This is a genomic window from Vreelandella neptunia, assembly GCF_034479615.1.
In the GTDB taxonomy this organism is placed as follows: Bacteria; Pseudomonadota; Gammaproteobacteria; order Pseudomonadales; family Halomonadaceae; genus Vreelandella; species Vreelandella neptunia.
On record NZ_CP140255.1, the window covers coordinates 115,222 to 169,516 of the forward strand.

Annotated in this window: 68 protein-coding genes and 1 riboswitch (2 of these 69 running past the window's edge); of the genes, 46 read left to right on the top strand and 22 right to left on the bottom strand. The window is 55.6% G+C overall.

What is annotated here, in order from left to right; all coding sequences use genetic code 11:
* The 36 genes from rpoC to trhP form a co-directional block, all read left to right on the top strand.
* Positions 1-3,782: the 3' portion of a DNA-directed RNA polymerase subunit beta' gene (rpoC, locus tag SR894_RS00555; protein ID WP_009288147.1), read on the top strand. 433 nt of this gene lie to the left of the window's left edge; 3,782 of the gene's 4,215 nt are visible here — the last part of the coding sequence; its start codon lies off the left edge, out of view; it ends in the stop codon at positions 3,780-3,782.
* A 214-nt stretch (positions 3,783-3,996) separates the two neighbouring features.
* Positions 3,997-4,371 (top strand): 30S ribosomal protein S12, encoded by a 375-nt coding sequence (rpsL, locus tag SR894_RS00560; protein WP_008959173.1) that lies wholly within the window; start codon positions 3,997-3,999, stop codon positions 4,369-4,371.
* A 174-nt stretch (positions 4,372-4,545) separates the two neighbouring features.
* A complete protein-coding gene (rpsG, locus tag SR894_RS00565; RefSeq protein WP_009288145.1) occupies positions 4,546-5,016 on the top strand; it encodes a 30S ribosomal protein S7 in 471 nt (156 codons plus the stop codon).
* 230 nt (positions 5,017-5,246) lie between these two features.
* Positions 5,247-7,370 carry an elongation factor G gene (gene fusA, locus SR894_RS00570; RefSeq protein WP_133731699.1) on the top strand — a complete coding sequence of 708 codons (2,124 nt, stop codon included), beginning with the start codon at positions 5,247-5,249 and terminating at the stop codon, positions 7,368-7,370.
* 29 nt (positions 7,371-7,399) lie between these two features.
* A complete protein-coding gene (gene tuf, locus SR894_RS00575; RefSeq protein ID WP_009288143.1) occupies positions 7,400-8,593 on the top strand; it encodes an elongation factor Tu in 1,194 nt (397 codons plus the stop codon).
* Between the two features lie 159 nt (positions 8,594-8,752).
* Positions 8,753-9,064: a 30S ribosomal protein S10 gene (rpsJ, locus tag SR894_RS00580; RefSeq protein ID WP_007112007.1), complete on the top strand. Its 312-nt coding sequence runs from the start codon at positions 8,753-8,755 to the stop codon at positions 9,062-9,064.
* 161 nt (positions 9,065-9,225) lie between these two features.
* On the top strand, positions 9,226-9,864 hold the full coding sequence (rplC, locus tag SR894_RS00585) for a 50S ribosomal protein L3 (RefSeq protein ID WP_035582685.1): 639 nt from the start codon (positions 9,226-9,228) through the stop codon (positions 9,862-9,864).
* 15 nt (positions 9,865-9,879) lie between these two features.
* Positions 9,880-10,485: a 50S ribosomal protein L4 gene (gene rplD / locus SR894_RS00590; RefSeq protein WP_071695001.1), complete on the top strand. Its 606-nt coding sequence runs from the start codon at positions 9,880-9,882 to the stop codon at positions 10,483-10,485.
* Positions 10,482-10,778, top strand: a complete 297-nt coding sequence (gene rplW, locus SR894_RS00595; protein WP_008959167.1) for a 50S ribosomal protein L23 — start codon at positions 10,482-10,484, stop codon at positions 10,776-10,778. The genes rplD and rplW overlap by 4 nt, the downstream gene beginning before the upstream one ends.
* 17 nt (positions 10,779-10,795) lie before the next feature.
* A complete protein-coding gene (rplB, locus tag SR894_RS00600; protein WP_008959166.1) occupies positions 10,796-11,626 on the top strand; it encodes a 50S ribosomal protein L2 in 831 nt (276 codons plus the stop codon).
* 33 nt (positions 11,627-11,659) lie between these two features.
* Positions 11,660-11,935, top strand: a complete 276-nt coding sequence (gene rpsS, locus SR894_RS00605) for a 30S ribosomal protein S19 (RefSeq protein ID WP_009098993.1) — start codon at positions 11,660-11,662, stop codon at positions 11,933-11,935.
* A gap of 18 nt (positions 11,936-11,953) precedes the next feature.
* Positions 11,954-12,286, top strand: coding sequence for a 50S ribosomal protein L22 (rplV, locus tag SR894_RS00610; RefSeq protein ID WP_007112002.1), 333 nt, complete (start codon positions 11,954-11,956; stop codon positions 12,284-12,286).
* Positions 12,287-12,296: 10 nt separating this feature from the next.
* Complete coding sequence (rpsC, locus tag SR894_RS00615; protein WP_133731698.1) at positions 12,297-13,001, top strand: 30S ribosomal protein S3; 705 nt, start codon at positions 12,297-12,299, stop codon at positions 12,999-13,001.
* Between the two features lie 15 nt (positions 13,002-13,016).
* On the top strand, positions 13,017-13,430 hold the full coding sequence (gene rplP, locus SR894_RS00620) for a 50S ribosomal protein L16 (protein WP_007112000.1): 414 nt from the start codon (positions 13,017-13,019) through the stop codon (positions 13,428-13,430).
* Positions 13,430-13,621, top strand: coding sequence for a 50S ribosomal protein L29 (gene rpmC / locus SR894_RS00625; RefSeq protein ID WP_007111999.1), 192 nt, complete (start codon positions 13,430-13,432; stop codon positions 13,619-13,621). Before rplP ends, rpmC begins: the two co-directional genes overlap by 1 nt.
* A 1-nt stretch (position 13,622) precedes the next feature.
* Positions 13,623-13,883: a 30S ribosomal protein S17 gene (gene rpsQ / locus SR894_RS00630; RefSeq protein WP_007111998.1), complete on the top strand. Its 261-nt coding sequence runs from the start codon at positions 13,623-13,625 to the stop codon at positions 13,881-13,883.
* 49 nt (positions 13,884-13,932) lie between these two features.
* Positions 13,933-14,304: a 50S ribosomal protein L14 gene (rplN, locus tag SR894_RS00635; protein ID WP_008959163.1), complete on the top strand. Its 372-nt coding sequence runs from the start codon at positions 13,933-13,935 to the stop codon at positions 14,302-14,304.
* 14 nt (positions 14,305-14,318) lie between these two features.
* Positions 14,319-14,633, top strand: a complete 315-nt coding sequence (rplX, locus tag SR894_RS00640; protein ID WP_007111996.1) for a 50S ribosomal protein L24 — start codon at positions 14,319-14,321, stop codon at positions 14,631-14,633.
* A gap of 18 nt (positions 14,634-14,651) precedes the next feature.
* A complete protein-coding gene (gene rplE, locus SR894_RS00645; protein WP_007111995.1) occupies positions 14,652-15,191 on the top strand; it encodes a 50S ribosomal protein L5 in 540 nt (179 codons plus the stop codon).
* Positions 15,192-15,201: 10 nt separating this feature from the next.
* Positions 15,202-15,507: a 30S ribosomal protein S14 gene (gene rpsN, locus SR894_RS00650; RefSeq protein ID WP_040479530.1), complete on the top strand. Its 306-nt coding sequence runs from the start codon at positions 15,202-15,204 to the stop codon at positions 15,505-15,507.
* A gap of 32 nt (positions 15,508-15,539) precedes the next feature.
* Positions 15,540-15,932, top strand: coding sequence for a 30S ribosomal protein S8 (gene rpsH, locus SR894_RS00655; protein WP_035582690.1), 393 nt, complete (start codon positions 15,540-15,542; stop codon positions 15,930-15,932).
* A 9-nt stretch (positions 15,933-15,941) separates the two neighbouring features.
* On the top strand, positions 15,942-16,472 hold the full coding sequence (gene rplF, locus SR894_RS00660; protein WP_223288618.1) for a 50S ribosomal protein L6: 531 nt from the start codon (positions 15,942-15,944) through the stop codon (positions 16,470-16,472).
* A 9-nt stretch (positions 16,473-16,481) separates the two neighbouring features.
* A complete protein-coding gene (gene rplR, locus SR894_RS00665) occupies positions 16,482-16,832 on the top strand; it encodes a 50S ribosomal protein L18 (RefSeq protein WP_008959159.1) in 351 nt (116 codons plus the stop codon).
* 11 nt (positions 16,833-16,843) lie between these two features.
* Positions 16,844-17,344 carry a 30S ribosomal protein S5 gene (gene rpsE, locus SR894_RS00670; protein ID WP_007111990.1) on the top strand — a complete coding sequence of 167 codons (501 nt, stop codon included), beginning with the start codon at positions 16,844-16,846 and terminating at the stop codon, positions 17,342-17,344.
* A gap of 6 nt (positions 17,345-17,350) precedes the next feature.
* Positions 17,351-17,533, top strand: a complete 183-nt coding sequence (gene rpmD, locus SR894_RS00675) for a 50S ribosomal protein L30 (protein ID WP_064235087.1) — start codon at positions 17,351-17,353, stop codon at positions 17,531-17,533.
* Between the two features lie 3 nt (positions 17,534-17,536).
* The gene (gene rplO, locus SR894_RS00680) at positions 17,537-17,971 is read left to right on the top strand and encodes a 50S ribosomal protein L15 (RefSeq protein WP_133731696.1); all 435 of its coding nucleotides are present in this window, start codon (positions 17,537-17,539) and stop codon (positions 17,969-17,971) included.
* Positions 17,972-19,303: a preprotein translocase subunit SecY gene (gene secY, locus SR894_RS00685; RefSeq protein WP_133731695.1), complete on the top strand. Its 1,332-nt coding sequence runs from the start codon at positions 17,972-17,974 to the stop codon at positions 19,301-19,303.
* Between the two features lie 64 nt (positions 19,304-19,367).
* Positions 19,368-19,481: a 50S ribosomal protein L36 gene (rpmJ, locus tag SR894_RS00690; RefSeq protein WP_008959154.1), complete on the top strand. Its 114-nt coding sequence runs from the start codon at positions 19,368-19,370 to the stop codon at positions 19,479-19,481.
* Positions 19,482-19,605: 124 nt separating this feature from the next.
* A complete protein-coding gene (gene rpsM, locus SR894_RS00695; protein ID WP_022520863.1) occupies positions 19,606-19,962 on the top strand; it encodes a 30S ribosomal protein S13 in 357 nt (118 codons plus the stop codon).
* Positions 19,963-20,001: 39 nt separating this feature from the next.
* Positions 20,002-20,388: a 30S ribosomal protein S11 gene (rpsK, locus tag SR894_RS00700; RefSeq protein WP_007111985.1), complete on the top strand. Its 387-nt coding sequence runs from the start codon at positions 20,002-20,004 to the stop codon at positions 20,386-20,388.
* Positions 20,389-20,400: 12 nt separating this feature from the next.
* Complete coding sequence (rpsD, locus tag SR894_RS00705; protein WP_008959152.1) at positions 20,401-21,021, top strand: 30S ribosomal protein S4; 621 nt, start codon at positions 20,401-20,403, stop codon at positions 21,019-21,021.
* A 98-nt stretch (positions 21,022-21,119) separates the two neighbouring features.
* Positions 21,120-22,115: a DNA-directed RNA polymerase subunit alpha gene (locus tag SR894_RS00710; RefSeq protein WP_064235085.1), complete on the top strand. Its 996-nt coding sequence runs from the start codon at positions 21,120-21,122 to the stop codon at positions 22,113-22,115.
* Positions 22,116-22,154: 39 nt separating this feature from the next.
* Positions 22,155-22,541, top strand: coding sequence for a 50S ribosomal protein L17 (gene rplQ, locus SR894_RS00715; protein ID WP_008959150.1), 387 nt, complete (start codon positions 22,155-22,157; stop codon positions 22,539-22,541).
* Positions 22,542-22,863: 322 nt separating this feature from the next.
* Positions 22,864-24,189, top strand: a complete 1,326-nt coding sequence (locus tag SR894_RS00720) for a D-alanyl-D-alanine carboxypeptidase family protein (protein ID WP_133731694.1) — start codon at positions 22,864-22,866, stop codon at positions 24,187-24,189.
* Between the two features lie 91 nt (positions 24,190-24,280).
* The gene (locus tag SR894_RS00725; protein WP_244286535.1) at positions 24,281-25,156 is read left to right on the top strand and encodes a DMT family transporter; all 876 of its coding nucleotides are present in this window, start codon (positions 24,281-24,283) and stop codon (positions 25,154-25,156) included.
* A gap of 120 nt (positions 25,157-25,276) precedes the next feature.
* Positions 25,277-26,668 carry a prephenate-dependent tRNA uridine(34) hydroxylase TrhP gene (gene trhP / locus SR894_RS00730; RefSeq protein ID WP_133731693.1) on the top strand — a complete coding sequence of 464 codons (1,392 nt, stop codon included), beginning with the start codon at positions 25,277-25,279 and terminating at the stop codon, positions 26,666-26,668.
* Here trhP and SR894_RS00735 read toward each other — a convergent pair.
* The 6 genes from SR894_RS00735 to SR894_RS00760 all read right to left on the bottom strand — a co-directional run bounded on the left by SR894_RS00735 (position 26,661) and on the right by SR894_RS00760 (position 30,992).
* Complete coding sequence (locus SR894_RS00735; protein ID WP_133731692.1) at positions 26,661-27,398, bottom strand: DODA-type extradiol aromatic ring-opening family dioxygenase; 738 nt, start codon at positions 27,396-27,398, stop codon at positions 26,661-26,663. The two genes, trhP and SR894_RS00735, sit on opposite strands and share 8 nt — an antisense overlap.
* An 85-nt stretch (positions 27,399-27,483) precedes the next feature.
* The gene (locus tag SR894_RS00740; RefSeq protein WP_244286534.1) at positions 27,484-27,921 is read right to left on the bottom strand and encodes a DoxX family protein; all 438 of its coding nucleotides are present in this window, start codon (positions 27,919-27,921) and stop codon (positions 27,484-27,486) included.
* 78 nt (positions 27,922-27,999) lie between these two features.
* Positions 28,000-28,920, bottom strand: coding sequence for a LysR family transcriptional regulator (locus tag SR894_RS00745; RefSeq protein WP_133731690.1), 921 nt, complete (start codon positions 28,918-28,920; stop codon positions 28,000-28,002).
* The gene (gene thiE / locus SR894_RS00750; protein ID WP_133731689.1) at positions 28,917-29,549 is read right to left on the bottom strand and encodes a thiamine phosphate synthase; all 633 of its coding nucleotides are present in this window, start codon (positions 29,547-29,549) and stop codon (positions 28,917-28,919) included. The genes SR894_RS00745 and thiE overlap by 4 nt, the downstream gene beginning before the upstream one ends.
* Positions 29,539-30,348, bottom strand: a complete 810-nt coding sequence (gene thiM, locus SR894_RS00755; RefSeq protein ID WP_133731688.1) for a hydroxyethylthiazole kinase — start codon at positions 30,346-30,348, stop codon at positions 29,539-29,541. The genes thiE and thiM overlap by 11 nt, the downstream gene beginning before the upstream one ends.
* A 23-nt stretch (positions 30,349-30,371) precedes the next feature.
* A riboswitch (TPP riboswitch) is annotated at positions 30,372-30,470 on the bottom strand.
* A gap of 177 nt (positions 30,471-30,647) precedes the next feature.
* Positions 30,648-30,992: a hypothetical protein gene (locus tag SR894_RS00760; RefSeq protein ID WP_071695015.1), complete on the bottom strand. Its 345-nt coding sequence runs from the start codon at positions 30,990-30,992 to the stop codon at positions 30,648-30,650.
* A gap of 244 nt (positions 30,993-31,236) precedes the next feature.
* Here SR894_RS00760 and gloA point away from each other — a divergent pair, with 244 nt between their 5' ends.
* Entirely contained in the window at positions 31,237-31,773 is a 537-nt protein-coding gene (gloA, locus tag SR894_RS00765) for a lactoylglutathione lyase (protein ID WP_133731687.1), read from the top strand.
* Between the two features lie 9 nt (positions 31,774-31,782).
* Positions 31,783-32,151 carry a DUF6164 family protein gene (locus tag SR894_RS00770; RefSeq protein WP_133731686.1) on the top strand — a complete coding sequence of 123 codons (369 nt, stop codon included), beginning with the start codon at positions 31,783-31,785 and terminating at the stop codon, positions 32,149-32,151.
* Here SR894_RS00770 and SR894_RS00775 read toward each other — a convergent pair.
* Both SR894_RS00775 and ampC read right to left on the bottom strand, forming a co-directional pair.
* Positions 32,148-32,813 (bottom strand): cupin domain-containing protein, encoded by a 666-nt coding sequence (locus tag SR894_RS00775; RefSeq protein ID WP_133731685.1) that lies wholly within the window; start codon positions 32,811-32,813, stop codon positions 32,148-32,150. The genes SR894_RS00770 and SR894_RS00775 overlap by 4 nt on opposite strands.
* Before the next feature lie 191 nt (positions 32,814-33,004).
* Complete coding sequence (gene ampC, locus SR894_RS00780) at positions 33,005-34,177, bottom strand: class C beta-lactamase (RefSeq protein WP_133731684.1); 1,173 nt, start codon at positions 34,175-34,177, stop codon at positions 33,005-33,007.
* 149 nt (positions 34,178-34,326) lie between these two features.
* Here ampC and SR894_RS00785 point away from each other — a divergent pair, with 149 nt between their 5' ends.
* The gene (locus SR894_RS00785; RefSeq protein ID WP_133731683.1) at positions 34,327-35,202 is read left to right on the top strand and encodes a LysR family transcriptional regulator; all 876 of its coding nucleotides are present in this window, start codon (positions 34,327-34,329) and stop codon (positions 35,200-35,202) included.
* Positions 35,203-35,224: 22 nt separating this feature from the next.
* Here SR894_RS00785 and SR894_RS00790 read toward each other — a convergent pair whose 3' ends face one another.
* From SR894_RS00790 to SR894_RS00820, 7 genes are all read right to left on the bottom strand, one after another.
* A complete protein-coding gene (locus tag SR894_RS00790) occupies positions 35,225-36,343 on the bottom strand; it encodes a metal ABC transporter solute-binding protein, Zn/Mn family (RefSeq protein WP_223288617.1) in 1,119 nt (372 codons plus the stop codon).
* A 35-nt stretch (positions 36,344-36,378) separates the two neighbouring features.
* A complete protein-coding gene (locus SR894_RS00795; protein ID WP_133731681.1) occupies positions 36,379-37,269 on the bottom strand; it encodes a metal ABC transporter permease in 891 nt (296 codons plus the stop codon).
* Positions 37,253-37,987 carry a metal ABC transporter ATP-binding protein gene (locus SR894_RS00800; protein ID WP_133731680.1) on the bottom strand — a complete coding sequence of 245 codons (735 nt, stop codon included), beginning with the start codon at positions 37,985-37,987 and terminating at the stop codon, positions 37,253-37,255. Before SR894_RS00800 ends, SR894_RS00795 begins: the two co-directional genes overlap by 17 nt.
* Positions 37,984-38,133: a hypothetical protein gene (locus SR894_RS00805; protein ID WP_166650368.1), complete on the bottom strand. Its 150-nt coding sequence runs from the start codon at positions 38,131-38,133 to the stop codon at positions 37,984-37,986. Before SR894_RS00805 ends, SR894_RS00800 begins: the two co-directional genes overlap by 4 nt.
* A 181-nt stretch (positions 38,134-38,314) precedes the next feature.
* Positions 38,315-38,986: a hypothetical protein gene (locus SR894_RS00810; RefSeq protein ID WP_223288616.1), complete on the bottom strand. Its 672-nt coding sequence runs from the start codon at positions 38,984-38,986 to the stop codon at positions 38,315-38,317.
* A gap of 320 nt (positions 38,987-39,306) precedes the next feature.
* The gene (locus SR894_RS00815; protein WP_133731678.1) at positions 39,307-39,612 is read right to left on the bottom strand and encodes a hypothetical protein; all 306 of its coding nucleotides are present in this window, start codon (positions 39,610-39,612) and stop codon (positions 39,307-39,309) included.
* A 73-nt stretch (positions 39,613-39,685) separates the two neighbouring features.
* A complete protein-coding gene (locus tag SR894_RS00820; RefSeq protein WP_133731677.1) occupies positions 39,686-40,645 on the bottom strand; it encodes an alpha/beta hydrolase in 960 nt (319 codons plus the stop codon).
* Between the two features lie 152 nt (positions 40,646-40,797).
* Here SR894_RS00820 and SR894_RS00825 point away from each other — a divergent pair, with 152 nt between their 5' ends.
* Positions 40,798-41,826, top strand: coding sequence for an acyltransferase family protein (locus tag SR894_RS00825; protein WP_133731676.1), 1,029 nt, complete (start codon positions 40,798-40,800; stop codon positions 41,824-41,826).
* Positions 41,827-41,888: 62 nt separating this feature from the next.
* On the opposite strand, the gene SR894_RS00830 is transcribed toward SR894_RS00825, so the two are convergent.
* Entirely contained in the window at positions 41,889-42,512 is a 624-nt protein-coding gene (locus SR894_RS00830) for a hypothetical protein (protein ID WP_133731675.1), read from the bottom strand.
* 533 nt (positions 42,513-43,045) lie between these two features.
* Between SR894_RS00830 and glnA the strand changes: the two genes are divergently transcribed.
* The 4 genes from glnA to ntrC all read left to right on the top strand — a co-directional run bounded on the left by glnA (position 43,046) and on the right by ntrC (position 47,887).
* The gene (gene glnA / locus SR894_RS00835; RefSeq protein WP_133731674.1) at positions 43,046-44,452 is read left to right on the top strand and encodes a glutamate--ammonia ligase; all 1,407 of its coding nucleotides are present in this window, start codon (positions 43,046-43,048) and stop codon (positions 44,450-44,452) included.
* Between the two features lie 122 nt (positions 44,453-44,574).
* Positions 44,575-45,129, top strand: coding sequence for a DUF4124 domain-containing protein (locus SR894_RS00840; RefSeq protein WP_133731673.1), 555 nt, complete (start codon positions 44,575-44,577; stop codon positions 45,127-45,129).
* Positions 45,130-45,404: 275 nt separating this feature from the next.
* Positions 45,405-46,463 carry a nitrogen regulation protein NR(II) gene (glnL, locus tag SR894_RS00845; protein ID WP_133731672.1) on the top strand — a complete coding sequence of 353 codons (1,059 nt, stop codon included), beginning with the start codon at positions 45,405-45,407 and terminating at the stop codon, positions 46,461-46,463.
* Positions 46,460-47,887 (top strand): nitrogen regulation protein NR(I), encoded by a 1,428-nt coding sequence (gene ntrC, locus SR894_RS00850; protein ID WP_133731671.1) that lies wholly within the window; start codon positions 46,460-46,462, stop codon positions 47,885-47,887. The genes glnL and ntrC overlap by 4 nt, the downstream gene beginning before the upstream one ends.
* 1 nt (position 47,888) lies before the next feature.
* Here ntrC and SR894_RS00855 read toward each other — a convergent pair whose 3' ends face one another.
* From SR894_RS00855 to SR894_RS00880, 6 genes are all read right to left on the bottom strand, one after another.
* The gene (locus tag SR894_RS00855; protein WP_133731670.1) at positions 47,889-48,761 is read right to left on the bottom strand and encodes a ChaN family lipoprotein; all 873 of its coding nucleotides are present in this window, start codon (positions 48,759-48,761) and stop codon (positions 47,889-47,891) included.
* Complete coding sequence (locus SR894_RS00860) at positions 48,745-48,918, bottom strand: DUF6435 family protein (protein ID WP_007111925.1); 174 nt, start codon at positions 48,916-48,918, stop codon at positions 48,745-48,747. Before SR894_RS00860 ends, SR894_RS00855 begins: the two co-directional genes overlap by 17 nt.
* Positions 48,919-49,007: 89 nt before the next feature.
* A complete protein-coding gene (locus SR894_RS00865; protein ID WP_133731669.1) occupies positions 49,008-49,535 on the bottom strand; it encodes a YqiA/YcfP family alpha/beta fold hydrolase in 528 nt (175 codons plus the stop codon).
* A 5-nt stretch (positions 49,536-49,540) separates the two neighbouring features.
* On the bottom strand, positions 49,541-49,672 hold the full coding sequence (locus tag SR894_RS00870; protein ID WP_133731668.1) for an entericidin A/B family lipoprotein: 132 nt from the start codon (positions 49,670-49,672) through the stop codon (positions 49,541-49,543).
* A gap of 983 nt (positions 49,673-50,655) precedes the next feature.
* Positions 50,656-51,195, bottom strand: a complete 540-nt coding sequence (locus SR894_RS00875) for a phosphatase PAP2 family protein (protein WP_133731667.1) — start codon at positions 51,193-51,195, stop codon at positions 50,656-50,658.
* Complete coding sequence (locus SR894_RS00880) at positions 51,158-52,321, bottom strand: glycosyltransferase family 4 protein (protein ID WP_133731666.1); 1,164 nt, start codon at positions 52,319-52,321, stop codon at positions 51,158-51,160. The genes SR894_RS00875 and SR894_RS00880 overlap by 38 nt, the downstream gene beginning before the upstream one ends.
* A gap of 325 nt (positions 52,322-52,646) precedes the next feature.
* Between SR894_RS00880 and SR894_RS00885 the strand changes: the two genes are divergently transcribed.
* On the top strand, positions 52,647-53,654 hold the full coding sequence (locus SR894_RS00885; protein WP_133731665.1) for a porin: 1,008 nt from the start codon (positions 52,647-52,649) through the stop codon (positions 53,652-53,654).
* A 544-nt stretch (positions 53,655-54,198) separates the two neighbouring features.
* On the top strand, positions 54,199-54,295 hold the 5' end (the start) of the coding sequence (locus SR894_RS00890) for a bifunctional metallophosphatase/5'-nucleotidase (protein ID WP_133731664.1). The gene runs 1,544 nt beyond the window's last position; 97 of the gene's 1,641 nt are visible here — the first part of the coding sequence; it begins with the start codon at positions 54,199-54,201; its stop codon lies off the right edge, out of view.

Sequence of the window (54,295 nt, forward strand, 5' to 3'; positions counted from 1 at the left end):
TCGTGATCGACCCAGGCATGACCACGCTGGAGCGTGGTCAGCTGATGAACGACGAGCAGTACTTTGAAGCGTTGGAAGAGTTCGGCGACGACTTTGATGCCCGCATGGGTGCCGAAGCCGTTCAGGAACTGCTCAAAGACATCGATCTGGAAGAAGAGATTAACCACCTGCGCGAAGAGATTCCGCAGACTAACTCCGAAACCAAGATCAAGAAGCTCTCCAAGCGCCTCAAGCTGCTTGAAGCCTTCTACCACTCCGGCAACGCGCCGGCGTGGATGGTCATGGAAGTGCTGCCCGTGCTGCCGCCGGATCTGCGTCCGCTGGTACCGCTGGACGGTGGCCGCTTCGCGACCTCTGATCTCAACGACCTTTACCGTCGTGTGATCAACCGTAACAACCGCTTGAAGCGTCTGCTGGATCTCAATGCGCCGGATATTATCGTGCGCAACGAGAAGCGTATGCTTCAGGAAGCCGTCGATGCACTGCTTGATAACGGTCGTCGTGGCCGCGCGATCACGGGCTCTAACAAGCGTCCGCTGAAATCGCTCGCCGACATGATCAAAGGTAAGCAGGGTCGTTTCCGTCAGAACCTGCTGGGTAAGCGCGTCGACTACTCGGGCCGTTCGGTAATTACCGTAGGTCCAACGCTGCGTCTGCACCAGTGTGGTCTGCCCAAGAAAATGGCCCTTGAGCTGTTCAAGCCGTTTATCTACTCCAAGCTGCAGTCGCTGGGCTACGCCTCAACGATCAAAGCCGCCAAGAAGATGGTCGAGCGCGAGCTGCCGGAAGTGTGGGACATCCTTGCCGATGTTATCCGCGAACATCCGGTACTGCTCAACCGCGCACCCACGCTTCACCGTCTGGGCATCCAGGCGTTTGAGCCGCTGTTGATCGAAGGTAAAGCCATTCAGCTGCACCCGCTGGTATGTGCTGCTTATAACGCCGACTTTGACGGTGACCAGATGGCGGTACACGTACCGCTGACGCTGGAAGCGCAGCTTGAAGCGCGTGCGCTGATGATGGCCACCAACAACGTACTGTCGCCTGCTAACGGCGAACCGATCATCGTACCGTCGCAAGACGTTGTTCTGGGTCTCTATTACATGACCCGCGAAAAGATCAACGCCAAAGGCGAAGGTATGGTGTTCTCTGACCTTAATGAAGTTGAGCGCGCCTTTGGTACTCAGTCAGTATCGCTGCACGCCCGGGTCAAAGTGCGTCTGGACGAAATCGATATCGAAGAAGAGAGCGGCGAGCGTAGCTTCCACCGCCGTATTTACGATACGACGGTAGGCCGTGCACTGCTGTTCCGCATTCTGCCCGAAGGTGTGCCCTTCGAGCTGATCGACCAGCCGATGAAGAAGAAGGCGATCTCCAGCCTGATCAACGAAGTTTATCGTCGTGCCGGCCTCAAGCCGACCGTCATTTTCGCTGACCAGCTGATGTATACCGGTTTCCGTCTGGCGACCTGGTCCGGCGCCTCAATCGGTGTTAACGACTTCGTTATTCCCGAAGCAAAAACTGAAATCGTTGATGCAGCGGAAGCCGAAGTTAAAGAGATCGAAGACCAGTTCTCTTCTGGCCTGGTAACAGCGGGTGAGAAGTACAACAAGGTTATCGATATTTGGTCCAAGGCCAACGATAAAGTCGCCAAGGCGATGATGGTGGGTATCTCTAAAGAGACCGTCATCGATCGTGATGGTAACGAAGTTGAGCAGGACTCGTTCAACAGCGTCTTCATCATGGCCGACTCCGGTGCCCGGGGTAGTGCCGCCCAGATCCGCCAGTTGGCGGGTATGCGTGGCCTGATGGCCAAGCCGGACGGTTCGATCATCGAAACGCCGATCGTCGCCAACTTCCGTGAAGGTCTGAACGTACTTCAGTACTTCATCTCGACCCACGGTGCACGTAAAGGTCTTGCGGATACGGCGTTGAAAACCGCCAACTCCGGTTACCTGACCCGTCGTTTGGTAGACGTAGCGCAAGACTTGGTTATCACCGAAGTCGACTGTGGTACCGAAAATGGCTTGACCCTGCACCCGATCATCGAAGGCGGCGACATCATCGTGCCGCTTTCCCAGCGCGTGCTGGGTCGTGTCGTCGCTCAGGATGTAGTTCACCCTGGCAGCGGTGAAGTATTGATCGCTAAAGGTACCTTGCTCGACGAGAAATGGTGTGCCGAGCTCGACACCATGGGTGTCGACGAGATCATCGTACGCTCTACGATTACCTGTGAGACCGCACACGGCGTGTGTGCCTCCTGTTACGGCCGTGACCTGGCCCGTGGCCATCAGGTCAACATCGGTGAAGCCGTCGGCGTTATCGCCGCACAGTCCATCGGTGAGCCGGGAACCCAGCTGACCATGCGTACCTTCCACATCGGTGGTGCGGCATCGCGTTCGTCAGCCGTGGATAGTGTACAAGTGAAGCACGGCGGTAAGGTTCGTCTGCACAACATCAAGCACGTTGAGCGTGCCGACGGCAAGCTGGTTGTTGTATCTCGCTCCAGCGCCCTGGCCGTTGCTGACGACCATGGCCGTGAGCGCGAGTACTATAAGCTCCCTTACGGTGCTGAGCTTTCTGTACGCGACGGCGATGTGGTCGACGCTGGTGCGACAGTTGCCAAATGGGATCCGCACACTCACCCGATCGTTGCCGAAGTAGAAGGTAAGGCGCAGTTCATCGATCTCGACGAGGGTGTCACCATGCACCGTAGCGTCGATGAGATGACCGGCCTCTCCTCCATTGAGGTGATCGAGTCTGCAGCACGTCCCATGGCCGGTCGCGACAAGCGCCCAATGGTTATGCTGCAAGACAGTTCTGGCGAGTACGTCTCTGTATCGGGCTCTAACACCCCGGTTCAGTACCTGCTGCCGGGTAACTCGATTATTTCGGTCGACGATGGTGTGACGATCGGGGTGGGTGAAGTAGTTGCCCGTATCCCGGTAGAAGCCTCGGCGAACAAAGACATCACCGGTGGTCTGCCGCGGGTTGCTGACTTGTTCGAAGCGCGTAAGCCGAAAGAGTCCTCTATCCTGGCCGAGATCAGCGGTGTGATCAGCTTCGGTAAAGAGACCAAAGGTAAGCGCCGTCTGACCATTACTCCGGAGTCTGGCGATCCGTTTGAAGCGCTGATTCCGAAATGGCGTCAAATTGCCGTCTTCGAAGGCGAAACTGTCGAGAAGGGTGAGGTAATTTCCGATGGGCCGAGCAATCCGCACGATATCCTGCGCTTGCTGGGTGTTGAGGAGCTCGCCAAGTACATCACTGCCGAAGTACAGGACGTTTACCGTCTGCAAGGCGTAGGTATCAACGACAAGCACATCGAAGTCATTGTGCGTCAGATGCTGCGCAAGGTAGAGATTACTGATTCGGGCGATTCCGACTTCATCACGGGCGACCAGGCTGAACTGGTACGCGTGCTGGAACAGAACGAACGCCTTGAGAAAGAGAAAAAATTCCCGGCCAAGTATCAGCGTATGCTGCTGGGTATCACCAAGGCCAGTCTGGCCACTGAGTCGTTCATTTCCGCGGCCTCCTTCCAGGAGACAACTCGCGTACTGACCGAAGCAGCGGTGACGGGCAAGCGCGATTACCTGCGCGGCCTGAAAGAAAACGTGGTGGTTGGTCGCCTGATACCGGCGGGTACGGGCTTGACTCACCACGCAGAGCGTCGTCGCAAGCGCGAAGACGTAGAGCAACTGTTCAATCCTTCGGCTACCGAAGTCGAACAGGAGCTGGGTGCTCAGTTGACCGCTCTCGACTCTGACGATGAGCTGTAGGTCTGGCACCTAACGCGGTAGATAAAATGAGTAAGTAAAACGAGTAGCTGACCTGAAAAAGCGTCACCTTGCCGGTAAAACCGCCGGCAAGGCTTGACGCGACCTAGGGTCAGCCTTTAGAATGCGCAGCCTTTAACAGTGGGGTGGGTGCGCCCGCATCCGCTGCTTGTATTTGTTAATAGGCCAAGGCAACCATTGGAGTCAGCTAAACACCATGGCAACGATTAATCAGCTAGTGCGCAAGCCGCGCAAGCGCCCCGTCACCAAAAGTGACGTGCCAGCGCTGCAGGCCTGTCCGCAAAAACGTGGCGTTTGTACGCGCGTTTACACCACCACCCCGAAAAAGCCTAACTCGGCTCTGCGTAAGGTTTGCCGTGTGCGCCTTACCAACGGCTTTGAAGTGTCTTCTTACATCGGTGGTGAAGGTCACAACCTTCAAGAACACTCTGTCGTTTTGATTCGTGGCGGTCGTGTAAAGGATTTGCCAGGTGTGCGTTATCACACCGTTCGTGGCGCCCTTGACACCTCTGGCGTTCAAAATCGTCGTCAGGGTCGTTCTAAATACGGTACTAAGCGTCCTAAGTCCTAATCGACTTAAGGTAGCTTTACAGCACGTCCGGTCTGCCGGCTGCTGAGTAACGATTATCACGAATTTGACGGTCTGATAAGAGTAAGGTCGGGCGGCGCCTGTCGTATTTGAATAGCGTACACAGGCTGCAGGAGTTCCGGGTTTACCTGAAAGATCCTTAATTGAGGGCTTATCATGCCTAGAAGAAGAGTAGTAGCTAAACGCGAGATTCTGCCGGATCCTAAGTTCGGAAGTGAGCGTCTGGCGAAGTTCATGAACCACCTGATGGTCAGCGGCAAGAAGTCCATAGCTGAGCGTATCGTCTACGGTGCGTTGGACAAGGTTGCCGAGCGTAGTAAAGAAGATCCGCTGGAGATCTTCGACAAAGCGCTGGAAGCCATCCAGCCGATGGTCGAAGTGAAGTCGCGCCGCGTTGGTGGTGCGACCTATCAGGTGCCGGTTGAAGTACGTCCGTCTCGCCGTCAAGCGCTGGCAATGCGCTGGCTGGTAGACGCGGCGCGTCGTCGCGGTGAGAAAACCATGGTGCAGCGTCTGGCGGGTGAAATGCTGGATGCCGCTGAAGGTAAAGGTTCTGCCGTTAAGAAGCGCGAAGACGTGCATCGCATGGCAGAAGCCAACAAGGCCTTCTCGCACTACCGTTTCTAAGGTACGCGTATCTAAGGTCAGCGTTTCTAAAATCGGCGTTTCTAAGTACGGCGTTTTTAAGTATGGCTTTAGGGTTTTAATATGCACGTTGTTCAGCATGGCGAAGTGTTTGCTGAGTCGCTCTGTTGTAATACCTAACCGCTACCCTCAAGGGGTAGCGGCGGTCGCATAAGCCTCGCTTGCATACGCCGCTAAATTAACGAGCATCGCCAACAAACGGGAGTTTCACCGTGGCACGCAAGACTCCACTAAATCGTTACCGTAATATCGGTATCGTCGCTCACGTCGACGCGGGTAAAACCACGACGACCGAGCGTGTACTGTTCTACACCGGCCTTTCCCATAAAGTGGGCGAAGTGCACGATGGTGCTGCGACCATGGACTGGATGGAGCAGGAGCAGGAGCGTGGTATTACTATCACCTCAGCTGCGACTACCTGTTTCTGGCAGGGCATGAGCAAGCAGTTCCCTGAGCACCGTATCAACATTATCGACACACCAGGGCACGTTGACTTCACGATCGAAGTTGAGCGTTCTCTACGCGTACTCGATGGTGCGGTTGTTGTTCTGTGTGGTTCTTCCGGCGTTCAGCCGCAGACCGAAACAGTATGGCGCCAGGCCAACAAGTACGAAGTTCCGCGTATGGTTTTCGTCAACAAGATGGATCGTACCGGCGCTGACTTCTTCATGGTTGTCAACCAGCTGAAAGAGCGGCTGGGTGCCAACGCTGTGCCGATCCAGATTAACTGGGGCACGGAAGAGGACTTTAAAGGCGTTATCGACCTTATTCAGATGAAGGCTATCCTGTGGGATGAGGAAAGCCTGGGTATGAATTATGACCTCGTGGATATTCCGGCTGAATTGCAAGAAACAGCTGCAAAGTATCGCGAAGAGATGGTCGAGGCGGCTGCCGAAGGCTCTGACGAGCTGATGGAGAAGTACCTCGAAGGCGGTGAGCTGTCGATTGAAGAGATCAAGGCTGGTCTGCGTGCGCGCACCCTGGCTAACGATATCGTTCTGGTTACCTGTGGTTCTGCCTTTAAGAACAAAGGCGTTCAGGCAGTGCTGGATGGCGTTATCGAATACATGCCTTCGCCGACTGAAGTTAAGGCGATCGAAGGTGAGCTTGACGACAAAGATGGCACCGTCGATACCCGTGAGGCTGATGACAGTGCGCCGTTTGCGGCTCTGGCGTTTAAAATCGCCACTGACCCCTTCGTTGGTACGCTGACCTTTATCCGCGTCTACTCGGGTGTTCTGAAATCTGGTGACGGTGTATATAACTCCGTCAAGCAGAAGAAAGAGCGCGTTGGCCGTATCGTACAGATGCACGCCAACTCCCGCGAAGAGATCAAAGAAGTTCTGGCGGGCGACATCGCTGCTTGTATCGGTCTGAAAGACGTCACTACGGGTGATACCCTGTGCGACATCGATAACAAGATCGTTCTCGAGCGTATGGAGTTCCCTGATCCGGTTATCTCGGTAGCCGTAGAGCCTAAATCTAAGGCAGACCAAGAGAAAATGGGTGTTGCTCTGGGCAAGCTTGCTCAAGAAGACCCCTCTTTCCAGGTCAAAACCGACGAAGAAACCGGCCAGACGATTATTTCTGGTATGGGTGAGCTTCACCTGGATATCCTTGTTGACCGTATGCGTCGCGAGTTCAAGGTTGAAGCCAATATCGGTAAGCCGCAGGTTGCCTACCGTGAAACGATTCGCGGCAGCATCGAGCAAGAAGGCAAGTTCGTACGTCAGTCCGGTGGTCGTGGTCAGTATGGTCACGTTTGGCTGCGTATCGAGCCGCTGACAGCAGAAGAGAAGGGTGAAGGCGAAGACGAACTGTTCTTCAAGTTCAACTCAGAAATCGTGGGTGGCACGGTTCCCAAGGAATACGTACCTGCGGTTGAGAAGGGTGCTTTTGAGCAGCTCAAAAACGGCGTCATCGCGGGTTACCCGATGATCGACGTTAAAGTAACGCTGTTTGATGGCTCCTTCCACGACGTAGACTCTAACGAGACTGCGTTTAAGATTGCTTCTTCTATGGCAGTAAAAGAAGGTGCCAGGAAGGCCAAGGCCGTGCTGCTGGAGCCGGTGATGAAGGTCGAAATCGTGACCCCCGAAGAATTTATGGGTGACGTCATGGGTGACCTGAGCCGTCGTCGCGGCCTGGTGCAGGGTATGGATGACTCCTCTTCTGGTAAAGTCATTCGTGCGACGGTGCCATTGGGTGAGATGTTCGGTTATGCAACCGATCTGCGCTCACAAACCCAGGGCCGTGCGAGCTACTCTATGGAGTTCTCGAAGTACGACGAGGCGCCCTCCAGCGTCGTTGAAGCCGTCATCAATCAAAACGGTTAACCGTTAGCTAACGTAAAGAGGTTATAGCAGTGGCTAAGGAAAAATTTGAACGTTCCAAACCGCACGTCAACGTCGGCACCATTGGTCACGTCGACCACGGTAAAACGACCCTGACGGCGGCCCTGACCCGCGTGTCTGCTGAGGTTTTCGGCGGCGACTGGCGTGAGTTTGATACCATCGATAACGCTCCTGAAGAGCGTGAGCGCGGTATCACCATCGCTACTTCCCACGTGGAATATCAGTCTGAAGATCGTCACTACGCGCACGTTGACTGCCCAGGGCACGCCGACTACGTCAAGAACATGATCACCGGTGCTGCGCAGATGGACGGCGCAATCCTGGTATGTTCTGCAGCAGACGGCCCGATGCCGCAGACTCGCGAGCACATCCTGCTGTCTCGTCAGGTTGGCGTACCGTTCATCGTTGTGTTCCTGAACAAAGCGGACATGGTCGATGATGAAGAGCTGCTCGAGCTGGTTGAGATGGAAGTTCGTGAGCTTCTCGATCAGTACGACTTCCCGGGCGACGACACGCCGATCATCACTGGTTCTGCGCTGATGGCACTGAACGGTGAAGATGACAAGGGCATGGGTACCACTGCCGTTGCCAATCTGATCAAGGCTCTGGATGCTTACATCCCTGAGCCGGAGCGTGCTATTGATCAGCCGTTCCTGATGCCGATCGAAGACGTGTTCTCTATCTCTGGTCGCGGTACTGTTGTTACCGGTCGTGTAGAGCGCGGCATCGTTAAAGCGGGCGAAGAAGTGGAAATCGTGGGTATCCGCGACACCACCAAAACGATCGTTACCGGTGTTGAAATGTTCCGCAAACTGCTCGACGAAGGTCGTGCTGGTGAGAACGTTGGCGCCCTGCTGCGTGGTACTAAGCGTGATGACGTCGAGCGTGGCCAGGTACTGGCTAAGCCGGGCACCATCAACCCGCACACTACCTTCGAAGCAGAAGTTTACGTACTGTCCAAGGAAGAGGGTGGTCGTCACACGCCTTTCTTCAAGGGCTACCGTCCGCAGTTCTACTTCCGTACCACCGACGTAACCGGTACTTGTGAACTGCCGGAAGGCGTTGAAATGGTCATGCCGGGTGACAACGTGCAAATGGTTGTTACCTTGATCGCTCCGATCGCAATGGACGAAGGCTTGCGCTTCGCTATTCGTGAAGGCGGCCGTACTGTCGGTGCTGGCGTTGTGGCCAAGATCGTCAAGTAAGCAATATGCTTGAATGATGAAGGGGGCTCTGATGAGCCCCCTTTTCTGCGCACCAACAGCAAATGTTTGACATGGGCTTTTGGCGTGCCTATAATGCGCATCCTTTGAATGCGTGGGTAGACGGCTCGCGCCGTCGACATCCATTGGAGTTTAGGGCAAATGCAGAACCAAAAGATTCGCATTCGGTTGAAAGCTTTCGACCATCGCCTGATCGATCAGTCTACAGCGGAGATTGTTGAAACCGCTAAACGTACTGGTGCTCAGGTTCGTGGTCCGATTCCGCTGCCGACCAACCGCGAGCGTTACACCATTCTGATCTCACCGCACGTCAACAAAGATGCGCGTGACCAGTATGAGATTCGTACGCACAAGCGTGTGCTCGACATTGTTGAGCCGACCGAAAAAACTGTTGATGCTTTGATGAAACTTGATCTCGCCGCAGGCGTAGACGTGCAAATCAAACTCAACTAATTACACTAGTCACTTTGCGGCCCAGCGCTCATCGCTCTTTGTAAAGAGTTGGCATGAGCAGCAGCCGCCGCGCCGTGAGGCGCCATACAATGTGCTAGTGGAATGCTCTGGAAAGGGCAGCCATAGCGGGTGATAGCCCCGTACACTATAGGAGACTGAGTATGACTATCGGTTTAGTCGGTAAAAAGGCCGGGATGACCCGTGTCTTTACCGAAGACGGCGCGTCTGTGCCCGTAACCGTTATTGAAGTTGATCCTAATCGTGTTACACGCGTTAAATCTGTCGAGTCTGACGGTTACGCAGCGATTCAGGTCACATCTGGCTCTCGTAAAGCTAAGCACCTCACCAAAGCGCAAGCTGGACAGTTTGCCAAGGCGGGTGTTGAAGCTGGTCGTGCACTGATGGAATTTCGTCTTGCAGAAGGCGAAGAGATTCCTGAAGTAGGCGGCGAAATCACCGTATCCCTCTTCGAAGCTGGTCAAATGGTTGACGTGACTGGCACCTCTAAGGGTAAAGGCTTCCAGGGTGCTGTTAAGCGCTGGAACTTCCGCACCCAAGATATGACTCACGGTAACTCTCTGTCGCATCGCGCGCCGGGTTCTATCGGCATGTGTCAGACTCCGGGTCGCGTTTTCAAAGGCAAAAAGATGGCCGGTCAAATGGGTAACGCCCGTTGCACCGTGCAGAGCCTTGAGATCGTCCGTGTCGACGCCGAGCGTAACCTGCTGCTGATTAAAGGCGCCGTACCGGGTGCTCCCGGTAGTGACGTTATCGTTCGCAGCGCCGTGAAAGCAGGCTGAAGGGGATAATTACCAATGAATCTGAATCTTGCTGCAGGCACGGGTACCGTTGAAGTAGCCGACGCCACTTTTGGCAAAGAATTCAACGAAGCGCTCGTTCACCAGGTTGTCACTGCCTATTTGGCGGCTGGTCGTCAGGGAACCCGCGCACAAAAGAGTCGTTCCGACGTTCGTGGCGGTGGTAAAAAGCCGTGGCGTCAGAAAGGCACCGGTCGTGCACGTGCCGGTACCATCCGCTCTCCGCTATGGCGTAGTGGTGGCGTAACCTTCGCGGCGCGTCCGCAAGACTACACCCAGAAGGTTAACCGCAAGATGTACCGTGCAGCGATGCGCTCCATCTTGTCAGAGCTGGTACGTCAAGAGCGTTTAGTCGCGATTGAAGAATTCGTCGTTGATGCGCCTAAGACCAAGCAGGTAGCTGCCAAGCTAAAAGAGCTCAACCTTGAGAAAGTGTTGATCGTTACTGAAGAAGTTGACGAAAAGCTCTATTTAGCCGCGCGCAACCTTCCCCACGTTGACGTGGTGGATGTCGCGGCAGCTGACCCGGTAAGCCTGGTAGCCTTTGATAAGGTGCTGATTACCGTCTCCGCCCTGCGTAAATTCGAGGAGAAGCTGGCATGAACCAGGAACGCGTATTTAAGGTTCTGCTTGGGCCGCACGTGACCGAAAAGGCCGCAATGGCAGCCGAGCGCAACCAGTACGTTTTCAAGGTGGCATCTGATGCTACCAAGCCCGAGATCAAAAAGGCCGTTGAAGCACTCTTCGGCAAAAAGGTCGGTAGTGTTCAGGTACTGAACATGAAGGGTAAAACAAAGCGTACTGCGAACGGCGTTGGCCTGCGTAAGGGTTACCGCAAAGCGTATGTGACCCTGGCTGCGGGTGAAACGCTCGAAGACTTCTCTGGCGCCGAATAAGGGCAGGAGTACGGATAATGGCAATCGTCAAGACCAAACCCACTTCCGCCGGTCGTCGCCACGTCGTCAAGATCGTTGGCGAGGAACTGTTTAAAGGCCGTGCCTATGCACCGCTTTTGGAAAAACAGTCCAAGTCCGGCGGCCGGAATAACTACGGTCGTATCACCACCCGCCACGTGGGCGGTGGTCATCGTCACCACTATCGGTTGATCGATTTCAAGCGCACCAAGGATGGCATTCCTGCCACCGTTGAGCGCCTGGAGCACGATCCCAACCGCAGTGCGCACATTGCACTGCTGAAGTATGCCGATGGTGAGCGTCGTTACATCATTGCACCGAAAGGTGTCAGCGCGGGTGACGTGCTGGAATCGGGTGTTAACGCGTCAATCAAGAAAGGCAATGCCTTGCCGCTGCGTAACGTCCCGTTGGGTTCTACGGTGCACTGCATCGAACTCAAGCCGGGTAAAGGTGCGCAGATTGCTCGCAGTGCCGGTACAAGCGCCCAGTTGGTTGCTCGTGAAGGTAACTATGCCACCCTGCGTCTTCGCTCTGGCGAAATGCGTAAAGTGTTGGCCGAGTGCCGCGCGACGTTGGGTGAAGTGAGCAACTCTGAGCACAGCCTGCGTCAACTTGGCAAGGCCGGTGCGAAGCGCTGGAGAGGCGTGCGTCCGACTGTTCGCGGTGTCGCGATGAACCCAGTCGATCACCCACACGGTGGTGGCGAAGGCCGCACCAGTGGTGGTCGTCACCCGGTATCCCCATGGGGTGTGCCGACTAAGGGTCACAAGACGCGTAAGAACAAGCGCACCGACAAGCTGATCATTCGTCGTCGTAACAAGACGCGTTGATCTAAATTGCCAAGACATTAAGAGGTAACGGCTGTGCCACGTTCACTAAAGAAAGGTCCCTTCATTGACCTTCATCTTTTGAAGAAGGTAGAGGCTGCAGTGGAGAAGAACGACCGTAAACCGATCAAGACCTGGTCGCGTCGTTCTATGATCCTGCCCAATATGGTAGGCCTCACTATCGCGGTCCATAACGGTCGCCAACACGTCCCGGTGCACGTATCCGAGGAAATGGTTGGCCACAAATTGGGCGAATTCGCTGCTACCCGCACTTATCGTGGGCATGCGGCGGATAAAAAAGCCAAACGGTAAGCCAGAGAGGATTGAGAGATGGAAGTCACAGCTAAGCTGCTTGGCGCTCGTTTATCCGCCCAGAAGGCCCGTTTGGTGGCTGACCAGGTGCGCGGTAAACCTGTCGCCGAGGCACTCGACCTGCTGACCTTCTCACCGAAGAAGGCTGCCAAGCTGGTTAAGAAGGTGCTGCAATCCGCGATTGCAAACGCGGAAGAAAATAACGGCATGGATATTGACGAGCTGCGTGTCTCGACCATCTGCGTCGATGAGGGCATGACGCTCAAGCGTATCAAGCCGCGTGCCAAGGGGCGTGCGGATCGTATCTTGAAGCGCACGTGCCACATCACCGTCAAGGTAGCCGAGAAGTAGGAGTCGACCGATGGGTCAGAAAGTCAATCCAACAGGCATTCGACTGGGCATCGTCAAAGACCATGCTTCTGTCTGGTATGCTGAGCGCGGCGCTTACGCCGATAAGCTCAATAACGATCTCGAAGTGCGTAGCTTCCTGGAAGAGCGTCTTAAAAGCGCCTCTGTTAGCCGCATCCACATCGAGCGTCCGGCGAACAATGCCCGCATCACCATTCACACTGCCCGTCCGGGTATCGTGATTGGTAAGAAAGGTGAAGATGTCGACCGTTTGCGTCGCGATCTCACCCAGATGATGGGCGTTCCCGTGCATGTGAACATCGAAGAAGTTCGCAAGCCGGAGCTGGATGCCAAGCTAGTCGCTGCTAACGTAGCGGGTCAGCTTGAGCGTCGCGTCATGTTCCGTCGTGCTATGAAGCGCGCGGTACAGAACGCAATGCGTCTTGGCGCTGGTGGCATCAAGATTCAGCTGTCAGGTCGTCTTGGTGGCGCTGAAATCGCACGTACCGAATGGTACCGCGAAGGTCGCGTTCCGCTGCACACGTTGCGTGCGGATATCGACTACGCCACTTACGAAGCTCACACCACCTATGGCGTTATCGGCGTCAAAGTGTGGATCTTCAAGGGTGAAATTCTCGGCGGTATCGAGGAAGTACGTGCCAAGGCTAAGCAACAGCAGCCTTCCGGCAACGCGCCCAAGAAGAAAGGTTCCAGGTAAGGGGAGAGCGAGTCGATGTTACAGCCCAAGCGTATGAAATTCCGCAAGATGATGAAAGGCCGCAACCGTGGCCTGGCGCATCGCGGAAGCAAGATCAGCTTCGGGGAATACGGCCTTAAAGCTACTGGTCGCGGCCGCATCACTGCGCGTCAGATCGAAGCAGGCCGTCGTGCGATCACACGTCACGTAAAGCGTGGCGGTAAAATCTGGATCCGCGTCTTCCCTGATAAGCCGATCTCCAAGAAGCCGCTCGAAGTTCGTATGGGTAAAGGTAAAGGTTCTGTTGAGTACTGGGTTGCCCAGATCCAACCGGGTCGGGTCCTGTATGAAATTGAAGGCGTGTCGGAAGAGCTCGCTCGTGAAGCGTTTGAGCTTGCCGCACAGAAAATGCCCTTATCCACCACCTTTGCGAAACGGACGGTGATGTGATGAAAGCCCAGGAAATTCGTGAAAAGTCCGCAGGAGAGCTCCAGGAGCAACTCCTCGAACTCCTCCGCGAGCAGTTTAACCTGCGCATGCAGAAGGCCACTGGCCAACTGAGCCAGACTCATCTGCTCAAGCAGGTCCGCCGGGATATCGCCCGCGTTAAGACTTTGCTCAACGAGAAGGCAGGTGATTGAGATGGCCGAAGAAAACACAAAGCGTACGCTCACCGGTAAAGTGGTGAGCGATAAGATGGACAAGTCCATCGTCGTCATGATCGAGCGGCGCGAGCGTCACCCGATCTACGGAAAATACGTTAAGCGCTCCACCAAGCTGCACGCCCATGATGAGGCGAACCAGGCTAAGGCAGGCGATACGGTCTCTATTCAAGAGTGCCGTCCGCTTTCCAAGAAAAAAGCTTGGACGCTGGTCGAGGTGGTTGAACACGCCAAGGGTTAATCCCGAGGCTTGTCAATCAGTGCAGTCAGATTAGGTTTGGAGAAAACCGATGATTCAGACTCAGACAATGCTGGATGTCGCCGACAACAGCGGAGCGCGCCGGGTGCAGTGCATCAAGGTGTTAGGCGGTTCACACCGTCGTTACGCTCGCGTTGGTGATATCATCAAGGTCACGGTTAAGGAAGCGATTCCGCGTGGCAAGGTCAAAAAAGGCCAGGTGCTAAAAGCGGTCGTGGTCCGGACCCGTAGTGGCGTCCGTCGTCCCGACGGTTCGCTCATCCGTTTCGATGGAAATGCGGCAGTTTTGTTGAATAACACCAACGAACAGCCCATCGGTACCCGTATTTTTGGGCCGGTGACTCGTGAACTTCGTAATGAAAAGTTCATGAAGATCATTTCCTTAGCGCCTGAAGTGCTGTAAGGAGCGAGGCGGATATGCAAAAGATCAAACGTGACGATGAAGTCATCGTCATCGCCGGGAAGGATAAAGGCAAGCGTGGCACCGTTAAGCGGGTATTAGAAAACCGCTTTTTGGTGTCCGGTGTGAACATGATTAAACGTCACACCAAGCCAAATCCCATGGCGGGTAATCAGGGCGGTATCGTCGAGCGTGAGGCTCCGATTCACGCGTCCAACGTAGCCATCTTCAATTCGGAGACCGGTAAGGCGGATCGCGTCGGCTTCCAAGTGAAGGAAGACGGTACCAAGGTACGTATCTACAAGTCGACGCAGACGCAGATCGACGCCTAACGCGAGTCGGGTAGCAAAATGGCGAACTTGAAAGAACGTTATCAAAACGAGGTAGCAGCTCAACTCAAAGAAGAGTTCAGCTATGCCAACGTTATGCAGGTACCCCGGATCACGAAAGTGACTCTGAACATGGGTATCGGCGAAGCAGTCAACGATAAAAAGTTGATTGACAATGCCATCGGCGACCTAGAGAAACTCTCTGGTCAAAAACCGTTGGTGACCAAGGCACGTAAGTCCATCGCGGGCTTCAAGGTGCGCGAAGGTTGGCCAATCGGAATCAAGGTAACACTGCGCGCTGAGCGTATGTGGGACTTCTTGGACCGTTTGGTTTACATCGCGATTCCCCGCGTGCGTGACTTCCGTGGTCTCAACCCGAAGTCTTTCGACGGTCGTGGCAATTACTCCATGGGTGTGCGTGAGCAGATCATCTTCCCGGAGATCGAGTATGATAAAATCGATCGCATCCGGGGGTTGGACGTCACTATCACTACGACCGCCAAAACCGACGAGGAAGGTCGTGCGCTGCTAACCGCGCTGAACTTCCCGTTCAAGAAATAGGGGCGAGATCATGGCTAAGAAAAGTATGGTAGAGCGTGAGCTTAAGCGTACTCAGCTGGTCGCGAAGTATGCGACCAAGCGCGCTGAACTCAAGAAGATCATCTCAGACGTTAACACGACTGAGGAAGACCGCTTCGAGGCGACGCTGAAGCTGCAGCAACTGCCGCGCGACTCAAGCCCGGTGCGTCAGCGTAATCGCTGCCGTATCACCGGTCGTCCGCACGGTTTTTACAACAAGTTCGGCCTCGGCCGTAACAAGCTGCGTGAAGCCGCCATGCGTGGCGACGTTCCTGGGTTGAAAAAATCCAGTTGGTAACGCCACGTAGTATTATCAGGAGCGCACATTAAATGAGCATGCAAGACACTCTGGCGGATATGTTTACCCGTATCCGCAATGCGCAGATGGCCACCAAGGAGACGGCAACCATGCCGTCCTCCAAGCTGAAAGTGCAAGTGGCCCGAGTGCTAAAGGAAGAAGGCTACATTGCCGACTTTGCGGTAGCGGAGGGCGTTAAGCCCGAGCTAACCGTAACTCTCAAGTACTTTGAGGGTAAGCCGGTCATTGAGCACATTCAGCGGGTTTCCAAGCCGTCCCTGCGCCGCTACATGGGCAAGGACAACTTGCCTAAGGTTGCCGATGGCCTGGGTATCGCGATTGTCACCACATCCAATGGTGTCATGACCGATCGTGCCGCGCGCCAAGCGGGTGTCGGTGGCGAAGTCATCTGCACCGTATTCTAGGAGGCTGGAATGTCCCGCATAGCGAAATATCCGGTTAAAGTGCCTGCCGGCGTTGATATTAAAATCAATGCTGACCAGCTGACCGCCAAAGGCGGCCAGGGCACGCTATCTATGACCATCCACTCTGATGTAGTGGTCGGTCAGGAAGATGGCCAGCTGACCTTCGCCCCGAGCGAATCTGCCAAGAGCTGGGCAATGGCCGGTACTACCCGCGCCTTGGTTCAGAACCTGGTAACGGGCGTATCCGAGGGTTTTACACGGACTCTCGAAATTGTTGGCGTCGGTTATCGTGCCCAAGCTAAGGGCCAGACGCTCAATCTTTCACTGGGCTTCTCGCACCCGGTCGACTACGAACTGCCTGAAGGTGTGTCAGCGGAAACGCCGAAGAACACCGTTATCGTGCTGAAAAGCGCCGATAAGCAGCAGCTCGGCCAGTGCGCCGCGGAAATCCGCGCCTTCCGTCCCCCTGAGCCGTATAAAGGTAAGGGTGTTCGGTACGCCGACGAGCAGGTGCGTCGCAAAGAAGCCAAGAAGAAGTAAGGCAGGGTTATGAACGCGAAGAAAGAATCTCGTCTCCGTCGTGCCCGCCGCGCTCGCGCAAAGATCCGCGAGCTGGGCGTGTATCGCCTGTGCGTCAACCGTACCCCGCGTCACATCTATGCGCAGATTATCTCGCCGGATGGTGGCAAAGTGCTAGCCAGTGCTTCTACGCTGGACAAAGCACTGCGCGAGGGTGCGACCGGCAACTCAGATGCGGCCTCTAAAGTAGGTGCTCTGATTGCTGAACGCGCTAAAGAAGCAGGCATCACCCAGGTGGCCTTCGACCGTGCTGGCTTTAAGTATCACGGCCGCGTCAAGGCGCTGGCCGACGCCGCACGTGAAGGCGGCCTGGAATTCTAAAGGGTTTTACGATGGCGAAGAACGAACAGCAAAGCGGTGATCTGCAAGAGAAGTTAGTGCAGGTCAACCGCGTCGCCAAGGTGGTCAAGGGTGGTCGTATTTTCGGCTTCACCGCACTGACCGTCGTTGGTGATGGTAAAGGTCGTGTCGGTTTCGGTCGTGGCAAGGCGCGTGAAGTGCCGGTCGCAATCCAGAAAGCGATGGATCAAGCTCGTCGCAACATGGTCAAGGTGAACCTTGCTGGCCATACGCTGCAGTACCCGGTCAAAGCCCGTCACGGTGCTTCCAAGGTGTACATGCAGCCGGCCTCTGAAGGTACCGGTATCATCGCCGGTGGCGCCATGCGCTCTGTACTAGAGCTCGCCGGTGTCCACGACGTACTGGCCAAGTGCTACGGTTCCACTAACCCGGTTAACGTGGTACGAGCGACTGTTAAAGGTCTCTCCTCCATGCAAGCACCGGAAGACGTGGCCGCTAAGCGCGGTCTGTCTGTCGAAGCGATCACGGGGTAAGACACCATGGCAGCAACGATCAAGTTTACCCAGATCCGGAGCACCATCGGCATCATGCCCAAGCACAAAGCTACTATGAAAGGCTTGGGTCTGCGTCGCATCGGTCATACGGTTGAACTGGAAGACACCCCCGCCGTACGCGGCATGATCCACAAGGTTAACTACCTTGTGCGCGTTGAGGGAGAGTAATCCATGAAACTTAATAGCCTAAGCCCGGCTCCGGGCTCCAAACACGCTGCGAAGCGCGTTGGACGTGGCATCGGTTCCGGTCTTGGTAAGACCGGTGGCCGTGGTCACAAAGGTCAGAAATCACGTAGTGGCGGCAGTGTTAAGCCCGGTTTCGAAGGCGGTCAGATGCCTTTGCAGCGTCGTTTGCCGAAATTCGGTTTTACGTCTGCAAAATCTCTGGTCTCTGAAGAAGTACGCCTGGCTGAGCTGTCAAAAGTAGCCGGTGGCGAAGTCACCATGGCTACTTTGAAAGAAGCCAACGTGCTGAAGGACTCTACGCTACACGCGAAGATCATCCTTTCTGGCGAACTGAAAACGGCGGTTACCGTTCGCGGAATCAAGGTCACCAAAGGTGCCCGTGAAGCGATCGAAGCCGCTGGCGGCAAGGTAGAGGACTAAATGGCCAAGTCAGGAAACATGCCGGCGATGGGCAGCGGTCTGAGTGAACTGTGGGCGCGTTTGCGCTTCGTGCTCCTCGCCATCGTGGTGTACCGTATTGGTGCCCACATTCCCGTTCCCGGTATCAATCCTGACCAGCTTGCTGCCTTGTTTAGGGAGCAACAGGGCACCATCCTGGGCATGTTTAACATGTTCTCGGGTGGCGCCCTGGAGCGCATGAGCGTTCTCGCCCTGGGTATAATGCCCTATATTTCGGCGTCGATTATCATGCAGCTCATGACTGCGGTCTCCCCTCATCTTGAACAGCTCAAGAAAGAGGGTGAGGCTGGCCGCCGCAAGATTAGCCAGTACACCCGCTACGGCACGGTGATACTGGCTTTTGTCCAGGCTACCGGCATGTCCGTCGGTCTGGCTAGCCAAGGCATCGCGTACAGTGCTGACTTCAGCTTCTATTTCACCGCCGTGATTACCTTTGTATCGGGCGCGGTGTTTATGATGTGGCTAGGTGAGCAGATTACCGAGAAGGGCATCGGCAACGGTATTTCGCTGCTGATTTTCGCCGGTATTGTCGCTGGACTGCCCAGTGCCGTGGGCCAAGCCTTCGAGCTTGCCCGTAATGAAGGGGCCTGGAATGTTCTGCCGCTGTTAGCGCTGTCAGCGTTAGGTATTGCGACTGTCGCCTTTGTAGTTTTCATTGAGCGTGGCCAACGCCGTCTCAAAGTTAATTACCCTCGGCGGCAAGTGGGCAATAAGATGTATGCAGGGCAAAGTAGCTACCTGCCTTTGAAGGTCAACATGGCCGGTGTTATCCCGGCGATTTTTGCCTCCAGTATCCTGCTCTTCCCGGCCTCTATTGGCCAATGGGTAGGTGCCGGTGAAGGTATGGAGTGGTTGCAGCGTGCATCTCAGGCATTAGGCCCAGGTCAACCGCTTTACATCTTGCTTTTCGCGGCGGCAGTGGTATTCTTCTGCTTCTTTTACACAGCGCTGGTCTTCAACCCCAAGGATGTGGCTGACAATCTTAAAAAGTCAGGCGCTTTCCTGCCGGGCATTCGCCCCGGCGAGCAGACCGCTCGCTATATCGACAAGGTCATGACACGTTTGACCCTGTTCGGTGCCTTGTATATCACTGCGGTTTCCTTGATGCCCCAGTTCTTGATTGTGGCGTGGAACGTGCCGTTCTTTTTCGGCGGTACCTCGTTGTTAATCGTAGTCGTGGTCATCATGGACTTCATGGCCCAGGTGCAGTCGCATCTCATGTCGCATCAGTATGACTCAGTGATGAAGAAGTCCAACCTGAAAGGCTACGGTAGCGGCGGTATCATGCGCTGAGGCGCCGTCCACCCCTATTAAGTTAGAGAGGGCGCGCCGCGAGCCGGTTTTTGGAGAAAGATCGATGAAAGTTCGAGCTTCCGTAAAGAAAATGTGCCGTAACTGCAAGATCATTCGTCGCAATGGCGCTGTCCGCGTCATCTGCAGCGAACCACGGCACAAACAGCGCCAGGGTTAATAAGCCTGGGTTGTATTAAGCGGGTGCCAGCATACCCCTTGCCTTAGGGCAACTAAAGGGGTATGCTGTTGCGCCTTTTGTAGATGAATAAACGAGCAAGCCGCTCAAATTTCGGAGTAAGCTGATGGCCCGTATTGCAGGCGTCAATATCCCGGACAACAAGCATGCGGCGATCTCGCTGACCTATATCTTCGGGATTGGCCGTACCCGTGCTGAGCACATCTGTGCTGCAGCCGGTATCGCGCCTACTGCCAAGATCCAGGATCTGTCTTCTGAAGAAGTCGACACCCTGCGTTCTGAAGTTGGCAAGTACACCGTAGAAGGCGACCTTCGTCGTGATGTTACGCTTAACATTAAGCGTCTCATGGACTTAGGCTGCTACCGTGGTCTGCGTCATCGTCGTAGTCTTCCGCTGCGTGGTCAGCGGACCAAGACTAACGCGCGTACCCGTAAGGGCCCGCGTAAGCCGATCCGCAAATAACACGCACGTTCTGGCGTAAAGACAGGAATAGACATCAACATGGCTAACCCGCGTAGTAACCGTAAAAAGGTTAAAAAGCAGGTAGTGGATGCGATTGCGCATATCCATGCCTCTTTTAACAACACGATCGTGACGATCACAGACCGCCAGGGCAACGCTCTTTCTTGGGCGACTGCCGGTGGTTCGGGTTTTCGTGGTTCTCGCAAGAGCACCCCGTTCGCTGCTCAAGTGGCAAGCGAACGTGCAGCAACTGCTGCAGCCGAGTATGGTGTGAAAAACGTAGACGTACTGGTTAAAGGCCCAGGTCCCGGTCGTGAATCCGCCGTGCGCGCACTGAATGCCGCCGGCTTCCGCGTGCAAAGCATCGTAGACGCGACGCCCATTCCCCATAATGGCTGCCGTCCGCCGAAGAAACGCCGCGTTTAAGGAGACAGATTCATGGCTCGTTATATTGGACCGAAGTGCAAACTGTCTCGTCGTGAAGGCACAGACCTCTTTTTGAAGAGTGGTGTGACTCCCTTCGAGAAAAAGTGTAAATCCGAGCAGATCCCGGGTGTACACGGCCAGCGTCGTCAGCGTCTTTCAGACTACGGCTTGCAGCTTCGCGAGAAGCAAAAAGTACGTCGTATGTATGGCGTACTCGAAAAACAGTTCCGTAACTACTACAAAGAAGCCGCTCGCCTGAAAGGCGCGACTGGTGAAGTATTGTTGCAGTTGCTCGAATCCCGACTGGATAATGTCGTCTACCGCATGGGCTTCGGCTCGACTCGCTCTGAAGCGCGTCAGCTGGTCAGCCACAAGGCGATTTCCGTGAACGGCCGCACCGTTAACGTAGCTTCCTATCAAGTGAAGCCGGGTGACGTTGTTTCCATTCGCGAAAAGGCGAAAAACCAAGCACGTATTCAAAGCGCGTTGTCCATTGCGGCCAACCGTGGCGATATCGCTTGGATCGAAATCGACGCCAAGAAGATGGAAGGCACTTTCAAGGCTCTGCCTGAACGCGGTGACCTGTCTGCCGACATCAACGAAAACCTGATCGTCGAGCTGTACTCCAAGTAAGCAGTTTTCTGTTTCTTGTCGATCTGGTGCCGGTTTAACGCCCGCGCCAGATCGTACCGAGTACCAAGTATCCGTTTGGCAGCCTGAAAGGTGTTCATATGCAGCGTTCAGTGACAGAGTTTCTCCGTCCTCGCGACATCAAGGTCGAAGAAATCAGCGCACATCACGCCAAAATCGTACTCGAACCGTTCGAGCGTGGTTTTGGTCACACCCTGGGGAATGCACTGCGTCGCATTCTGCTTTCGTCTATGCCCGGCTGTGCCGTGGTAGAGGCTGAAATCGCCGGCGTCGAGCATGAATACAGTGCGCTCGAAGGGGTGCAGGAAGATGTCATTGAAATCCTCCTGAACTTGAAAGATGTTGCGATCAAGATGCACAGCCGCGATGAGGCGGTGCTCACGCTGAACAAGCAGGGCCCAGCCGTCGTCACCGCTGGCGACATTGCGCTTGATCATAGCGTCGAAATCGTCAACCCGGATCACGTCATTGCTCATGTCAATGAAGGTGCCGAGCTGAAAATTCAGCTTAAGGTAGCGCTGGGTCGTGGCTACGAGCCGGCTGACGCGCGCGGCTCTGATGAAGAGACACGTGCCATTGGCCGCCTGCAGCTGGATGCCACCTTCAGCCCTGTCCGCCGTGTTTCCTACTCGGTTGAAGCCGCTCGTGTAGAGCAGCGCACCGATCTTGATAAGTTGATTATCGATCTGGAAACCGACGGTACCCTGGATCCGGAAGAGGCTATCCGTCGCAGTGCGACCATCCTGCAAGAGCAGCTGGCCGCCTTCGTCGACCTGGAAGCTGATAAAGAGCAGGAAGTCGAAGAGGAAGAGGATCATGTCGATCCAATTCTATTGCGCCCCGTAGACGATCTTGAGTTGACCGTTCGCAGCGCGAACTGCCTAAAAGCCGAGAATATTTACTATATCGGTGATCTCATTCAGCGCACAGAAGTGGAGCTGTTGAAGACACCGAACCTCGGTAAAAAGTCTTTGAATGAAATCAAAGACGTATTGGCGGCGCGTGGCTTGTCCCTCGGTATGCGGCTGGAAAATTGGCCACCCGCTAGCCTGAAGGACGACAAGGCCTCCGCGTGAGCGTCGACTTGAGTCCCAGTTTGGTAAGGAATTACAACCATGCGTCATCGTAAGAGTGGTCGTCATCTGAATCGCACCAGCTCGCATCGTCAGGCCATGTTCAAGAACATGTCTGTCTCGCTGGTCGAACATGAAGTCATTAAGACAACCCTGCCGAAAGCCAAGGAGCTGCGTCGCGTTATCGAGCCGCTGATCACCTTGTCTAAGCAGGATAGCGTTGCAAACCGTCGTTTGGCATTTGCCCGCACGCGCTCTAAAGAAGCCGTCGGCAAACTGTTCAACGAACTAGGTCCGCGTTATGCCGAGCGTCCGGGCGGTTACGTCCGTATTCTCAAGTGCGGTTTCCGCACCGGCGACAACGCGCCTATGGCGTTCGTTGAGCTAGTTGACCGTCCGGTTGTTGAAGAAGCCGCTGCAGAAGAGTAATACTCTGCGCTGTGTTTCTTTGGTAGCGAATGAAAACCGACCCCTAAAGGGTCGGTTTTTTTTATGGGTGCATTAATCTTCTCTTTTTCTACGCTTAACTGCCTGTTAATCGCCTATACTCGGCTTATTATTAAACGTAGTGAGCGTTGCCATCCCGCCAGGGGGAGCCTTGCGCTGTATCGAGAGTGTGGCATGGTAGTGGCGCAGCGGCGGATTGGTTAAACAGCGATTAGAACCAGGCTTTGATAACAGGCAAGGGGCAGTTATGTATGCGAGGATAAAAAGCGCTGTCGGGGGAGCGTCGGCGATAGGGTTTTTGAGTATGCTAATGCTGCTCATACTCGCGACGGTTACCACGGCGCATGCCGACAACCCGCGTTACGCGGGTATCGTCGTGGATTTGGACAATGGCGAAGTGCTTTACGCCGAGAACATTGACGATCAGCGTTACCCTGCGTCGCTCACCAAAATGATGACGCTCTATCTCACTTTTGAAGCGTTAGAAGAGGGTACGCTGCGCTTGGATCAGCCCTTGCCGGTCTCCTCTTATGCGGCCGCCAAGCCTGCAGTCAAACTGTGGCTGGCGGCGGGTAGCTCTATCCCCGTGGATACCGCTATTCGCGCTCTCGCGGTGCGCTCTGCCAATGACGTTGCCGCGGTGGTCGCCGAAGCCTTGGGCGGCAGCGAAGCGCATTTTGCGCAAATGATGACCACCAAGGCACGCGAGCTGGGTATGCACGCCACTACCTTTCGCAATGCCTCCGGCCTGCCTGATGCCGGCCAGATAACCACCGCACGGGATATGCTGACGCTGTCGGTACGCGTAATGCAGGACTTTCCCCAGTATTACCACTACTTCGGCCTGCAAGAGTTTAGCTACCGGGGTACCCGGCATACCAGTCACAATCGTTTGGTGCGCGACTATCCAGGCGCCGACGGCCTAAAAACCGGTTTTATTCGCGCCTCTGGCTTTAACGTAGCCACTACCGCAGTGCGCGGTGATCGGCGTTTAGTGGGAGTCGTCATGGGTGGGTTCTCATCCCAGTCTCGGGATACCCATATGGCCAATCTGCTGGATCGTAGCTTCCTGCGTGCGTCGCTTCGGGATCAGCAAAGCTGGATGGGCGACACCAGCTTCTCGCGGGAATTTATGGCCTTTGAGCCACCTGCTCAGCCGGTTGCACCCCAGCAGCCTGCGCCACAGCAGCCCCTGCTAGCGGTGGTCGAAACTACATCGCCCTCGGCCAACGCCACCCCTTCAACGCCGTTGGTCGATCTTGACGAGCAGTTGGCTGATATTGCCACCATTCAGCGTCCCCCTCCCGAAAGCGAGGCACCTCAGCCCGACCCACTGCAAGCGTTCATTGAGCGCGAACGACAGCTGGCCTCTGCTAATGAAACAGGCGGTGGTTGGGGGGTTCAAGTAGGTGCCTTCAGTCGAGAAGCCCAAGCACGGCAGTTGGCGCAGCAAGCCGCTCAACGCATTGCCCAAAGTTTAGGTGGTCGTATTGCTGTGGACACCGTAGAGGGCCAAAGCCCGGTTTATCGCGCCCGGCTCATGGCGCTGGACGAGCAGAGAGCCCGTCAAGCCTGCCGCGAGCTGCACTCCCAAGGTATGGACTGCATGGTCGTTAACGCCAGCTTATAAGCGGGTGGGCTGTGATCACCCCGCCAATGGCTAATTGGCGGGGTTTTTCTTTTTTGGCACTTTATATTGACCAGTGAACAGGGAGATCGCGGTGACAACCTCGCTGAAAGGCATACTCTGCATGTGTTTGGGCGTTCTTTTTCTCGCCCTAGGCGACGCCGTTTCCAAGTGGTTAGGTGAAGTGCACTCGCCGCTGCAGATTATTTTCTTCCGTGCCTTGGTGTCGCTACCGTTGATTGCCCTGCTTGCCCATTTTGCCGGTGGATTACGCAAGCTGCGCACGAAACGGCCGGTCGTCCATTTACTGCGCGGCCTGATCTATACCGCCACCATGGTCTGTTTCGTATGGGGGCTGACGCTGCTACCCCTGGCAGAAGCCACGGCGATCGCCTTTGTGGCACCGCTGTTTGTGACCCTGCTTTCGGTGCCATTGTTGGGAGAGCGGATTGACCCACCGGTGCTGATTGCATCTTTAGTTGGTTTTGTGGGGGTACTGATCGTGGTGCGGCCCAACGGCGAGGCGTTTCAGGTGGGCGCGCTGGTATTAGTGGGCGCGGCGCTATTTTATGCGCTGATGATGATTACCGCCCGGCGCTACGGTGCCCGCGAACACCTCTGGGCAATGCTGTTTTATATGACCTGCGTGCCTCTGGTGGTGACCGCGCTAACGCTGCCCTGGGTGTGGCAAACACCTCACCCTTGGCACTGGGTAGGCTTTTTCGCCTCCGGCATCTTGGGCGTTGCGGCCACCGCTTTTATCACCTTGGCCTTTCGGTTTGCCCCTGCGGCCATCGCCGCGCCCTTTGATTACACCGCCATGCTCTGGGCGGTACTGTTGGGCTGGTGGTTTTGGGGTGAAATGCCAGATCTCTGGGTCTGGGTAGGCAGCGCCTTGATAATGGGCAGCGGGCTAGCGGTGGCGTATCACGACCGGCGCACGACCCTGAAACGTCGTCCAACGGCGTGACTATTTGATCTAGGTCACGGAAGCCGTGAGCTTGCCAAAACGACGGGGTTGGGCTGGTTATAATCCAGGCCTTTCATCGCAGCCCGCTGCGAGCCATCGTCCTGATCACGGTGACCGTCTATGCAAGCCCCCGAACGACTTAAGCAAGCTCCCGAACTCCTTTCCCCTGCCGGCACCTTTAAGAACATGCGTTATGCGTTTGCCTATGGGGCTGATGCGGTTTACGCGGGGCAGCCGCGCTACTCTCTCCGGGTGCGCAACAACGATTTTAAAATTGATAACTTACATCGTGGTATCGAGTACGCCCATGCCCGAGGCAAGCAGTTTTACGTGGCCTCCAACATTGCCCCCCACAACAGCAAGCTGAAAACCTACCTCCAGGATATGGCGCCGGTGATTGAGGCAAGGCCCGATGCGCTGATTATGTCGGATCCCGGCCTGATTATGATGGTGCGTGATCGCTGGCCGGAACAAGCCATCCACCTCTCGGTGCAATCGAATGTCGTCAACTGGGCTGCCGCCCAATTCTGGCAGCGGCAAGGTATCAGCCGCATCATTTTGTCCCGGGAGCTGTCACTGGAAGAGATCGGCGAAATACGCGAGCAGTGCCCAGGCTTAGAGATCGAAACCTTTGTCCACGGCGCACTGTGTATCGCCTATTCAGGGCGTTGCCTGCTGTCGGGTTACTTCAATCATCGCGATCCTAACCAAGGCACCTGCACCAACGCGTGTCGCTGGAAATACAACACCATAGCGGCAACCCACGATGACACGGGCGACTTAATAGCCGCCCAAGGCAGTGGTAGCGTAGCGGCCGACAGTCCAGACGAGCTCTCGGCCCTGATTGAAGACGTTTCCCGCCCTGGCAAGCTGATGCCTGTGTATGAAGATGAACACGGCACCTACATCATGAACTCCAAGGATCTGCGCGCGGTGCAGCATGTTGCTCGGCTGACGCAAATGGGCGTGGCATCGCTAAAGATTGAAGGGCGCACCAAGTCCCACTACTACGTCGCGCGTACAGCGCAAGTCTATCGGCAAGCCATTGATGACGCCGTCGCTGGGCGCCCCTTTAACAAACGGCTAATGGATGAACTTGAGAACCTGGCGAATAGAGGCTACACCGAAGGCTTCTATCAACGCCATGTGCACGGCGAGTTCCAAAGCTATGAGCAGGGGCATTCCATCGGCGTTCACCAGCAGTTCGTCGGTGAAGTGCTGGGGTTTGATCCGGCTCGTGGCAGGTTGGAAGTCGAGGTTAAAAACCGCTTTGAAGTGGGGGATGGTATGGAGCTTATGTTGCCAGGTGGCAATCACCGCTTCGTGCTCGAGCATATCGAGAATTTGCGAGGTGAATCGCAAAGCGCAGCGCCTGGCTCGGGGCATCGCGTTCGAATTCCCCTCCCCAAGGTCAGCATCACCCCTGAACAGCTTGAGTTTGCGCTGTTAATGCGTGATCTCGCGCCTTCCAGCGCAGCACAACCTGAATCGTTAGGGGTAGCGATCAGCTAAACGCATAAACGTCCATCGCAAGCACACCGTGCTCAACGCTGTGGTGCAGCTGTTTTGCGTCGCCTCCTGCCCCCATGGCCACCAGCAATGGCTGAAAGTGTTCAGGGGTCGGGTGGTTCTTCAGCGCGTTGGGTGCGCGCTCCCAGCTAAGCAACGCTTCACGATCGTTGGCGATAAGGCACTCGCTTACCCAAGTGGCAAACTCATCTACCCAGGCGGGCACAGGGCTCTCCTGGGGCATGATTTCATACAGGTTATGGGTCAGGCTGCCCGAGCCGATCACCAAAATCCCCTCTTCCCGCAGCGCCGACAGGCGCTCGCCCAGCGTGGCCAGCTCCGCATTGCTCCAGCGCACCGGAAGCGACAGCGAGACAACCGGCACATTGGCGTCAGGAAACATCAGTGAAAGGGGCACCCAGGCGCCGTGATCCAGGCCGCGCTCTACCCGCTCGGCGCCCAGTAACACGGCCAGTCGTTCGGCCAGTTCAGGTTCGCCAGGGGCGGGATACTGGCACTCGAAAAGCGCCCGAGGGAAGCCGCCAAAGTCGTGAATGGTTTCTGGCTTGGCGCTGGTGCTGACCTTAAGCGCCAGGCTCTCCCAGTGCGCTGAGACCACCACCACCGCCTTGGGCGCAAGCTGCCTGCCCAGTTCACGTAGAAAGGCATGAGCCGGGGTTTTATTGAGGGCCAGCATGGGCGAACCATGGGAAATAAACAGGCTAGGTAACATGAGTGAGTCTCCTCAGCAGCATGGCCAACGCTGGCGGTAAGCAAGCGCTGGCAATAGGGTTAGGTGATAGTTTTAGGTGATAGTGTTAGGTGAATCGGTTACTTAGCACCCAGCGGCCGCTGCCCAGGCCCGCTTGCACGATTAACGCCAGCGTCCAGAACACCGGAAATTCCCAACCGCCGCCGGCATTTGAGAACATCCAGCCGTTGCCAAGATGCACCCACGCAGCGCCAAGCAGTACCGGCACCAGGGCCAGGCTCACCCAGCGGGTATAAACACCCAGAATCAGGGCGGCGCCACCGCCTACTTCGGCAGCAATGGTCAAGTAAGCCAGAAACCCTGGTAAACCCAGTGATTCAAAATAGCCGACGGTGCCCGGCAGGGTAAACACAAACACCTTGAGCAAACCGTGGGCAAGAGCCATCACACCCAGTGCGACGCGCAGTAGTGAGATGGCCTGGGGTTGTAAAGAGTGCTGTACAGAGGGCTGTAGAGAGGGGGCAGAGTGAGTATGCGTTGTCATCGTAGTAGCTTCCATCGAGTGGTTGATAAAGCTACTTTACCGTCGAGTGAGCGTGAGATAATCAGCGTAATTTGCACATCACTGTTGCGTAATGGGCGACAATCCAATGTGCTGCTCCCAAACCGGCGGGTCGCCCCACGCTTCGGTGAGCAGGTCGATGAAGTGTTCAACCTTGGCGGGCAGGTAGCGCCGGGCGGGGTAGAGCGCATGAACATCGAGCAGCACCGCTGGCTCACTGGTCAAGATGGGCACTAAACGCCCGTTGGCGATACTCTCTGTGACCAGAAAACTGGGCTGCTGAGCGATGCCCAGGCCCGCTTCCGCGGCGTGGGTGAGTACATCGCCGTTATTGCTTTCCAGTGGGCCATTGACCGTCAATGACTGCGTGGCAATCTTCCAGTCAGCGCTCTGTTGGCCACTTCGATAGCGCAAGCAGCGGTGCTCGGCAAGGGCTTCAACGCTGCTGGGTTCACCGTGAGCGGCAAGATACGCCGGCGAGGCACAGAACAGCAGGCGGCAACGGGTCAGGCGGCGCGCCACTAGGCTGGAGTCAGGCAGGCTGCCGATACGGATCGCTATGTCGTAACCCTCTTCCAGCAGGTCGACACGGCGGTCGTTCAAATCCAGGCGCACTTCCAGCGCTGGGTGAGTGTGCATAAATTGCGCGACGAGTGGCGCTAGGTAGCGGGTACCAAAGCTCATCGGCCCATTCACGCGCAGCCGCCCGCGCACATCGCTGGTTCCTTGACCCACCTCGGCGGCTGCCTCATCAAGCGCTTGCAGGATCCCTTGGGCTCGGACTAGATAGCGTTCCCCAGCCTCAGTGAGATGGAGCCGTCGCGTGGTGCGTTGTATCAGTCGCGCACCCAATGCCTCTTCCAGTGCCATGACCTGGCGGGATACGCGAGTGCGGGAAATATCCAGCGCTTCAGCAGCGCGGGTATAGCTACCCAGCTCGGCTACCCGCACAAAAGCGGCGATATGCTCTAACTGATTCATGACGCCGAAGCGGCTTGGAAAACCTGAAAAGCGCGCGCTGCCTGGTAAGGATCGGGCTGACCACAAATAGCCGATATTACGGCTAAACCGTTTGCTCCTGCCCGCTGTACGCTAATCGCATGATCCGCTTTCAGTCCGCCAATGGCCACGCTGGGCAGTGGGCACGCCTTGACCAGCGCAGCCAAGCCACCAAAGCCGATGGGCTGGGCGTGATCCTGTTTGCTCTCGGTGGCAAACACCGGGCCAATCCCCACATAATCAAGCAGCTCAAACGGCGTGGCTTGCAGCTGAGTGATGGTATTGATCGACAGGCCGATAATTGCCTGTTCTCCTAACAAACGGCGCGCTTCCTGAACGGCGGCGTCGCTCTGGCCGACATGCAGGCCATCGGCCTGGCTTTCCAGTGCCACCTGCAAGCGGTCGTTAATGATCAGCGGGACACCGGTGCCCGCCAGAAGTGCTTTTAGCCGTTTGGCTTGGGCAATCATCTGTTCATCGCTGGCATGCTTGTCACGCAACTGCACGATGGTGACACCGCCTTTTACCGCTGCCTCGACCGTTTGTTCCAAGCCGTGGTCTCGGCAGAGCGCGGCATCGGTGACCAAATAGAGCGATAGATCAAGCGGCATGAATTGCCTCCAGCTGGGCATGAGTAGTGAGGTCATCAGGGGTGAGTTGATACAGCGCATCCAGCAGCGCCACTTGAAAGCTACCAGGCCCCTGGGCGTTAGCACCCGCCCGCTCACCCGCGACGGCAAAGCAGCCCAGCGCGGCTGCCGTTGCGCCCAGTGGGGCGTCGCGGTTGGCAGCCACAAAGCCTGCCACTAGCGCGCTCAGCCCACAGCCAAGGGTTGTTACGCGGGGCATTAAAGGGTGGCCACCGTTAATACGGTAGTGCCGTGCGCCGTCCGTTACCCAATCACTTTCGCCGGTCATCGCAACAATACAGCCGTGTTTTTGCGCTAATGCTACCGCGGCGTCCACGGCTTGGTCGGTGGCGGCGGTGGAATCCACGCCGCGGCCTTGGCTGGCTAAGCCATTAAGGGCAAGAATTTCAGACGCATTGCCGCGAATCACGCTGGGTTTAGCGGCCAGCAGCTTCGCGCACAGCGTTTGGCGATAGCGCGTGGCGCCAACGGCGACGGGATCTAATACCCAGGGAATATCATGTTGCTGGGCGGTCGCTGTGGCGGTCAGCATCGCATCGGCCCAGTGGGCAGAGATCGTGCCGATATTAATCGACAGCCCCGCGGAAATAGCCGTGAACTCCGCCACCTCTTCAGGCGCATGCAGCATGGCGGGCGAGGCGCCGGTGGCTAACAGCAGGTTGGCAGTGCTGTTCATGGCCACATAGTTGGTCATACAGTGAACCAGCGGGGTGACTGAGCGCAGCGTCTCAAGGTAATCGCCAAGCGAGCGTAGGGTCATAGCATCCTCCCGGCAGGGAGGTGGTAAGCGTTACCACGACTCCCTACGCCGGTGTTATCCGGTTCAGGTTCAAAGGGTGCTTCTCAGCCCACCCGTAACGGAGGGCGCCCCTGTCGAGGGATTACTATCCTTGCCTGAAGTAGCCCTGTAAAGCCCTCCTGCGCCATCGCACATCTCTTTATCGAGCGAAGGTTTACGCGAGGGCGCTGTTAACCCGTCCTTGGGCGCTACTTTCGCCATCCCTGGTCGAAAGACCCTCGCTTCAACCTTCCCTCGCTCCTGTATCGGATAAGTCGAATCTAACGAAACGAAATACGTGTACCGTAGGTAAGCATTTCATCAGGTGTCATCGCTTTACCCTCTACCCCAATCATCTCGTCACCGCACTGGTCGGCGAAAGTCAGCACGCCGTGGGTCAGGCCCAGTTGGCCCAGAGTGTCGCGGATTTCACCGGTGCCCAGAAAAGTACTGACGTGGCCTTTGTTGTCACTCAGGTCAGACACGCCGTTAGCGTGGTGAAAGCGCACTTTGTAAATTCCATCCATCGACTCGACTTCAACAATCGGCGAAAAACCGTTGTGAAGCGCATTGGCAAGCTGTTTCAGGGTCAGCTGGTCTCCCAGCGTCATATCAATCGCACTCATGGAAAGCTCCTGGTAGACGCCTCAAAGGTGGGGCATCACGCATGTTGCGGGGACTACTTTTGTAAAGCTTATGAATAATAAGTGTAGGGTTTTTGTTTAGTATTGCCAGCGCGCTTATCGGTGCCCCGATACGACACTGCCTACGTGCCTGTAAGGACTAGCATTATGGCAATAAAGCCCCCATGGTAAGCGGTATGTGAGGCTCAATAGAGTCAATGAACAGTATTAGCGAGAGGAGAGTGAAATGAGTTTTCAAGGCGAGCAGCATCCCGGCGTTGTGCCCGCGCCACCTCAGACCCAAGGGTTTCGTTTAAATCACACCATGCTGCGGGTAAAAGATCCTGAGCAGGCACTGGCGTTCTACTCCAAGGTGTTTGGTATGCAGGTGATGCGACGGCTGGATTTCGAAGAGATGCAATTCTCGCTCTACTTCCTAGCCAACCTTGAGCCCAGCGACAGCGTGCCGGAAGAGGCGCAAGCGCGTACCGCCTGGACGTTTAGCCAGAAAGGGCTGTTGGAGCTGACCCACAACTGGGGAACCGAAAACCAAGAAGATTTCGCCTATCACGATGGCAATGCCGAGCCCCAAGGCTTTGGGCATATATGCTTCAACGTGCCGGATTTGGCAGCGGCCCAGGCGTGGTTCGACGAGCACGACGTTACCTTCGTCAAGCGCGCCGATCAGGGCAAGATGAAAGATGTTATCTTCGTTAAAGACCCGGACGGCTACTGGATCGAAGTAATTCAAGCAGACCTGATGGTGGGTAAGAGCGACTCTTGAGGCACGCCAATGGCTGAACTACTGTTCCGATTGCGCCATGTGACCGATGAAGAGGCCATGGAGGTGCGTGACCTGCTGGCCGCCCATGGCTTTGATACCTACGAAACCCAGGCGGGCTTTTTCCGCCTGGGGGTCGATGCTATTTGGCTGCGCAACCCGCATCAGCACGACGCAGCCATCGCGGCGTTAGAGGCCTATCAGGCAGAGCGTCTTGAGCGCGCCCAGCGCGAGCACCAGGAGGCGGTTGAGCGGGGTGACGCCGAGACGCTGTGGCGTCGCTTGGCCGCTCATCCGCTGCAGGTCGTGCTAGTGCTGCTAGCCGTGGGGCTTATTGCCGCCCTTACGCTACTGCCATTCCTGGGCCTATCGCGCGCCTAAGCTGCGGGCAGGTGGCCGCGTTTGAGGTACATCATAACGCCATCATCACCGGCGGTGAGTGCCGGTGCCGCGCCGCTGGGGTAGCGACACCAGGTGCCTGCGGTGTAACTCTGTTCGCTATCGCTTAGCGTACCTTCCAGTATCAAAAACTCCAGTCCACCCCGCAGCGTAGGGTAGGTAATGGAGGTGCTCGCCGACCAGCGCTCCAGGCTGGTGCGCTCCTGCTTGTAGGTGTGCAGCATTTTATAGGCAATGCGCGGGCGTCGGTCTGGCTGCCAGGGCAGCCGGTGAGCAGGCACCGCCAGCTGTAGCGTGTCGTTGGGGTCAAACTGGTGCAGTTTGACAAAGATCAGCGCGCCTTCCTCGCCAATCTGCGGGGTATGGCCGGTGCCAATGGGGTTTCTCAGGTAGCTGCCCGCCGCATAGCGCCCATGCTCATCGGCAAACACGCCTTCCAGAACCAGAATTTCTTCGCCGCCGCCGTGGGTATGCCGCTCAAACTGCGTATTGGGGGCATAGCGCACAAGGCTAGTAGCGCGAGCAACTTCATCACCAATCCGGTCAAACATCATGCGCTCTACCCCCGCGCTGGGGGAGTCGACCCACTGATACTCTTCCGGGGTAACACAGGCAAAGTGGCTAAAATCGGCGTTTAGACGCATGGGAAAGGGCTCTTCGCAGTGAAGGTAAGTGACGGGGGAGGTTGCTAGTCTCCTTATCGACAGCAAAAAATGCAACTTTCGGTTGTTTGATCTCCGTTATATCGCCATAAAAAACACCCCAATCGTTGGATGGATGTCCAACGATTGGGGCGCAGTTCACGAAGGTGGCATCGGGTTGTCTGGCTGCTTGCTTAAGGCGCTTCAGTCAGCGCAGAAAGAATATGGTGTGCCGCTTCGATGCGCGCCTGATTGGGGTAGTTGCGGTTAGCCAACAGCACAATGCCGATTTGCTCGCTGGGTACAAAGGCCACGTAGTCACCAAAGCCGTTGGTAGCGCCCGTCTTGTTATAGAGCGCTTCCTGCCTGGGGGCTAGCGGTGGGGTTAAGCGGTTGACAGGGTTGGGCTGCAAAATCATCTCAAGCGAGTTGCCTGCCAGCAACTGATCGAGCGCCACCGGGTAGGCATAGCTTTCCCAGCCCAGGCCTTGGGTCATATTGCCGATCTCAAAGTAACCCGTGCGCGTAGCGGCCAAGGCTTGGCTTAGTGGCTCATTAAGCTCAGCACCACTCATATTGGCTTCCACCAGCGTGAGCACGTCCGCGGCAGTCGATTTCAATCCGTAGGCCTGGGCATCCAGCATGCCTGGGTTCACCCGGATGGGCTCATCCTCTTTAGAGTAACCATAGGCATAGTTCGCCTGCTGCGCCTCCGGCACCTGAAAGTAGCTATGCTCAAGCCCTAGCGGTGCGAACAGCACCTCCTCCATAGCCATCTCGAAGGGCTGACCAAGGCTTTGTGCGGCAAGATAACCGAACAGGCCCAGGCTTGGGTTGGAGTAGAGCCGGTGGCTGCCAGGGGTGGATTCAGGCTGCCACTGGCGGTAGTAGTCGATCATCGCCTCTTCACTTTGTACTGCGTCGGGAAACTGCAGTGGCAGCTCGCCCGCCGTGTAGGTGCCCAATTCCAGCAGCGTGATCTCATCGAAGGCGCTGTCTTTGAGTTCCGGCAGGTAGCGACTGGCCGGGTCGGAAAGCGAGAGTGCGCCGGTAGCCTGGGCATAGCCAGCGAGTGCAGCCGTGAAAATCTTGCTGATAGAGCCGAGTTCGAACAGCGTCTGATCGGTGACCGGAATCCCCGCCTCTTGATTGGCGAGACCATAATTAAAGTAGTGCTGCTGGCCATTAATGCTAAGCGCGACCGCCATGCCTGGAATACGATGCTCGGCCATCAAAGGCGCGATAGTATCGTTCACCAGCGCCTCAATGTCGGCGCTTTCAGGCGTGCCGGTGGCCCAAGCAGAACCGTTGAGTAGAAGCGAACCTGTCATGATAAGGCCGCAGTTTGCTGCTAACATCTTACGCATACCAAAATCCTGTTGTGAATAATGCCGAGAGAGGATGGAGAGTTATTTCCAGACGCAAAGCACGTGACAGGGGTTAACTTACGGCCCGCTGCGGCAATTCACAAACAGCGATATTTTGCATAAGCCATTAGAAAAATTTGGGGGTCAAGGTGGTGCGTCCCTACCTGCCGTTGAAGGCGCTGCGCGCGTTTGAGGCGTCGGCCAGGCATTTAAGCTTTACCCGCGCGGCAGAAGAGCTTCACGTTACCCAAGCGGCGGTCAGCCACCAGGTAAAGCTGCTCGAAACGCTGTTGAAGGTACCCCTTTTCAAACGTTTGCCGAGGGGGCTAATGCTTACCCAGGAGGGTGAGCTGCTGCTGCCGGTATTGAAGAGTTCATTCGACCAAATCGCCCACACGCTGGAACGGGTGGGCGAGAGCAGCTATCGGGAAGTATTGAACGTCGGCGTTGTGGGGACATTTGCCGTGGGTTGGCTGCTGCCGAGGCTGGGAGATTTTCAGCGCCAGTACCCCTACGTCGATTTACGACTCTCCACCCATAATAATCGTGCAGATATTGCTGGCGAAGGGCTGGATTTTGCGATCCGCTTTGGCACGGGGGCCTGGCACGGTACCGCGGCGCAGCCGCTGCTACCGGCGTCACTCTCGGTAATGTGCATACCCGATATTGCTGCGCGGCTTAAAACACCTGCCGATGTATTAGGCGAGACCTGGCTGCGCTCTTATCGCGCCGACGAGTGGACAGAGTGGCTATTGGCGGCAGGGTTACCACGCAGCTTTCCGATGACCAACAGCATTGTGTTTGACTCTTCCATCGCCATGGTGGAAGCAGCCCTACAAGGAGCAGGCGTGGCGCTGGCACCTCCGCTGATGTTCCCCCGCCAGCTGAACAGCGGCGCGCTGGTGCAGCCTTTCGACACCGCTGTTAGCCTTGGAGGTTACTGGCTGACTCGCCTGCAGGCACGCCCGGAAACCCACGCCATGGCGTCCTTCCGGGAGTGGCTGCTCACGGCCATCAATGCCTGAGCAGCGCTATTGACGTTAACGGCTAGTGGCTATGACCATGATCGTCGTGATCGTGATCGTGATCGTGATCGTGATCGTGATCGTGATCGTGGTCGTGGTCGTGGTCGTTAGAATGACCGTGATCGTCATGACCCGGCTGAGCTAGCGCATCGTGCAGCACCTGCGCATTGTGGCGCATCATACCCAGGTAGGTACTGGCTTCACCCTCTGCTGCCAGCGCATCAGCGTAAAGCGTGCCCGCAATGGGCAGGCCGGTCTCTTCGGCTAGCTGGGTGATGATCGACTGATTGGTCATATTCTCGTGGAACAGCGCCTTCACGTTCTCCTGCTCAATCACATCCACTAGTGCCGCCATGCTGGCGCCACTGGGGTCGGCTTCCGTGGAAAGCCCTACCGGCGAGAGAAAGGTTACCCCATAGGCACTTGAGAAGTAGCCAAAGGAGTCGTGGCCGGTAATCACACTGGTGGAGGCCGGAATTTCATCAATCAGCGCGCGAATCTCAGCGTCGACCTCGGCCATTTCCTGTAAGTACTGTTCCGCATTGGCGCGGTAGGCATCGGCGTTATCGGCATCGGCGGCGATTAAGCCATCGCGGATATTGGCGATATACACCTCGGCTTGGTGCATATCCTGCCAGGCGTGGGGATCCTCATCACCATGATCATGATCCGCATGCTCTTCGTGGCCAGAGTCGTGATCATCATGCCCGTGATCGTCGTGATCGTCGTGATCGTCGTGGCCATGTTCGTGCTCGTCATGCCCATGCTCGTCATGGCCGGCGAAAGCCAGCGGCTCGATACCGTCGGTCGCGGTCACCAACGCACCCGAGTAGTCGCTGGCGCTAATTAAGCGCTCCATCCAGCCTTCAAACAGCAGGCCGTTGAAAACCACTAAATCAGCATTGGCCAGGGAACGGGCATCGCCAGGGCTGGGGGAGTAAACGTGGGCATCGCCATCGGCAGCCACCAGGGAGGTCACCTCAACATGCTCGCCGCCCACGTTTTCCACCATATCCGCGAGAATAGAGAAACTGGTGACCACCTGAACGCGCTCATTAGCCATGGCAGCAGGCAGCGCCAGCATAGCGGAAACACCCACTAACCAGCGCGACGACCGAGATGATAAATAGGCAAGCGACATACAACACTCCTTACGATAAGCATGAAGACTGATAATTAAGCCCCTTGCTCCACTTCCAGCGGCGTTGTTTTACGCCGCAGCTTGGCTGCCAAGCTGTGGTAGCGACCAAACAGGGCCGAAAAAAGATAACCAAACCCGGCCAGCAGAATAATGCTCGGGCCTGACGGGATATCCAGATGAAAAGAGAGCAGCAGGCCGCCGGTGCTCGCCACCATGGCCAGTACAATCGCGATGCCGATTAAGCCCTCCAGGCGTTTGCTCCAAAAGCGCGCCGAGGTGGCGGGCAGCATCATTAAGCCTACCGCCATCAGCGTGCCCAGGGTTTGAAAGCCTGCGGTTAGGTTCAGCACCAGCAGCCCCAAAAACACGCTGTGTACCCAACCGCTGCGGCGGCTTTGGCCACGCAAAAACAGCGGATCCAAGCACTCCACTACCAGGGCGCGAAACACCACCGCCAGAATCAACACAATCAGCGTGCTAATGCCCGCGATCAGTAGCAGCGCGGTAGAGTTGATCGCCAGAATCGAGCCGAACAGTACATGGGTAAGGTCAACGCTGCTGCCGCCCAGTGAAATCAGCATCACGCCTGCGGCCAGCGAGATAATAAAAAAGCTCGCCATGGCGGCATCTTCGCGCTGGCCACCCATTTTCGAGACCGCCCCCGCCAGCAGCGCCACCATTAACCCAAACAGCACCCCGCCAATACTCATAATCGGCAGCGAAAACCCTGCCAGCAGGAACCCCAGCGCGACGCCGGGCAGAATCGCGTGGGCCATGGCGTCGCCGATCAGGCTCATGCCGCGCAGCACCAAAAATACTCCCAGCGGCGGCGCGGCCAACGAAAGCGCTAAACCACCCACCACAGCACGGCGCATAAAGCCGTAATCGAACGGGCTGACAAACCACACATTAAGCAGATCCAGCATGGCGTCCTCCCATGGTAAACGGCACTACCTGAGCGGGTGCGTGTTGATGGGTCAGCGCACTGGGTGCGACCCAGCGGCCATGGCCGCCGTTTAGCATCAGCACTTCATCGGCCAGGCGGCGCAGGTGATCCATATCGTGGAGCACGACAATAATCGTCGCACCGTCATCTGCCATCTGGCGCAGGATGCGGATCAAAATATCCACGGTTTCGCTATCCACGTTGGCAAAAGGCTCATCCAGCAGAAGCAGTTCGGCTTCCTGCATTAACGTACGGCCGATCAACGCGCGCTGGCGCTGGCCGCCGGAAAGCTCACCCAGCGGGCGGTGGGCCAAGTGCGAAATGCCCAGCCGCGCCATGATTTCGCGGCCCTTGCGGTAGTGCCCCGCACAGTAGCCGGTTAACGCCCCGTGGCTGGGCCAGCTGCCGGTCATCACCAACTCTTCCACGCTCATGGGGAAGGTCAGGTCTAACGCCAACTGTTGGGGCAACCACGCCCGACGCTCTTTGGCCACGGTGCAGACGACTTCCCCGCTAATAGGCCGAAGTTCGCCCATAATGGCCTGAATAAGCGTGCTTTTGCCGGCGCCGTTAGCGCCGATCAGCGCGGTAATCGCCCCCGGCTTAAAGTCGCCCTCAAGGTGCTCCAGCACCGTGCGGCGCGCCTGGGCCAAGTGCAGATTGTGCAGTTGTAAACGTGATAAAGAGCGCTGGCTCATCCTAACCACCCGCCAGCCCAAACCACCAAACCCCACAGTGCTAGTAGCGGCACGGCAACAAATAGCAGCCGTTTAACAGCCGATAGCGACATCAAGGAGAAGTGGCATGGGCCCTCCTTGTTGTGGCGGTGCGTATGCTCACTCATCAAGCGGCCTCGTATAATATCAAATAGGTTATAACATAACGTTTAGCAAAGCTAAAAAATTGCTGGTTATTTTACTCGTTCACGCCGTGCTGGCAACGATAAAGCGCTGGGGGAGAACCGCCGCCAGCGCTATAGAGGAGTATTAAAAAAAGAGGAGTGGTGCAGGCCGTTGCGTAAAAGCCTAGTAACGCCAGGTGGCGCCAACTTGCTGGGGCGCCACATGCAGCGCGTACTCGCCGGGGATCGTTATTGGCCCAAGCGATAGATTAGCGGGCTGGAAGCGATTAATCGCGGAAGACGCCTGATTCGGCTGTGTCCAAATTTGCAGTTCGTTGACCAGCATGCCGGTGGCAAAGTTGATCGCACCATCGCTTTCCCGGCCATCGGCGGCAATCACCGCGCCCGCCACGCCATTGACCACTAGAGAACTCACACGGGCGCCCCAGCCGCGGCGCTCACGCTCCGCTTGGGCAAGCTGTAAACCCAACGACTGCACGCCGCTTAAATCACCGCTGGCTTTCAAGCGCTGATACTCGGCCAGGGCCGCGGGGTGCGGCTGGCGGTCGGTCAGCACGCCGCCCACGGCCAGGGCGGATTTCACCACGCCCACCCGCGCATCAAAGCGGTCATCCGGATCGCTCGCCTCGCTGGACTGGTAAGCGTTCACCGCCAGGCTGGTGGCGTAAATACCCGTCCAACCCCACTGCCAAATATTGGCGTGGCGTGCACCGTCCTCAAACACATCATCGTACTCACTCCACTGCCCGTTGGTTTGAGCCTGGGCGTGTGAAGAGACAGGCAGGGCGATCACCAAGGTGGTAACCAACGCGGCAAAAAGACGAAAAACATGCATGATGAAGCGCCTATATAAGGGGTGCAGTAGCGCTAAGCGTAGCACGCAAATCAAATGAGACGAGGGGGCAGGGTGTCGAAGTGTGCATAACCCTTAAAATAGGCGGCTCAGCAAAGTGTGGGAGTTCGAGTCTCTTCATCCGCAGTTCGCTGCCTGCCAGGCAGTTTTGAAGCTAGATTTAAGTGTGCCCTTGGCACTGCTGCGCCTGAGGCTGACGCAGCGCTAAAGTAGCTTGAACGCTTCATTGTATTTCGCCACGAAAAACACCCCAATCATTGGATGAATGTCCAACTTTTGGGGTGCAGTTCAATGCTAGGGCTTTAATCTTCTTGCGGCGGTGATTCTAGGGCGCGTTTGTCGTCAGGTACCCGGACGATGTGGCCGACTTCCAGTTTGTTGTGGCTTTGGTGGCGGCTGCCGTCGGTGTCGATGATGGCGGCGACTTCGCCAATGCTGACCGCGTCATCTTCTCGGTAGGCTTCTACTTTGATGCGCACCATGGCGCCTTGGTAGCGGGCGGAAATAACGTCGCCTGGGTCGGGTTGGCTGCTTTGATCCGGGTGTTTCTTAAAGTACTGCATAACACTGGCGTTGCCGGGTTCATCCCATTCGATATGCTGATGCATCGCTGTCTTCCTTGTCTAGTGAGTGGCGTGATGAGTGTTGCTTCAGTGTAGTGCCTTAACGGGGTTGTGTGTGCTATTCGTCGACCGCCATATTCATTTCCATCTCTGAGCTGTTTTCCTGCCCTACGTACTGAAAGAGAAAGTTTAGCGCAGCTGGAAGGCTGGCCCGCCATACGCGCCAAGTGTGGCCGCCGGGGTAGAGGTCGAGGCGCACATCGTTGGGTTGGATGCGTTCCATGGCTTGGCGCAGGATGCGGGCGTGAAATTCAGCGTCATAAACGTCGCTTCGCCCAGCGCTGATATACAGCGGCACGGGGGAAAGATCGCCTTCTTCCTCGGTGCCGCGGGGGGTTACGCGCAGGCGATACTCTTCCAGGTAGCTGGTGTAGTTGAGGTTTTGCCACAGCTCGCGATCAAATTGGCCCTGGTCATTGATAAATGAGGGGTGGCGCCAGGCGGTGGAGTTTCGCGGCGGCAGGGGGGCATAGCTGGCGGGGCTTAACGCGGCTACCGCGGCAAACAGTTCAGGCCGCTCCAGAGCAAAATTGAGCGCGCCGTAGCCACCGGCAGAGAGGCCCGCCACGCCACGCAGGTGGCGCTCTTGTCCCACTCGGTAGGTCGCTTCCACGTGGGGCATTAGGTCGTTAAAAAACGCGCTTCGGGCAGGTTCATTGTGGCCATCCACCCACCAGCTGCGGCTGCCGGGCATAATGAAAACTGTCGGAGGAATATGCCCGGCGCGAATTAACCTATCCGCCACCTGTTGCAAATTGCCGCGAGAAACCCAGTCGCGGTCAGTACCAAAGGAGCCGTGCAACATATAAACGACCGGGTACGCGTCTGTCGCTTGGTCGTCATAATTGTCGGGTAAATAAATACTATAGGGGTAGTCGTAACCTAGCGTGGGCGAGAAAAACTGATGGTGCTCAACCTCGCTGGCCAAACTATGGCCACTGAACGTTAGCCAGCCAATCAATGCCGTCATTAGGGCGTTAAAGCGGTAGGAAAGAACGGGTGGCTTGAGGGTGAACACTTTTCCTCCGGGAATTAAAACTGTTCAAAAAGGTCGGACAGCGCGAAGGCTTTTATTGTTCAGCATAGCCAAAGAAGACAGCCAGTTAGCAAAGCCATTCATCATCGCCATCCAAAATGCCAGGGTAGGAGTAGGTAGCGGCGGGAGGCCCAGTGCGGAAAATAGAAGAGATCTATTGGTTGCGTGCTTACGGCTGTATAGCCGTTTTTTTGTTTCACTTACTGGATCATGTCAATCAACGCCTTGATAACGTTGCTACCGATTTGATGCGCATACCGCTGGTCTTGGGTACGCCAATTTTCCTGTTTATTGCTGTCTTTGTGTTTGCCGTTCGCTACGACAAAGCCGTGCCGGAAGGCTTTCTTGCCCAGCGCGTGCAGTATGTGATGGTGCCGTACTTTGTGTATGGTTTTATTTATTCGACGGCAGAATGGGCGAGGCTGCAGACATCAGATGAGCCGGTGGGATTGTTAACCAACGCCATTGAGTATTATGTCTACGCGGGCTGGCATGGCTATTTTTTGATCATTGCCATGCAGTTTTACGTGGCTTATTGGCTGTTTACCCGTTGGCAGCTATGGCGTTTAAACCCGGTGCCTTGGCTGTGGGGCGCTTGTGTGATCAGCATGGCGTATTGGGGTCTGGCTTACTGGTTTGACGTTGACCTGCCCGGCTATCTGCTGTGGATTGCCCCGCTGGGGTGGATCTACGTGTTTTTCCTGGCGCTGGTGTTGGTGCGCTATTACCCGTTAGCCCCTGAAGGCTTGTTACTAGAGCAGCCTACCTGGATGCAGCAAATGGCCCGCCCGCTATGGCTGGGGCTGTTAGTGGTGCTGATTGTCGCCGCCACCTTTGCTGGCTGGCTAGCGTTCTCTTCCAAAGAGGTATGGGTAATCCCGTTCTTTGTGTTGTTTACGCTCTGCGCTATGCGTTACTTGGCCGGGCGGCCTGCGCCTTTGTGGGTGCGTCACGTCAATGCCTATTCGTTCGGTATTTACTTGGCTCACCCCATGTTCTTTGTGCTCACCGATCTGGTGGTCGAGCCGTTATCGTTACCCGTTGGCATATATGCGCTATTGCTTATGGTGGTTGGTGTCGTTGGTTCAGTGGGGCTGAATAAACTGGCCAATACCACCACGCTCGGTGCGATGCTGTTCGGCAAGCGGTTGAAGGTAAGTTAGCAAGGGTAGGTCAGTAAGGAGTAGCCAGTAAAAAATGTTAGAGGAGAGCGGCAGAAAGCGTATCAGGGCGGTGTCGTGAAAGCCGCATCGGATGCGTTAGGCTGCACGGAGGGGGCTGGCTCCTCCGCTTGGCTCAGTAGGTGTCCGCTGTAGGTTTTCAAACGAGTGGGGCAGGTGTGTAAACGCTGCAGAAAATCGTCTATCGCGCTGTCATCGTCCAGCTCAGGGTCAAACCCACCCAAGCGTTCAAGCCAGGCGCGCCTAACGGCAATGTAGGGCGGGAATATCAAGGCGCTGGCCATCAAGCGCCGCAGGATACGCTCCGGCAGCGATGGCTGGGGAAGGCCGATAATCAAGGCGTCAAGGGTGTAGGTGTTGAGCTGGGGATAAAGCGCACCCCATAGGTCGGCTGGCAGCGGTTTTTTCTGCAGCGCGATGATGAGCCACTCCGCTTGGCTGGAAGACGCGGCTTTATTGAGGCGAGCTCCCAGAGGCCGCGCTGGCGTAATCAGCGAGTGAGTGTGGTAACGCTGCTCAATAGCACTCAGGCGCTCTTGGGCTTGAGTGGCCGTCACCAAAATGGGCAGCAAGTGGTCGGCAACACCGGATTTACGTATGGATTTTAAGTGGCGTGGCAACATCTCACCCGTCACCATGGCATCAACGATAAAGCAGACCGATCCCATTTGCCGACTCCGATTGTGAGCAAACCTATCAAATTGTAATTTATTGTAGTATCCGGTTTATTTGGGTAGCAAGTAAAAAAGCTTGCGAGCTAAAAATGAGAGCCCAGTATTCTCTATGCACCATAAGTGAGCGCGAGAAACTATTTTTGTTCTATTTTGGTGCGTTATGGGGTTTTTACACGACTGTGAAAGCTCTGTTTCGCCGGTATGCGTCATCAAGTAGCATTGGAGTCCATTTTTTAATGTTTATAAAACAAATAGTTGTTGTTTTTTCATGCCATATTGGTGCAGTGTTGGCATGCTCTCTGCATTGTATTTGCAAGCGGCTAGCGGGCCGTAGGCATATGCCTTACGGCGTGCTAAAACGATAGCCGGTCTGAAATGCTCGCTGAGCGATTTGTGAATCAATGTCAGACAAACGTTGAGCGAACAAGAATGACAAACGTGCGGTTAAGCACGTATTTTGTCGAACAACACTTTTATCGGTAGCTTACTGTCGTTAGCTTTAAGCCACGCTCATACCGGAGGACACTATGTCAGCCAAGACTCTCGCGCTAATTGAAGAACACGATGTTAAATGGGTAGACCTGCGTTTCACCGACACTCGCGGTAAAGAGCAGCACGTGACCGTGCCTGCGCGAGATGTGAATGAAGAATTCTTCGAAAATGGCCAAATGTTCGATGGCTCTTCTATTGAAGGTTGGAAGGGCATTAACGAATCCGACATGATTCTGCGTCCGGAAGATGGCACGGGTTACCTCGACCCCTTCACCGAAGATGCCACGCTGGTACTGCGCTGTGACATCATCGAGCCGGCCACTATGCAAGGCTATGATCGTGACCCGCGCTCTATCGCTAAGCGTGCAGAAGCTTACCTGCAGTCAACTGGCCTGGGCGACACCGCGTTCTTCGGTCCTGAGCCTGAATTCTTTATCTTTGACGAAGTGCATTGGAAGTCTGATATCCAGGGTTCCATGTACAAAATCACTTCCGAGGAAGGTGCTTGGGCAACTGATAGTCAAGTAGAAGGCGGCAACCTGGGTCACCGCCCGCGCGTTAAAGGCGGCTACTTCCCGGTTCCTCCGGTCGACAGCTTCCACGATATTCGTGGTGCAATGTGTAACACCCTGGAAGCGATTGGTCAGACCGTCGAGGTGCACCACCACGAGGTTTCCAACGCAGGCCAGAACGAAATCGGCGTTAGATTCAACACGCTGGTGAAGAAAGCTGACGAAGTTCAGGAAATGAAGTACGTGATCCACAACGTGGCGCATGCTTACGGCAAAACGGCCACCTTTATGCCGAAGCCGCTGGTCGGTGATAACGGTTCGGGCATGCACGTACACCAGTCGTTCTGGAAAGATGGCAACAACCAGTTCGCCGGTGACGAGTACGCTGGCCTGTCTGAAATGGCGCTTTTCTACATCGGCGGCATCATCAAGCACGCCCGTGCCCTGAACGCCTTTACTAACGCTTCTACCAACTCGTACAAGCGTCTGGTGCCTGGCTTCGAAGCGCCGGTCATGCTGGCCTACAGTGCCCGTAACCGTTCTGCTTCAATCCGTATTCCTTACACCGCTAGCCCGAAAGGCAAGCGTGTTGAAGCGCGCTTCCCTGATCCGACTGCCAACCCCTACCTGGCGTTCTCTGCCATGTTGATGGCGGGTATCGACGGTATCAAGAACAAGATCCACCCTGGCGATGCCATGGACAAAAACCTGTACGACCTGCCGCCAGAAGAAGGCAAGTCAGTACCGACTGTGGCGCACAGCCTGGATCAAGCACTGGAAGCCCTCGACGCTGACCGTGCGTTCTTGACCGAAGGCGGCGTGTTTACTGACGAAATGATCGATGCCTACATCGAACTCAAGATGGAAGAAGTGGAGCGTATTCGTATGACCACTCACCCCATCGAGTTTGATATGTACTACAGCTGTTAATCAGCGTTACTCGCCCCTGGCTGTTACTATCAGCCAGGCGGTGGTAACAATGATTGCTAAGAGAACCCCGCTACGGCGGGGTTTTTTGTTATTAGGGGCTTAGAAGCGTGGCAAGGAGAGCTATGAGCAAAATCAATACAGTAGCGATAAGCAGTGTGCTGGTAGCTCTCTTAGGCGTGGGAGTAGTGGTTAGCTCGGCGTTCGGGCAGACGGTTTATCGGGTGACCGATCAGCACGGCAACGTTACCTTTACCGATAACCCAGGTAGCGGTGGCGAGGCGTTGGAATTAGCGCCGTTGCCCAGCCTGCCGCCTGCGTTAAGCGCTGCTCTCACCAACCCCAATCCAAGTGCAGCCTCACCCGCCGCTGTACGGCCACGCGGTAAACCGGGGCAGCCCTTTATGCCCTACGACCATTTTTCGATCGCTCTGCCCCAGCAAGGCGCACAGGTGGAAGAAGGAATGACCGCGGTGGAGGTGACTGTTGCGCCACCGTTGCGCGACGACCATCAGGTGCGGCTGTTGGTGAATGGCGAGATTAGCCAGACAGCGCTGCACAGTGATGTCTTCTGGTTAACGGGCCTAACCACGGGGCGATACGAGCTCCAGGCAGAGCTGCTGGATAGCAGCCAGCGTTTGCAGCACCGCACGGCAGCGGTGACGATTACGGTTCCTTAAAAAACGCCTTCATCAACGCGATTAGAAAAGCGCTACCAGAAAAAACAGGCCTATATATTTCTTTCCAAAACCTGCATGCACTAAAGTGGTGCATTGCCAGGGGCGTTTGGCACGACAAGTGCGCTAAAACGATCCACCCGCTTCCGTTGCGATGCCCGCAAGCCGTGCAAATGGGCATCAATGCATAGTTGGCGCGCTTTTTGCAGCTCCCTCATTGATCATCCACCTGTAGGTCTGTATCGGCGATGGAAGACGCGATTTTTCAGGACACCACCATGCATCAGCGTTTGCTTGAACATCTCACCACGGCGGTATTGCTGCTAGACGGCGAATTGCGTGTGCGCTGGATGAACCCTGCCGCTGAAGCGTTGCTAGCGGTCAGCCTTAGCCGTGTTCACGGCATTAGCCTGGACACGCTACTCGGCGGGGATGAAAGCATTGACGATGTATTGGCCAAGGCGCGGGATGCGTTTCACCCCTATACCCAGCGTGAAGCGCGCATTACCCCGTTGAATAGTGAACCGCTAACGGTTGACTACACGGTGACGCCGTTATCCGACGATGAGCTGCTGCTGGAAGTGGAGCCGCGGGATCGGCTGATGCAGATCTCTCGGGAAGAGGCGTTGACCACTCGCCAGGAGACCATCAAGGTGCTGGCCCGCGGGCTCGCCCATGAAGTCAAAAATCCGTTAGGTGGCATTCGCGGGGCGGCGCAGCTATTAGAGCGGGATCTAGACGACCCGGCGCTGCGCGAATATACCCATATTATTGTGGAGGAGGTGGATCGGCTGCGCGATCTGGTCGACTCCATGCTCGGACCTAACCGGATGCTTAAACACGAGCCGGTCAATATTCATAAAGTGCTGGAGCGAGTGCGGGCGCTGCTGATTGCCGAACACCCTTGTGTGACCATCAGCCGTGACTACGACCCCAGCTTGCCCGACCTTTCCGGCGATGAGTCGCAAATGATTCAGGCAGTGCTCAACGTGGCCCGTAATGCGGTGCAGGCCATGAGTGATGCGCAAACGCCGGAACCTTGCTTAATACTGCGCACCCGAGCCCGTCGCCAGTTTACCCTTGGTGCTGAACGCCACCGGCTGGTGAGTGAAGTCGCGGTCATCGATAACGGCCCTGGGGTTCCGATAGCGCTGCAGGAAACGCTGTTTTACCCAATGGTGTCGGGACGCGCGGAAGGCAGTGGCCTTGGGCTTTCTATCGCCCAATCGATTTTGCATCAGCATCAAGGATTGATCGAATGCGACTCACGCCCTGGACACACCGAATTTCGTTTACTGATTCCCATGGTTATTAATTACACCGGAGAAGCGTCATGACTGAGGCTGCACGTAATGATGTTGCGCGGGTGGTCATTGTCGATGATGACCGCGCTATCCGCTGGGTGTTGGAGCGCGCCTTGGCGCAACCCGACCTTGACGTTGAGTGTATCGAGCGCGCCGACGTTGCCCTGACGCGTTTGTTGGAAAACCCACCCGACGTGCTGGTCACCGATATTCGTATGCCGGGCATCGATGGGCTGGATCTTATGTCCCGGGTACGCGAAGCGCATCCTGACTTGCCGGTGATCGTGATGACCGCGCACTCCGACCTGGACAGCGCCGTAGCCTCGTATCAGGGCGGGGCGTTTGAATACCTGCCCAAGCCGTTTGATGTTGACGAGGCCCTGGCGCTGGTGCGCCGCGCCGTGGCCCACGCTCGGGAGCGCCAGCGTCCAGTCGCCGTGCCGGAAGGTTTAAACGCCGAAATTATCGGTGAAGCGCCCGCCATGCAGGAGGTGTTTCGCGCCATTGGCCGTCTTTCTCACTCCCACATCACGGTGTTGATTAACGGGGAATCGGGTACCGGTAAAGAGCGCGTTGCCCAGGCGCTTCATCAGCACAGTCCGCGAGCGGGCAAGCCGTTTATTGCTCTCAACATGGCGGCGATTCCTCGCGACTTGATCGAGTCTGAGCTGTTTGGTCACGAGAAGGGCGCGTTTACCGGTGCGGCCCAGCAGCGCCAGGGGCGTTTTGAGCAGGCTAACGGCGGCACGCTGTTTTTGGACGAAATAGGCGATATGCCCGCTGAAACTCAAACGCGGCTACTGCGCGTGCTGGCCGATGGCGAGTTTTATCGCGTTGGTGGGCATACCCCGGTCAAAGTGGATGTACGCATTATTGCTGCCACCCACCAAAACCTTGAGGTGCTGGTGGACGACGGCCGCTTCCGGGAGGATTTGTTTCACCGCTTGAACGTGATCCGTATCCATCTGCCCAAGCTTGCCGAGCGCCGTGAAGACATTCCGCGCTTAACGCGGCACTTTTTAGCCGAAGCGGCGAAAGAGCTGACCACGGATATCAAGGTGCTGACCAGCGAAGCGGAAGCCCACTTAACGCGTTTGCCGTGGCCCGGCAACGTGCGCCAGTTAGAAAATATCTGCCGTTGGCTCACTGTAATGGCGTCAGGGCGTGAAATTCTGGTTGAAGATCTTCCGCCGGAGCTGCGTTCACCCAGTGCTTCGGAAAGCAGCGCCCACGGCGATTGGCGCACGGCGTTTCGCGACTGGGCGGATCATGCCCTGGCTGAAGGCCATACTCATCTGCTGGAAGAAGCGGTGCCCGATTTTGAGCGGATCCTGATTGAGACAGCGCTAAAACATACCGGCGGGCGTAAAGGTGAAGCCGCTGAGCTGCTGGGCTGGGGGCGCAATACGCTCACGCGTAAACTGAAAACACTATTACCGGCACTCGCTGATGAGTAATCTATTCGTCAGCGAGTATATACACCGCATCGGCTAGGGTGGGGTCGGGCAGGGTGCAGTCGCTCATTTGCCAGGGCAGCAGGCTCACGGTGTTGCTAACGCCCAGGGCATTGAGCTGATAGGCAACGCCTTCGTTATAGCTCACATGGCCTAGCCCCATTAAGCCCACCACCAGGGCGCCGCCCTGCGTGGCTTCTGTCAGGCGCTGGGCCATGGCGATATCCCAGGTGAGCTGCGCTTGAATAAAACGCTCAAGCGATTCGGGGTCATCGCCCATGGCGTGCTGATTAAATACTTCGGTGAGCCTTGAGCGGTAACTGGCGCTGGCGGGGAATGGCGACGGGACCGCATGGCGTTCATCCGCGGGCACGTGCTCCCAGCCATCATTGACCAGGCGCTGGCGCAGATCCGGGGTAATGTTGAGCGCGACCAACGGAATTTTTGCCATCCGGGCAAACTCTAAAATCGGCATATACAGCGCTGAATCAAACCCCCACGCCTCATCCCACTGCGTTTGCTCAAGCATGGTGGCACTATCCAACTCATCGGCGACCCAGGCATCAAGAGCCGGCTGAGCGCTGCGCGGCAGCATCTCCAAGCCAATTACTAGATCATCGCGGAGGGCATGCAGTCCCGCTAGGGTGTGCAGTTGCCAGCGATGGTGGGCTCTCTCATCGTGCTGTTCACCCAGTAATACCACTTGTTGCTGGGCCGCCGTCTGCAGCAGCTCACTACTGGTGAATGGCTGCCCTTCCTGCCACCACTGCCCTGGGCTTGGACAAACCGCCAGAGCTACATTGGGCAGCAGGCTAGCCAGCGCTAAAGCCGCGAGTAGTCCAAAGTGTTGTCTATTGCGGTTATTGTGTCGCTTCAATGCGTCTGATCTCGGCAAGTAATGCTTCTGCTTCTTCGGTAAGCGTGGCATTGGCACGCATATCGCCATTGCGTGAAGCCTCCATGGCAGCTTGTAGTTTGCGTTCATACTCTTGCTGAAGCTTCTTTTTGGGGTCGCGCTTAAACATTCCTAACATGAGCAATCTCCTCACTATCTACGTAATGGTGTACACCATTTGTATAGGTTTAGGGTGCTCGTGTCGAATGTTTGTTTTAGCTAGGCTTGCTAATGGTTCTGTGCGGGCGCACTGCACTGGCGTAAAAAACGCTCAAAATCGAGCAAAATAGTCTCCAGGCTGGCGTGCAGGCGATGATCGTCATCTACCATCCGCAGCGATAGACGCTGCAGGCGGGCACGTTCGATCACCGGTTCAGGGGCAATCACGTCATCCTGCCAGCCGTGAATAATATGTGTGTGCCGCGCTTGTATCATCAGCGACGTTTCTGGGTAGTCGGCAAGCCCCAGCGCGGGTGCCAACAGAAAGCAGCCCAATACCGGCCGTTGAGCGCTAACTGCCGCGCTTAACCAGCCCCCTAAGCTTGAGCCTGCCAGCACACACTGAGCTGGGTCGTCTCCGCGCTCGACCAAGACTCGCAGCAAGTATTCGAGGCGCTGCTGTGGCTCTGCCATGCCCCGGTAATCCATAACAACGGGCTCACAGTCATCCAGCTTTTCAGCGACCCCTTTCAGCGCCTGGGTTTTCAGTGCGCCCGGCCCGCTCTCAAGGCCATGGGACAGATAAACAATCATCATAACGTTTAGCTCGCTGCGCGCTGGATAGCTTCGCCACCCTGTTGAAGGTCTTCACCCGCACCACGAATGGTATTACAGCCGCTGACCAGCAGCAGTGTAGTGATTATGAGTATGCCTAGGGCAACTGGGCGTTTCATATCGATCTCCTTGAACATATGGGGTAAATCAGATGGGGTAAAGAGGTGGCCTTTGAAGCCTGGCCTGAGTGAGGTGTAAAACCAAATGATTAGTCAGCAAAAATAATCCCTGCGTGGACGTTTTGCCACGGTTTTCTACCTAGCTGGGCGTGAAAGTGTGCCCCTAAGGTCTGTACTTATGTCGCATGTGTCAGTTCTATACATCAAAATGACCGTTCGTGAGTGATTTTTGGCATGCTTTTTGTTTTATAAGCAATTGTTTTTTAAAGTTATATTTTTTCAATGGGGCTTTTGGCGCAATACATGCATTTACTAGGTGGTTGCACAGAAATGTTTCAGTTATTCAGCTGTTTAGAGTTAAACGTTCAAATCTAGTGTTTGCAAAAAACTGAGTGAGTGGGCTGACAAGCAAAAGGAAGGCAGGAAGCCGAAAGATAAACAGGATGTTGAAGGATATTCAGCCCACTCACTGGTTACAGCGCAAGGAGGCGCTGTTCATCAAACAAAGGAGTGGTCTGATGCAAAACAACCATCTCATGAAAATGAGGTGGTTTTTTTGTGCGCGCAGCTTTATATATTAGATATTGATTTTAAATGGTTTTTTTGAACGTCTTGTCGTGCGGTAACTGTACGGATCGCTACCGCACAGATTAATGCGTTGTTTTGGTCTATCCTTCGATGAAATCGAAATGCAGCGGTTAGAAAACGTCAACGTAACGACCGCTCACTATCAGGGACAAGATTATGGCGATGGCATTGATGTTATGCATGTTTGTTTTGTTCTTAGGGTTCTCAGGACTGGGCGTGTATATGATGTTTAAGACATCATTCATGGCTAGAATTGATGAGCGTGATGATATGCCGCCTGATATTTAACTACCTGCCTTGAAAGTAAAACGCCCGCATAAGCGGGCGTTTTTGCGCTGACTGTCTATCACGCGGCTGTCCATCAAAGGGTTGTCCATTAAGGGGCAGGACGCGTTTTACCCCATCCAATACAGGCTGGCCAAGGCAAAAGCGTAGCCCATCGCTGCCCCTGCCAGCACATCGCTGACATAGTGCAATCCTAACCCTACCCGTGAGATCGCTATCAGCAGCGTTAATGGCAGCACCACCGGTAGCAGCCAGGGCGTGTGGGCGACGACTAAAACGCTAAACATCACTGCGTGCATGGTATGGCCGCTGGGAAAGCTGTATCGGTCACGGGCCGGTTCACAGCATTCAATACCTTCACTATAGGTAATGAAGGGCCGTTCACGGCATAAGCGGGTTTTCACTAGCCGATATACCGCCACGGCAAATAGTGCGATGACGCTGTACTGCAAAACACGCCAGGCGCCATTTGGCTGAAGCCAAGGCTGGGCGAGAATCAGCAGCACCCAAACAGGCCAATCGCCTAAGCGGCTGGCGGCCTGAAGTGTGATTCGCCAGGGGCGGTAGGTCGACAGCCGCGAAATGCGCTGGCAGAACTGCCACTCCAGCAGGTCAAGACGATCGAATACGACAAGCGGACGCGGGCGCATGATGAGCCTCCTGGGCTTGGTGTAGGTAACTCAAAAACTGCTCGGCAATCCCCGTCCAGCTCTGCTCAAGGGCACGTAAACGCGCTACTCGGCCTAAACGAGCGTAATCAGCGGGGTGTTGGCACAGCTCCACCGCTGCCTGTTGGAAAGCGGCGCTATTACCAGCTGGGACGGTGACACCGTTGTGGCCGCTGCTAATCAGTTCAGCGCTGGCTGCGTGATCATAGGCCACCACGGCTAAGCCGCTGGCCATGGCTTCCGCCACTACATTGCCCCAGGTTTCGGAAAGCGAGGGGAAAATAAACAGGTCGGCGCTGGCGTAGTGGCGAGCGAGGGATTCTTGCCCTACGAAACCAGTGAAATGGGCATCGGGGAGCGCCTTTTCCAGCTGTGCCCGTGCGGGGCCATCGCCAACGATTACCTGGGCGATATCGGGCCGTACCTCGCGCATGGCTTGAAGGCTTTCATGGAGCAGGGTGAGGTTTTTTTCTGCGGCTAACCGGCCAACGTAAAGGGCCACCGGCTGATGCTCGCTGACCCCCCAGCGCTGGCGCAATTGAGCATCGCGATGGTTGGGTGAGAAGCGCTCTCCATCCAGCCCGCGTGATAGCACATGGACACCCCGGATCCCTTGTCGCTGCAGGGCTTTAGCTTGCTGATGAGTCGGCACTAACGTCAAGTCACAGCCGTTATGGAAGTAGCGTAGGTAGCGGCGTGTAGTCGAAGCCAGCCAATTGACGCCGTAATCTTCACAGTAGTGGTCAAAGTTAGTATGCCAGCCTGCTACCAAAGGGATATTGAGTTGCCGTGCCGCTTGGCGTGCCGCCCAGCCGAGAGGGCCTTGGGTCGCTAGGTAGATAACATCGGGGCGATGTTGGCGCCAAAAACGGCGCAGCGTAGTGGGCCTAACCAGCCCCACTTGCACATCCGTGTAGCCGGGTAAGGCAAAGCGTTGCACCTGTAATTCCCGGTTAACACCGGTTGCATTCCCTGCGCTTCGAGGTCGCGGGCGGATCACATCTACCGGCACTCCTTGCCGGTTAAGTTCATAGCTTAACCGGCTCAACGTATGGGCAACACCATTGATGTCCGGTGACCATGTCTCACTAACGATGCAGAGCCGCATAAGCGATTCATCCCTTTATCACGTTTTCGTCCAGTGTGGGAGAGGTGAATGACACTGCCGAGTCAAACAGGTGAATAAGTGATGACACGCTTAAATAAATAGGTTGATAGATAAAGTGCTACAGTCATCTATTCCTATATCAGTTCAATGTTAAATTTGGATGGCAGTTTTATTTTAAATCACATTAAAAAATAAGTTCCCTAAAAAATAAAACTTTAAAATTAATGAAATATAACTCCTTTAAGGTTGCCTGCGTTGAGGCGTTATTCGTCCTTCATTGTGCCTTCGCAAAGCGCAAGCATTAACTACTTCAATGGGAACAATCATGTTTAAAAAAACGACACTGGCCATGGCCGTTAGCGGTTTATTGGCAGCCTCTGCAGCACAAGCAGCAACCGTTTATGATCAAGACGGTACCGACCTGGAAATCTACGGCCGTATTGCCATGGGGTTTGAAGGTGGCGGTGTTGATGACGGTGTTGATAACGGCGAAGAGTTCCGCAATTTCGGCTCCCGTCTGCGGATTACCGCTGGTCACCAGATTTCTTCAGACCTGCGTGCATTCGCCCGTGTAGAGTGGCGTTTTACGGGTGACGAACGTAATACATCCTCTGGTTTCGATGAGGTGCGTAACAGTTACCTAGGCCTGGAAAGCCAGCAGTTCGGTACCTTTATGGCCGGTAATTACAACAGTTTTTACGATAACTACGTTATGACGCCGTTCGATGTCTACGTTGAGCGTGGCTACGAGTTTGCTGGTGGCGGCCTACAGGCACGTGGCGACTCTATTGGCTATAAAACGCCGAAAATGAGTGGCTTTCAGGCAGTTATTTCTGCCAAGCATTTCTCTGAGCGTGGCATGACCGATGCAGAGATTGAGGCAACCGGTGGCAGTGATATTGCCGCTCAAGGTGGTTTAGTTTATGAAACAGGCCCAGCACGTCTGGCGCTAGGTTTTGTCGATGATGTAGCGATTGGCGGCGGTAATGATGAAATGCGCTATGGCGCAACGGGTGAATTCAGCATTACGGACTCATTCTCTGCACGTGTAGGTTATGAAACCCGCGGTGATGACGATGTTAACGGTGGCGGTTTCGATAAAATCGGTGTTGGTGCGACTTTCGCTATCGATTCCTGGAAGTTCTTCGCCGATTACTACAACATCGATGTAGACGGCGCTAGCGATGAGCGCAACGCTTGGGCGCTAGGATCCATGTACAAGCTGTCTAGCAATTTCGATATGTTCCTCGAGCTTAACGATCGTAACCTGGATGCTGTTAATGACTTCGAAGAAGATATGTACTACGCACTAGGCGCTCGCTATCACTTCTAATTAATAGAGTGATGTAAGCGGTAGTGTTGCATTGTTTTTTGCATTAGTTCTTTAGCTTTTAGTTAGCTCGCATGTTTCGATCTTTACCGGTGTGGATAATTCCACACCGGTTTTTAGCGTTTTTATATTTCATGCTTTACCTGGCTGCCCTCAAAGAGGCGCTCTTTATTCTCGGTGAGTTATTTCTCGAACCGTAAACTTAAGGAGAGGAGAGAAGGTAATAATTTTGCCATGGAGACGAAATGTCGCTGGTAGGCTATCTTTGGTTATTCGTCATCTAATGTGGATTTAATATTAACCGGCACATTTTGTGCCTCACGGTTCAGACAGAACCACCAAGCCAACTGTCTGTTGTGGGAGGCCGCTTCCAGCGGGCGAAGGGTACCAAAGGTACCCAGGTGTTGTCAGGCTGACAGCCTAAACGGTCGCGAGCTAAAGCTCCCTCCCACAGGTCAGTTGTCAGAAATAATTCCATACCGAATGACGAAGAGCCCTATCTTTACTGCTAGGGTGTCTGAACACTATTATGAAAGGAGTCATTTGAATGCGTTTTCACCGCTATGGCTTGGCGCTAGGGACAGCGCTATTTGCCTCCGTTCCTCCCGCCTTTGCTGATAATTACACTCTGACGCTATTTCACA

Bases quoted from the DNA above. Each gene is read 5' to 3' on its own strand.
- SR894_RS00740 (WP_244286534.1), bottom strand. From the start codon at position 27,921: ATGACAACGCATACTCACTCTGCCCCCTCTCTACAGCCCTCTGTACAG.
- rplO (WP_133731696.1), top strand. From the start codon at position 17,537: ATGAAACTTAATAGCCTAAGCCCGGCTCCGGGCTCCAAACACGCTGCG.
- rplD (WP_071695001.1), top strand. From the start codon at position 9,880: ATGAATCTGAATCTTGCTGCAGGCACGGGTACCGTTGAAGTAGCCGAC.
- rplE (WP_007111995.1), top strand. From the start codon at position 14,652: ATGGCGAACTTGAAAGAACGTTATCAAAACGAGGTAGCAGCTCAACTC.
- SR894_RS00830 (WP_133731675.1), bottom strand. From the start codon at position 42,512: ATGGGATCGGTCTGCTTTATCGTTGATGCCATGGTGACGGGTGAGATG.
- rpmC (WP_007111999.1), top strand. From the start codon at position 13,430: ATGAAAGCCCAGGAAATTCGTGAAAAGTCCGCAGGAGAGCTCCAGGAG.
- SR894_RS00720 (WP_133731694.1), top strand. From the start codon at position 22,864: ATGCTAATGCTGCTCATACTCGCGACGGTTACCACGGCGCATGCCGAC.
- rplW (WP_008959167.1), top strand. From the start codon at position 10,482: ATGAACCAGGAACGCGTATTTAAGGTTCTGCTTGGGCCGCACGTGACC.
- thiM (WP_133731688.1), bottom strand. From the start codon at position 30,348: ATGACCCTACGCTCGCTTGGCGATTACCTTGAGACGCTGCGCTCAGTC.
- rplX (WP_007111996.1), top strand. From the start codon at position 14,319: ATGCAAAAGATCAAACGTGACGATGAAGTCATCGTCATCGCCGGGAAG.
- secY (WP_133731695.1), top strand. From the start codon at position 17,972: ATGGCCAAGTCAGGAAACATGCCGGCGATGGGCAGCGGTCTGAGTGAA.
- rpsE (WP_007111990.1), top strand. From the start codon at position 16,844: ATGGCGAAGAACGAACAGCAAAGCGGTGATCTGCAAGAGAAGTTAGTG.
- SR894_RS00745 (WP_133731690.1), bottom strand. From the start codon at position 28,920: ATGAATCAGTTAGAGCATATCGCCGCTTTTGTGCGGGTAGCCGAGCTG.
- glnL (WP_133731672.1), top strand. From the start codon at position 45,405: ATGCATCAGCGTTTGCTTGAACATCTCACCACGGCGGTATTGCTGCTA.
- SR894_RS00840 (WP_133731673.1), top strand. From the start codon at position 44,575: ATGAGCAAAATCAATACAGTAGCGATAAGCAGTGTGCTGGTAGCTCTC.
- SR894_RS00810 (WP_223288616.1), bottom strand. From the start codon at position 38,986: ATGCATGTTTTTCGTCTTTTTGCCGCGTTGGTTACCACCTTGGTGATC.
- SR894_RS00735 (WP_133731692.1), bottom strand. From the start codon at position 27,398: ATGTTACCTAGCCTGTTTATTTCCCATGGTTCGCCCATGCTGGCCCTC.
- SR894_RS00790 (WP_223288617.1), bottom strand. From the start codon at position 36,343: ATGTCGCTTGCCTATTTATCATCTCGGTCGTCGCGCTGGTTAGTGGGT.
- ntrC (WP_133731671.1), top strand. From the start codon at position 46,460: ATGACTGAGGCTGCACGTAATGATGTTGCGCGGGTGGTCATTGTCGAT.
- rpsC (WP_133731698.1), top strand. From the start codon at position 12,297: ATGGGTCAGAAAGTCAATCCAACAGGCATTCGACTGGGCATCGTCAAA.
- rplQ (WP_008959150.1), top strand. From the start codon at position 22,155: ATGCGTCATCGTAAGAGTGGTCGTCATCTGAATCGCACCAGCTCGCAT.
- rplV (WP_007112002.1), top strand. From the start codon at position 11,954: ATGGAAGTCACAGCTAAGCTGCTTGGCGCTCGTTTATCCGCCCAGAAG.
- rpsM (WP_022520863.1), top strand. From the start codon at position 19,606: ATGGCCCGTATTGCAGGCGTCAATATCCCGGACAACAAGCATGCGGCG.
- SR894_RS00800 (WP_133731680.1), bottom strand. From the start codon at position 37,987: ATGAGCCAGCGCTCTTTATCACGTTTACAACTGCACAATCTGCACTTG.
- SR894_RS00865 (WP_133731669.1), bottom strand. From the start codon at position 49,535: ATGATGATTGTTTATCTGTCCCATGGCCTTGAGAGCGGGCCGGGCGCA.
- rpsN (WP_040479530.1), top strand. From the start codon at position 15,202: ATGGCTAAGAAAAGTATGGTAGAGCGTGAGCTTAAGCGTACTCAGCTG.
- SR894_RS00770 (WP_133731686.1), top strand. From the start codon at position 31,783: ATGGCTGAACTACTGTTCCGATTGCGCCATGTGACCGATGAAGAGGCC.
- rpsL (WP_008959173.1), top strand. From the start codon at position 3,997: ATGGCAACGATTAATCAGCTAGTGCGCAAGCCGCGCAAGCGCCCCGTC.
- ampC (WP_133731684.1), bottom strand. From the start codon at position 34,177: ATGCGTAAGATGTTAGCAGCAAACTGCGGCCTTATCATGACAGGTTCG.
- rpmJ (WP_008959154.1), top strand. From the start codon at position 19,368: ATGAAAGTTCGAGCTTCCGTAAAGAAAATGTGCCGTAACTGCAAGATC.
- rplB (WP_008959166.1), top strand. From the start codon at position 10,796: ATGGCAATCGTCAAGACCAAACCCACTTCCGCCGGTCGTCGCCACGTC.
- SR894_RS00760 (WP_071695015.1), bottom strand. From the start codon at position 30,992: ATGAGTGCGATTGATATGACGCTGGGAGACCAGCTGACCCTGAAACAG.
- SR894_RS00870 (WP_133731668.1), bottom strand. From the start codon at position 49,672: ATGAAACGCCCAGTTGCCCTAGGCATACTCATAATCACTACACTGCTG.
- rpsH (WP_035582690.1), top strand. From the start codon at position 15,540: ATGAGCATGCAAGACACTCTGGCGGATATGTTTACCCGTATCCGCAAT.
- rpsD (WP_008959152.1), top strand. From the start codon at position 20,401: ATGGCTCGTTATATTGGACCGAAGTGCAAACTGTCTCGTCGTGAAGGC.
- thiE (WP_133731689.1), bottom strand. From the start codon at position 29,549: ATGCCGCTTGATCTATCGCTCTATTTGGTCACCGATGCCGCGCTCTGC.
- rpsJ (WP_007112007.1), top strand. From the start codon at position 8,753: ATGCAGAACCAAAAGATTCGCATTCGGTTGAAAGCTTTCGACCATCGC.
- SR894_RS00710 (WP_064235085.1), top strand. From the start codon at position 21,120: ATGCAGCGTTCAGTGACAGAGTTTCTCCGTCCTCGCGACATCAAGGTC.
- trhP (WP_133731693.1), top strand. From the start codon at position 25,277: ATGCAAGCCCCCGAACGACTTAAGCAAGCTCCCGAACTCCTTTCCCCT.
- SR894_RS00795 (WP_133731681.1), bottom strand. From the start codon at position 37,269: ATGCTGGATCTGCTTAATGTGTGGTTTGTCAGCCCGTTCGATTACGGC.
- rplR (WP_008959159.1), top strand. From the start codon at position 16,482: ATGAACGCGAAGAAAGAATCTCGTCTCCGTCGTGCCCGCCGCGCTCGC.
- SR894_RS00775 (WP_133731685.1), bottom strand. From the start codon at position 32,813: ATGCGTCTAAACGCCGATTTTAGCCACTTTGCCTGTGTTACCCCGGAA.
- SR894_RS00880 (WP_133731666.1), bottom strand. From the start codon at position 52,321: ATGCGGCTCTGCATCGTTAGTGAGACATGGTCACCGGACATCAATGGT.
- SR894_RS00875 (WP_133731667.1), bottom strand. From the start codon at position 51,195: ATGCGCCCGCGTCCGCTTGTCGTATTCGATCGTCTTGACCTGCTGGAG.
- rpmD (WP_064235087.1), top strand. From the start codon at position 17,351: ATGGCAGCAACGATCAAGTTTACCCAGATCCGGAGCACCATCGGCATC.
- rplP (WP_007112000.1), top strand. From the start codon at position 13,017: ATGTTACAGCCCAAGCGTATGAAATTCCGCAAGATGATGAAAGGCCGC.
- rplF (WP_223288618.1), top strand. From the start codon at position 15,942: ATGTCCCGCATAGCGAAATATCCGGTTAAAGTGCCTGCCGGCGTTGAT.
- rplC (WP_035582685.1), top strand. From the start codon at position 9,226: ATGACTATCGGTTTAGTCGGTAAAAAGGCCGGGATGACCCGTGTCTTT.
- SR894_RS00860 (WP_007111925.1), bottom strand. From the start codon at position 48,918: ATGTTAGGAATGTTTAAGCGCGACCCCAAAAAGAAGCTTCAGCAAGAG.
- SR894_RS00885 (WP_133731665.1), top strand. From the start codon at position 52,647: ATGTTTAAAAAAACGACACTGGCCATGGCCGTTAGCGGTTTATTGGCA.
- rpsK (WP_007111985.1), top strand. From the start codon at position 20,002: ATGGCTAACCCGCGTAGTAACCGTAAAAAGGTTAAAAAGCAGGTAGTG.
- rpsG (WP_009288145.1), top strand. From the start codon at position 4,546: ATGCCTAGAAGAAGAGTAGTAGCTAAACGCGAGATTCTGCCGGATCCT.
- SR894_RS00805 (WP_166650368.1), bottom strand. From the start codon at position 38,133: ATGAGTGAGCATACGCACCGCCACAACAAGGAGGGCCCATGCCACTTC.
- gloA (WP_133731687.1), top strand. From the start codon at position 31,237: ATGAGTTTTCAAGGCGAGCAGCATCCCGGCGTTGTGCCCGCGCCACCT.
- rpsQ (WP_007111998.1), top strand. From the start codon at position 13,623: ATGGCCGAAGAAAACACAAAGCGTACGCTCACCGGTAAAGTGGTGAGC.
- rplN (WP_008959163.1), top strand. From the start codon at position 13,933: ATGATTCAGACTCAGACAATGCTGGATGTCGCCGACAACAGCGGAGCG.
- SR894_RS00815 (WP_133731678.1), bottom strand. From the start codon at position 39,612: ATGCATCAGCATATCGAATGGGATGAACCCGGCAACGCCAGTGTTATG.
- glnA (WP_133731674.1), top strand. From the start codon at position 43,046: ATGTCAGCCAAGACTCTCGCGCTAATTGAAGAACACGATGTTAAATGG.